The organism is Paraburkholderia sp. EB58 (genome assembly GCF_050436665.1).
GTDB lineage: Bacteria > Pseudomonadota > Gammaproteobacteria > Burkholderiales > Burkholderiaceae > Paraburkholderia.
Map to the genome: position 1 here is coordinate 1 of NZ_JBNDMQ010000008.1, position 57,171 is coordinate 57,171.

Here is a 57,171-nt window from a genome sequence, read left to right on the forward strand (position 1 = left end):
TCGGGTTTGGCGCGACCCTGGCGTTGCGGCGCACGACGCTCGAGGAGATCGGCGGCTTCGAGGCACTTAAAGACTGTCTTGCCGACGACTACTGGCTGGCCGAACATGCGCGCAAGCTCGGGCTGACTACCGTATTGTCGCCGGTGATGGTGGCCACGGACGTGATCGAGCCGACTTTCACCACACTGTGGCTGCGCGAGATGCGCTGGTTGCGCACGATCCGCTCGGTAAACCCGTTGGGGTTCGCGTTTCTGTTCATAACGTTCACGTCACCGTGGCTGTTAGCCGACACGTTGCTGATTCCCTCGCTCACGGGAGCAGATGTCGCTGCAGCCCATCCTTTTGTCGCGCCTACGGCTTCGATCGGTACCGTTATGGGCGGCATTGCTCGCATTCTTCTGCATGCACGCAGCGCTCGCTCCTCACGCACTTTCTGGCGTGACCTGCCGCTCGTGCCGTTGCGCGACACGCTCTTGGCGCTGCAATGGCTGGGCGCGGTATTCGGCTCCTACGTCGTGTGGCGTGGTGCGCGGATACCGGTCATCAATCGCGTGGCGCAACCACACACGTCGGTCATGGAGATCTCCGATGATCGATGAAGCATCCCTCATTCAGCACCCTGGCGTGCCGTCACGCTGGTGCAACCTCTTTCATTCAAGCGCTTATCGGATTCAACACAGATTATTGGAGCATTCATGAAAACGCTGTTTTTGCAGGCCCCGTCGTATGACGGTTTCGATGGCGGCGCGGGTTCGCGTTATCAGGCGAAGCGCGAGATCCGCTCGTTCTGGTATCCCACGTGGCTCGCGCAGCCGGCGGCACTCGTGCCGGATAGCCGCGTGCTCGATGCACCGGCTGATGGTCTGTCGGTCGAAGCATCGCTAGAGATCGCACAGCAGTATGAGCTCGTCATCATCCACACGAGCACGCCTTCGTTCCCTACGGATGCGATGTTTGCGCAGGACCTCAAGAAGCGCAAACCGTCGGTGATGATCGGCATGGTGGGCGCCAAGGTTGCGGTCGACCCGCACAACTCGCTGACGGCGAGCGAAGCGATCGATTTTGTCTGCCGTGAAGAATTCGATTTCACCTGCCAGGAAGTGGCGGCGGGCAAGCCGCTCGCGCAGATCCAGGGCCTGAGCTATCGCGCGGCGGATGGCTCGATCGAGCACAACGAGGCGCGTCCGATCCTCGAGAACATGGACGAGCTGCCGTTCGTGGCGCCCATCTACAGACGTGACCTCAAGATCGAGAACTACTTCATTGGTTATCTGAAGCATCCGTATGTCTCGATCTACACCGGACGTGGCTGCCGCTCGAAGTGCACGTTCTGCCTATGGCCGCAGACAGTGGGCGGACACCGCTACCGCACGCGCTCGGTGGAAAACGTGCTGGAGGAAGTGAAGTGGATCCGCGACAACATGCCCGAGGTCAAGGAGATCATGTTCGATGACGACACCTTCACCGACTTCAAGCCGCGTGTCGAAGAGATCGCACGTGGTCTCGGAAAGCTGGGTGTGACGTGGTCCTGCAACGCGAAAGCGAACGTGCCGTATTCGACGCTGAAGATCATGAAGGAGAACGGCCTGCGCCTGCTGCTGGTGGGTTACGAGTCGGGCGACGACCAGATCCTGCTGAACATCAAGAAGGGCCTGCGCACGGATATCGCACGTCGCTTCAGCGAAGACTGCCGCAAGCTGGACATCAAGATTCACGGCACGTTTATCCTGGGCCTGCCGGGCGAGACGCAGGAGACGATCGAAAAGACGATCGAGTACGCGAAGGAAATCAACCCGCACACCATCCAGGTGTCGCTGGCGGCGCCGTACCCGGGCACGACGCTCTACAACCAGGCGGTGGAGAACGGCTGGCTGCAGGAGAACAAGGTCATTAATCTCGTCAGCAAGGAAGGCGTGCAACTGGCCGCCATTGGCTATCCGCACCTTTCGCGCGAGGAGATCTATCACCACGTCGAGACCTTCTACAAGCGTTTCTATTTCCGACCGTCGAAGATCTGGGAGATCGTGCGCGAGATGCTGCTGAGCTGGGACATGATGAAGCGGCGTCTGCGTGAAGGCGTCGAGTTCTTCAGATTCCTGCGCGCACACGAAGCGTGACGCGGCAATGAAGGCTATGGCGTGGCTTGCCTGCCTGATCGGTCTGCTGCTCGCAAGCGGACTGATTGCCGTCGAAGGTCGTCTGCAGGGGGAGCATCTTATCCTGTTGGCGCTGGCGTTTCTCTGCGGTATTGGCGCCGCACTGGGCATCGTTTATACGGTGCTGGCTGGAGCATTGATCGGACGTTTCTTTGCCCGTACCACCTCGGAGCCCACCAGCTATCCGGCAGTCACGATCGTCAAGCCGTTGCATGGGCACGAGTGGACCTTGCTGAGCAACCTGTCGAGTTTCTGTCAGCAGGACTATCCGGGCCCGCTGCAATTTCTGTTTGGCGTGCACGACTCTGAAGACCCGGCGCTGCAGACCGTTGAACAACTGCGTCTGCTGCATCCGCAAGCGCATATCACGGTGGTGGCCGATGCACGTCTGTATGGCCCCAACCGAAAGATGAGCAACATCCTCAACATGCTGCCCGAGGCGGAGCATGATGTGCTGGTGTTTGCGGACAGCGATGTGAGCGTGGGCCCGAGCTATCTGCGCAATGTGGTTGGCGAGTTGCAGAAGCCTGGCGTGGGTCTCGTTACCTGCGTCTATCGCGGTCAGCCCGATCCGGGATTCTGGCCGCGCCTGTCGGCCAAGGCGACCAATTACCAGTTCCTGCCTGGCGTCGTGACGGGGCTGGCGCTGGGGATGGCGCGTCCGTGCTTTGGACAGACCATTGCGATGCGGCGCGAAACGCTCGAAAAGATCGGCGGCTTCGCGCAGTTCGTGCATCACCTGGCGGAGGATCATGCGATTGGCGAAGCGGTGCGCATGATCGGCGAGAAGGTGGTGATTCCGCCGTTCACGGTGTCGCATGCCTGTGTCGAGACCAGCGCCACCAAGCTGATTGCGCACGAATTGCGCTGGAGCCGGACCATACGCATCATCGACCCGATTGGTCATCTGGGTTCCGCGCTAACGCATCCGCTCGCCTTTGCGTCGCTTGCCGTGGCACTTTCGGGTGGTGCGGCCTGGGCGTGGCCACTTGCCGCGGCAGCGCTGCTCGCGCGGCTCGCGCTGAAGGTGCAATCGGATCACGCGTTGCGGCAAGCGCATCGCGACCTGTGGCTGCTGCCGTTCTGGGATATCGTGTCGTTTTGGATCTTCGTGGCGAGCTTCTTCTCGACGCGGGTGATCTGGCGAGGCTTCAGCTTCAAGGTAGACGGCAATGGTTTGCTGTCGCCGGTTCAGGATGAGTAGGGTAATGAAGCATCTAGGTCGTTTCGCTGCGTTGCTAGGTTTGATCGCATCGCTCTGGCTGGTGGTCCACGACAATCCGGGCGCGGTGCTTGGGCTCATGCGTGCCGCGGGCGCGGGGCTGGTGCTGGCGGGGCTCGCCCACGTCCTGCCGATGCTTGCCAACGCGTGCGACTGGCAAAGCCTGATCCGCGGCGCGAACCGGCCGAGCCTGGCGGGCATGTTGCATCTGGTCTGGATCCGCGAGTCGGTCAACAGCATGTTGCCGGTGGCGCGTATCGGCGGCGAGGTGGTGTCGTTTCGTCTGATGCGCCGACGTGGTTTGCGTGGCTCGACTGCGGCGGCGAGTCTGGTGGCCGATATGCAGCTCACGCTGATCAGCCAGTTGCTGTTCACGCTGGTCGGCATCGGCTTCCTGTTTGCGCACGCGGCGTCGGGCACGTTACGCCTCGCCGCTGATCTGGCCTGGGGCATCGTGGCGCTTACACCGCCGCTGGTGCTGTTTGCGCTGGTGCAGCACGCCAGTCCGTTCGAACGCATTACGCGCATGCTGAATCACGCGACCAGCGGGAAGCTCGCGGCGCTCGTCGGCCAGTCCGCACAGATCGACCGGTCGATCAGGCTGATCTGGCGCCGACGCGGCGTGGTGCTGCGCTATCTGTTCTTCTGGCAACCGCTTCAGTGTGTGCTGACCGCGCTGGAGATCTGGCTGGCGCTGTACTTTCTCGGTGCGCGGGTGAGTTTTACCGAGGCGGTGGTGATCGAGTCGCTGATTCAGGCGGTCAGCAGTGCGGCGTTTTTTGTGCCGGGCGGACTGGGGGTGCAAGAGGGCGGCTTCATCCTGATTGGCGGCGCGCTGGGGCTCGATCCGGCGACGTGCCTCGCGCTTGCTGGCGCAAGGCGGATTCGCGATCTGCTCATTTTTGTGCCGGGGCTGTTTGCGTGGCAGATTGCCGAGTCGTCGGGGAAGGCACATATGCGGATGGTCGGTGCGCTGTCGCCGGCAGCTACGACGGGCGCGAGAGGCGGTGAGGCGGAGCAATCCTGAACCGCGAAAATGCCGCCATACCTATCAGGCCATCGCTTCGCGTGGAGCAATCAATGCTCCGCACCAACCTGCCGGATCGCATCCAATTCAGCGAGCACCGCTTCTGGTAGCCTCAACTGCGCCGCCTGCAGGTTTTCACGCAGATGCCCGAGTGACGACGTGCCCGGAATCAGCAGAATGTTAGGTGAGCGATGCAGTAGCCAAGCGAGTGCCACCTGCATTGGCGTCGCGCCGATCGTTTGCGCGACCGTAGACAGGACCGAGGACTGAATCGGCGTGAACCCGCCAAGCGGGAAGAATGGCACGTAGGCGATGCCCTTGGCCGCCAGTTCGTCGACCAGTGCGTCGTCGTCTCGCTGGACGAGGTTGTACTGGTTCTGCACGCAAACGATCTCCGCGATGCCCTGTGCCTCGGCGACCTGCGTCGACGTCACGTTGCTCAGACCGATGTGGCGCACCAGACCCCGGCGCTGGAGTTCGGCCAGCGTCTCGACCTGTTTGGCAATCGATCCTTCAGCGGGCGCGTGGATTGCGCCCATGGTCCGCATGTTGACGACGTCGATGACATCGAGACCCAGGTGACGGAGATTGTCATGCACGCCGCGCTCGATATCTTTGGGCTCGACCGCCGGGAGCCACGAACCGTCTTCGCCACGGACGGCGCCCACCTTGGTGACGATCACCAGATCGTCCGGATAAGGGTGAAGCGCCTCGCGAATCAGCTGGTTGGTAATGTGGGGACCGTAGAAGTCGCTGGTGTCGATGTGATTGACGCCGGAGGCCACCGCTTCGCGAAGCACCGCGAGGGCTGCATCACGGTCCTTTGGCGGCCCGAATACGCCGGGGCCGGCTAGTTGCATGGCGCCATAACCCATGCGGCTGACCGGGCGACCGGCGAGTTCAAAAGTGTCCACGGGGGTGAATGTCGACATTGCGCTCTCCTTGACGAGTGATGAGCGCCAGTATGGCCCCGATTGCGCTGTTAGAAAATAGGATCTAAATTACACGGGTTGTTGAAAATTCTGAACAATGACCATGGAATTGAATGATCTTGCCGCGTTCGTTTCGGTCGCTCGCGCGGGTGGCTTTCGCGACGCGGCGCGGATCAGCGGCGTGTCCGCCTCCAGCCTCAGTATTGCCGTGCGCCGCCTTGAGGCGAAGCTCGGCATGCGTCTCTTGAATCGCACCACGCGCAGTGTGGCCCCGACCGAAGCGGGGTTACGTCTCCTCGAAAAGCTGGTGCCCTTGTTCAGCGAGATGGAAGCGGCGCTGGACGTCCTGAACGGATTCAGGGAGAAGCCCACTGGCACGCTCAAACTCAACGTGCCGTCGAGCGCCGCGCGAATTGTCTTGCCGCCCATCGTCGCGGCGTTCCTGAAGGCTTATCCGGACATCCGCGTGGAGGTGGTAGTCGAGGATGGCTTTGTCGATGTGCTGTCAATCGGCTGCGACGCGGGCATTCGCTACGACGAGCGCCTTGAGCAGGACATGATCGCGATCCCGATCGGACCCCGCGTGCAGCGTTTCGCGACGGCTGCGACGCCGGCCTATCTCGACGCGCACGGGCGGCCCGAGCATCCGCGTGACCTGCTCTCGCATGCCTGCCTGCGCGGCCAGTTTGCTGGGGGCGCCAAGCCCACGTGGGATTTCGAGCGTGACGGCGAAGTGGTGCGACTGGATCCTGCGGGACCGCTCCTCGTGCGGCCGGGCGCGGCCATGGATCTCGCGATCAGTACGGCGCTAGCGGGCGTGGGGGTGATTCACCTGTTTGAAGGCATGCTGCGCCAGTACCTCGATAGCGGAGAACTGGAGCCAATCCTGGAGCCGTGGTGGCAGCGTTTCTCCGGGCCGTTTCTTTACTATCCGGGGCGACGGCATTTGCCTGCGCCATTGCGGGCCTTTGTCGACTTCCTGAAGGCAGGAGAGATGCCGGAGGCGTCCGGCGATTCCAACCTCTTTAGCGTGTAGCCAGACACTAGGTGCTTTTGAGCTCGAAGATACTGTCTATCTCAACGGGAATCCCCATCGGCAGCGTATGTACCCCTAGAGCACTGCGCGCCGGCAACTTCTCAGGTCCGAACAGCGTCAGCATCAGATCGCTCGCTCCGTCTGCGACCTTGGGATGCTGCGTGAACGACGGATCCGCGCGCACATATACCGTCAAGCGGCTGCACCGTTCGATCTTGTCCAGCGCGGCCGCCTGATCGATGCAAGCCAGAATCATCAGCATGGTCAACCGTGCAGCATGATGTGCCTCATCGAGCGAGAGGTCCGTGCCGACCATCCCCACGATCGGCTTACCGTTTTCGAATGCCGCGAGTCCGGAGACGTAGAGCTGGTTTCCGGAGACTGAAACCGTTCGATACGATCCAAGCGGGTTGATCGGGGCGGGCAACTGGATGCCGAGCTGGACGAGGCGGTCGGATAAGAGCATGGTGCGTTTTCCATTCAGAATGGGGACTCGCTGTGCGGGCGCACGTTGAGGTAAACGCTTGTGCCGGCAGTTTATTCCCGTGGGGCGAGCGTTTCATCGGGCAGCGGGTAGTCCTCGGCCGGCATGCAGGATCGACTGACCCAAGGGGCCAGACAGCCGAATGCCTTCGCCGATGAGGGTACCGATCATCCACAAGGACTCGTCCCCGCAACCCAGTGCGAGCCGGTTCCCCATGCGCAGTTTGGTACCATTCACGCTTTTCAAGAGGGGCTGAAACCAGCGTGAGTCGCCAATTTGTATCGTCCGTACGTGAATTCTGCCGCAAATGGGCTGGCCGGCTGGCACGTGTATTGGGGACCGGGTTTCTTCTCGTGATCGAGCTGATTCGCTTCGCCGCGCATCTGCTCAAACCTCTGCTTACCACCGCGCTGTTTCATGTGCGTCATCCGACGCGGCGCGGCGTTCTGCTCACGCTCGCCACGCCGCCTGCGCTGGTGCTGCTTTATGTGATCGTGCTGATTCCGTTCACGCCGAGTATCAGCGATATCCGCAAGGCACGCGTCGACCAACCAGCGCAGATTCTTTCGGCCGACGGCAAGCTGCTGGCCGAATTCAAACCGTCGAATCGCGAATGGGTTGCGCTGTCCGATATCTCGCCGCACATGGTCGACGCGTTGATCTCGACCGAGGACCATCGTTTCTATCAGCATCACGGCATCGACTGGCGGCGTACCGGATCGGCGGCGCTGCACACGTTTGGCGGGGACCGCCAGGGCGGCTCGACGATCACGCAGCAGCTCGCGCGCAACCTCTATCCCGACGAAATCGGCCGCGCGCCGACCTTGACCCGCAAGGTGAAGGAAGCGATCACCGCACTGAAGATCGAGGCGGCCTACAGCAAGCCCCAGATTCTCGAAACGTATCTAAACACGGTACCGTTTCTCTATAACGCGTACGGCATCGAAATGGCCGCGCGGACCTATTTCGGCAAATCGGCCGATCAACTGGACGTTCTGGAAAGCGCCACGCTGACCGGCATGCTCAAGGGCAATAGCTACTACAACCCGGTGTTGAACCCGGAGCGCGCGCTGGAGCGCCGTAATACGGTACTCGCGCAGATGGTCAAATATGGCCGGCTCTCGCCCACGCTTTACGAAACGCTCAGGCGCAAACCCTTGCGTGTCGACTTCGAACGGCAGATCGAGCCGCCCGGACCCGCGCCGCACTTCGCGCAGCAGTTGCGTAAATGGCTGATCTCGTGGGCCGATAACAACGACTACAACATCTATTCAGATGGACTGATCGTTCATACGACGATCGACTCGCGTCTTCAGTCAATGGCAACCGCAGCCGTCGCGTTGCAGGGCAATGCGCTGCAATCGATCGCCAATGGCGCGTGGAGAGGACGATCGGGCTGTGCGCCGGGCAACGATCTCTTCAAGACCTTCATCCGCGAGACGCCGGACTACCGGGCCTTGCGCACGGCAGGCCAAAGTGACGACGATGCGCTCCAGCATCTCAGCGCGGACCGGACGTTCGTGCGCAACTTGTGCCACGACAAGACGGAAGTGCAAGCGGGCTTTCTTGCCATCGATCCACGCAACGGACAAATCAAGGCATGGGTCGGCAGCCGCGATTTCGCGGATGAGCCGTTCGATCACGTCCAGCAGTCGCGCCGTCAACCCGGCTCGACCTTCAAGCCGTTTGTGTATGGCGCTGCATTCGCAGCCGGCGCGAAGCCGACGGACACCTTCATCGATCAGCCCGTCGAGATACCGCTGAAGGGCGGGGAGATCTGGCGTCCTAACGATGACGTTGCGCCGAGCGGCAAGCCGATGACGCTGCGCGATGCACTGGCGTATTCGCGCAACCGGATCACCGCGCAGTTGATGGAGCAGGTTGGGCCCGACAAGGTGGTCCGGCTCGCCCGCGCAATGGGTGTGCGCGACAGTACGCTCGACGCGGTGCCGTCGCTCGCATTGGGCACGAGTCCGGTGACGATCAAGGAGATGGTGTCGGCGTACAGCACGATTGCCAACGACGGCATGTATCTCGAACCGCGCATGGTGACGAGCATCGAGGACCGCAATGGCAACGTGCTGGCGCAGTTTGAACCCGCGTCGCCGGAGCGGGCATTGCCGGCTGCGGCGGACCGGACGCTGATCGATGTCATGCGTGACGTCGTGAATCGTGGCACGGGCGCGGCCATCCGTTCGCGTTTCGGTATCCGTGCGGATGTGGCGGGCAAGACCGGCACGACGCAGGACAATGCCGACGGCTGGTTCGTCCTGATGCATCCGCAACTGGTGGCGGGAGCGTGGGTCGGTTTCGACGACGGACGTGTCACGCTCGGCAGCAGCTACTGGGGTGAAGGGGCGCACACCGCGCTGCCGATCGTCGGTGACTTCTATCAGCGTGCGCTGCGCGCACGGCTGATCGATTCGCGGGTATGTTTTGACACCGAGGTGCAGCCTGGTGTGTTCGACCAGTTCCGCGACAAACTGCATGCGTGGATCACTTACGTCTTCGGATCAAAGCCGCAGACGCAGACGCCTGCGGCACCGGTTCGTCACGTAGCGCCGAAGCCTGCGCCTGCTGCGCCGGTTGCGCCCCAGTCCTCCAGTGCTTCCGGAGCCTTCGAAGCCTCAGCGCCGCATGAATTGCCGCCTTTGCTCAGCGCACCTCATGGGGCTGCATCGGGGCCTGTGGCTGCGTCAGGTGTCATGTCCGCTTCAGAAGCAGCGGCCTTGATGGGCGAGCCGCCACGTGCGACGCAAGGCAACGGTGGATTCCCATCCGAAGGGCCGAGTTCGACCCCCACGCCAACGCCTGACATGCCGGAAGCGGCACCGGGCAAGAGCACGGAACAACCATGAGTTTCTACGCGAGGGTGGATGCGGCCGTGAACTTATGCAGGCTTGCGCAGCAAATAGGTATCCATGATCCAGCCATGGGTGCGACGCGCCTCTGCTCTGACGCGTTCTATCTCGTCCGCGACGTCCCGCAGCTTTCCTGAGATCAGGATCTCGTCGGACGTTCCCACGTAGGCACCCCAGTAGATATCCAGATCCTCGTCGACAAGCTTCCGGTAGGTATTATGGGAGTCGAGCATCACGACTACGCTGTCCACGTTGTCCGGGAAGCCTTCGGCAATCCCGCGGCCGTTAGTGATCTCGACCGAACGGCCGATCAGATTGAGCGGAACCCTGTGCCGGGCGGCGAGCGCCTGGACACTGCTGATGCCCGGAATGACCTCGTAGTCGAACTCGTGTTGTCCGCCTTTCACGATGGCCGCGATGATACGTATCGTGCTGTCGTACAACGACGGATCGCCCCAAACGAGGAACGCACCACATTCCCCCTCTTGCACTTCTTCTGCAATCAGGCGTTCGAATATCTGTTGCTTATCGCGGTTCAGTTCATCTACCGTTGACGTGTAATCGCTCTCGTCACGCCTGCGCTCAGGGCTCGTTGCTTCGACGATACGATAACGATCGTGAGTGACGAACCTTTCGATGATCTGCTTGCGCAGAGCGACGAGTTTCTCTTTCACGACACCTTTGTCCATGACGAAGAACACGTCTGCCCGATTGAGCGCGTTGATCGCCTGCACAGTCATGTAGTCGGGATCTCCAGCGCCGATCCCGATGATCAGAATTTTTTTCATCACACGTGCTCCTGTTCAGGCATTGCGCCCGCTTTTAGCAGGAGCAATGCCTCGTGCCCCAACGGGAAGGCACATGATCTGCAGAGACCTAGACTTGAACAACATTGGGGATCTGCACGTCGGGATTGACGTCCGCTTCATAGTCCACCCCGTCGATCTCGAATCCGAACAGGCGCAGAAACTCCATCTTGTAGCCGGCGAAGTCGGTGAGCGTGTAGATGTTATCGCTAGTCACCTGGCCCCAGAGTTGCTGCACCTCGGCTTGCACTGCCGGATCGAGCTCCTTGTAGTCTGCACGCAGACGCCCTTCGTCATCGAGATGCGGCGAGTTTCCGTAGAGGCTGTCCTTGTAGAGTCCGTAGACCTGCTCGATACAGCCTTCGTGCGTTCCTTTTTCCTTCATGACCTTGAACAGCAGCGACAGATACAGCGGCATCATGGGAATTGCCGAGCTCGCCTGAGTGACGACCGCCTTCAACACGGAGACACGCGCATCCCCGCCCGTTTGGGCCAACTTCTCGCGAATGCCGACAACCTTCTGGTCGAGGTCCTTCTTGGCCGCGCCAATGGAGCCGTTCCAATAGATGTCGTGTGTGATCTTCTCGCCGAGATAGGTAAAGGCGGTGGTCTTTGCGCCGTCGGCCAGAACGTCCGCTTCGAGGAGCGCATCGGTCCACATCTGCCAGTCTTCGCCGCCCATTACGGCCACGGTGTTGTCTATTTCGGTTTGCGTCGCTGCTTCAAGAACGGTCTCTCTGACGACTTCCTTGTCGGTATCGATGCCGCGCAATGTGACCGCTTTGCCGATGGGTTTGAGCGTCGAGTTGAACACTTCGCCGGTCTTGGGATGCGTGCGCCTAGGTGATGCCAGGCTGTACACGACCAGATCGATCTTGCCGAGATCCCGTTTGATGACGTCGATGGTTTGTTGCTTGACTGCGTCGGAGAACGCGTCACCGTTGATACCCTTCGCGTACAAGCCCTTGCCGGTGGCGATTTTTTCGAAGGCAGCCGTGTTGTACCAGCCTGCGGTACCCGGCTTGGTGTCGCTGCCGGCACGTTCGAAGAACACGCCTAGCGTATCGGCGCCGCAACCGAATGCGGCCGTAATGCGGGCGGCCAGACCGTAACCGGTCGATGCGCCGATCACCAGGACTTTCCTGGGACCGTCGGCAATCGGGCCGCTAGCCGTGACGTAGTCGATTTGCTCCTGGACGTTGGCTTCGCAGCCGGCAGGATGGGTAGTTACGCAGATGAAGCCGCGTACGCGCGGTTTGATGATCATGGAAGACCCCTTTTTGTGAGGTGTCGGGAGTGTTGTTCGAGGGCGAAATATCCTGGGTATTGTAAAGGAGGGGACTAGGTCTGCCCGATCTGGCTAACCGCGAACCCCTTCAGCTCGCGCAACCCGGCTTTCGAACCCACATTCCCAAGCGCGTACGCCACGCAACGCTTGGCGAGAATATCAGTCGGATCGACAAGATTCACGACCCGACCGCCGCCCGAGCGCACCTCCCCGTCAGGCAGCAGCAACGGCAACTCAGTACACCCAAGAACAATCACCTCAACACCGCGTTCGCTCAATTCATCCACCGCCGCGGTAACGTCGTCGATACATTCGCCGGACATGAAACCGGCCTTCGCTCCACGTTCGCCATAAATCGCATTCATGACACGCGCCTGCAGTCCATCGCTCGGCACGATCTGTTTCAGTCCATGCGCCTCCAGCGCCTTCCTATAGACCCCGCTCATGATCGTGCCCGTCGTCGCCAGCAGCCCAACTTCGCGTAGCTTCGGAAACGCAGTACGCAGATATTCCACGCTCACGGTCAGCATGTTGACGATCGGCACATTCAGGTACGGTTGAATCCGCTCGACGAACGCATGCGCCGTATTGCAGGGAATCGCGATGATGTCGACGTCGCCCGCTTCCAGCTTCTTGCACGTCGCATATAGCGACACCGTCGGGTCCGGTCCACCGCCCAGCAGATTCTCCGTGCGATCCGGAATCTGAGGATTCTGTTCGACCAGTAGTTTGATGTGTTCCTGATCGCGCGTCGCAGGTGTGCTGCGTACCAGCTTCTGCATGAAGTCCACAGTCGCAGCGGGCCCGACGCCGCCCACTACGCCAACCTTGAACACCCGCCTGCGGTTATCGTATTGACCCGCTACGGCGTATTGAGCATAGACAAGATTCGAATCGACGATGGGCACGGAAAGCGGACCGATCTGCTCCGTCACCAGGCCGATCTCCGTCATACCCGGGAGGATCAGTTCCGCACCCTGTGCGATCAGATCCAGGCAGGCTTCACGCAACCGTTCCACAGGCCTTCCGTTGAGCCCGCCGCTCTTGATACCGCCTTCCTCGTAGACAGCCGCGGTGACAGGATCGATCTCACCGAAGGCGCTCTGACGCGGATGCAACACTTCGAACTCCGACGCGCTGAAATACCGCTCAAACAGACGCGCGTCGCGAATGTAGTCCGAGGTCAGCATGCCTACGCGACGCACCGAGGGGAAACAACGAACCACATGTTCACGCAGCGCCTCGACCATGTTGACGATCTGCACGGACACGTTCTCCTGCAGTTCTCCAATGAACGTATGGCTCAAAAAGCATGGCAGCAGAACCGTCGTGACGCCGCGTTTTTCGAAATCGCGGATCATGTCGAAGATATAAAGCTTGCGCTCAGTTGTCGCGGCACGCGATGCCTTCGCGTTACGAAACGGATGCTGTTCGAACACGACGTCGAAGTGCTCAGCGTCTGTACGCGCCGGGCTCGCCTGGATCAGCTTGAACAGCACATCCGCGCCGGCGAGCGGCCCTAGCCCGCCGATCACACCAAACACCCGCTTGCCTGGTAACTTCCTTGCTGTCATTGCACTTCGCTCTGAAGTTGCTCGAACTCTGCGGTAGCAGTGGCGCTGACGTCGCTGCGACGCGCTTCCCATTTCGCGATCACAGCGGTCGCCACGCTGTTGCCGATCACGTTCGTCATTGTGCGCCCCATATCGAGAATCTGGTCAATGGCAAGCACCATCACTACACCCTCGGCAGGCAGATGGAACAGCGGCGCCACGGCGGCCACCACCACGACCGAGCCGCGCGGCACGCTGGCCATGCCCTTGCTGCTTAGCATCAACACCAGCAGCATGAAGATTTGCTGCGACAGCGGCATGTCGATGCCGAAGGCCTGGGCGATGAATATCGCCGCAAACGACTGATACATCATCGAGCCGTCGAGGTTGAACACGTAGCCGAGCGGCAACGTAAAACCGACCACCTTCTTGTCGACGCCGAATTTTTCGAGCTGCTCGGTCAGGCGAGGATAGGCAGCTTCACTGCTGGCGGTCGAAAATGCGAGCATGGCCGGTTCGCGCACCGCCTTAAGCAGCGCACCTACTTGGCGGCCCAAAAACAGATAGCCGACGCCGACCAGCGCCGCCCATAGCAATATTAGCCCCAGGTAGAACGAACCAATCGACTTGCCGTAAGTCAGCAACACGTCCAAACCGCGTAACGTCACCGCCGACGCAATCGCACCGAACACACCGAACGGCGCGGCGCGCATCACATAATCCGTGAGACGCAGCATGACGGGCACCATGCCGTCGATGGCTTGCACGACCACCTTAACGCGTGCATCGTGCTTCAGCGCCCCGAGCCCCAGGCCAAAGAACAGCGAAAACACGAGAATCTGCAAGATGTCGTTACGCGTCATCGCGTCCAGCAGACTGGTCGGGAATGCGTGCGTGACGATGTCCTTGAAATTCAGCCCTGCCGTATTGAGGCCGGTGTTCACGTCGCTGCCGCTCGCCGCCATGTGCAAGCCGGCACCCGGTTGCAGGACGTTGGCGAGAACAAGACCCAAGGCGAGCGATACCAGCGACGCGCAGATGAACCATCCTACCGTGCGCAGCCCAATGCGGCCGACGTCCTGACCACTCTCCATGCCTGCCAGGCCTGAAACGAGCGTAGCGAACACCAGCGGCGCGATGATCATCTTGATGAGCCGCAGAAAAATCTCGGTGATGATCGAGAAATAGCCGGCCATAGTTTTCGCTGCGGCGGCATCGGCGGCGCTTGCGTGGCATACGTAACCGGCTGCGACGCCGAGTACCATGCCGACGGCAATATAGAGCGTGAGGCGATTTTTCATGTCTGTCCTTTTCTTCGTCGACTAGTACGGGCGTCCTTCGGGGTACGTCTTCCTTGAGCGGAGGACGTGCATGTGCATCGTCTTTCCGCTTGCGTGGACCGCCGTACGGAGAAGACTTGAACGGATACTAAAGACGACAGAAATGAACGTGATGCGGCCTTGACATTGCACTATGCGGCAGCCGCATAGGTCCTGCAAGACGGCGCATTCGCCGTATGTCAGGCTTCTATGCGGGACTCCAGATACTCCCAGAGGTCCTTGAGCAGCGGCATGTCGTTGTTTCGATCGCGATACAACCGTAGTTGAAGATCGAGTTGCCAGGTCCGGTCGCCGGCGGCCACGAGCGTGCCGTTACCCAGTTCTGTTTCGATCAGGCTCTTGGGAAGCCAGGCGATGCCTTCGCCATTGAGCGCGAGTTTCTTGAGCACGTCGGCCATGTCGGACTCGAAGTGCGGAATCAAAGCGGGATTTTTACTCGCGCGATGCAGCAGGAGATGAAGGCAGCGGGCGAAGTAGGTGGTGGCACTATAGCCGATCAGCGGTAGTGGACGGCCCGGCGTCCCGGGAAGTCTGAATGAGGGCGTAGAGCGTTGGCTTGGCGCGCAGACGGGCAGGAATACATCACGCCCGACGGTGAGGTGAGGATAGCGCGTGGCGTCCAGGTGCAGAGGCAGATCAGGGTGCTCGTACGCGAGCATCAGTTCGCAGTTGCCGTTGACCAGCATCAGAATGGAGTCGTGCACATTGGTCGGCACTATGCGTACCCGCAGCCCGCTAAAGCGGCTTTGTAGCGATTGCAGCCAGTCCGGGACAAAGCCGACCGATAGCGCGTGGCCGGCCGCGATCTGCAGGCCTGTCCCCGGCATGCGCTGCTCGCTGCGGATGATTGCGCGGGTGTCGAACAGTTTGCCGACAATGTCCTCGGCGGCTTCCAGAAAGAGCCGGCCCGCCGGCGTGAGCGTAGGAGGGTAAGTGCTGCGGTCGATCAACTCGGCGCCGATCCACTGCTCGAGCGCCTGAATGCGCCGGCTTAGCCCGGACTGGGTGACGTTGCGCAGTTCCGCTGCGCGCGAGAAGCTTTGGTGCTGCGCGAGCGCGATGAAATCCTCGATCCACTTGACTTCCACGTTAGCTCCTAGACAGCGTGTGAACCGGCCGGCTTGGCAGACGCCAAGGCGATCGATTTTAGCGTCGCCATTTTTTGTCGCCAACCGTGGCGCGGGTATGGCGCCGCGAGACGTGGGGTGCTTTTTCCAGCTCGTTGGGTGATTTTCAACGAATGGCTGGATTTTCTCAGCGCTTCGCTATTAACCTGCTCCAATACCGGGTAAGGCGGCTCGCAATAGTCATGTCGACGATACTGATTTTCATCAGGGCATAACTAATGCACCGTTATGTAATACTCCGCTTCGGTACGAATTTGACGCCGGTAGTATCGCGATATCCGAAGAGCATTCATTGGCCAACGCCAGCTGGTCCACTGGATCTACATGTGGCAATCAGCCAACAAACGCCAAAAAAACAATTATTGCCGCTGTTTCGGATTGCCCCATAGCCTTGCTATATCAAGCCGATAGCTGCTTCAAGTTTCTGAAAAATAGAATTTCAATGCGGTTCGGTTTTTTAACATCAAACCGTCAGATATATTTGCGCCGCAGTAGCCAGTCGGACCCGGCGGAATGAAGCAGTGTTTATTTCCTCGACTTTTCCCGGAAAGAACAGGCTTCAAACGTAATTGAGTGTCCGGTTTGCGAGTGATATCGCAGGATAGTAAATCGAGACCAGTATCTTTGAGGATGAATTTCATGAAAAAAACAATTGTTGCAATAGCTTCTCTCGCAGCCATGACTTCGGTCGCTCACGCACAAAGCAGCGTCACGCTTTACGGCGCGATCGATACGAGTATTGCGTACTTCGGCAACCAGCAAGGCGCGAACCATTCAGGCGGAACGTTCGAGATGGCCGCCGGCAATCTGTCGCCGAACCTCTGGGGTTTGAAGGGCACGGAAGATCTGGGCGGCGGCCTGTCGGCCATCTTCAAGTTGGAAAGCGGCTTTAACGTGGACAACGGCCGCCTGGGCCAAGGCGAACGTATGTTCGGCCGCACCGCGATGGTTGGCCTGTCGGGTAACAGCACGGGCACGATCACCCTTGGCCGTCAGTACGATCCGCTGATCGACCTGATCCAGCCGCTGACGAACGATGACACCTTCGGCCCGACATTCGCCACCCCGGGCGACATGGATAACTACGACAATAGTTACCGGACCAACAACTCGATCAAGTACACCACGCCGAACTATGCGGGCCTGCAGGCGTCGGCGATGTATGCGTTCGGCGGCGTACCGGGCAGCACGGCAAGCGGTCAGACGTACGCCGCAGCGGTTGCGTATAACCACGGCCCGTTCGGTTTCGCCGCAGGCTATTTCCACGCAAACAGCGACCATGGCACCGCGGCGTCGTTCGACGGCCTGAACCCGGATGCGACGAGCTTCGCAGTGGATTCGGAAGCCATTACCGGCGCGTTCGTGTCGGCTAATTCGATGCAGATCATTCGCGCTGCCGGTGACTACGTGTTCCGCAATTTCACGTTTGGCGTTTCCTATAGCAACGTGCAGTACAACAACTACGCGACGTCTTTCGGCGACCAGAACAACACGAAATTCAACACCGGTCAGGTCTACGTGAACTATCAGCTGACCCCGGCGACGATTATTGGCGCAGGCTACGACTACACGAAGGGTAACGGCAACAACGTCACCGTTTCGTATAACCAGTTCAGCCTCGGCGCGGACTACTTCCTGTCGAAGCACACGGATCTCTACGTGCTGGCCGGTTATCAAAAGGCGTCGGGCAATACCATCAGCGCAACGTCGGGTGACGTGGTTGCCGCTGTGGCGTCGATGGGTGACTTCGGTAACGATGCGTCTACCAACAAGCAGGCGATGGGCATGGTCGGTATCCGTCACCAGTTCTAAGCGCGCGTACGCCGCCATAAAAAAATGCCGCCTGAGTGACCTCAGGCGGCATTTTTCATTGAAGCGGTTTAGCTTTTTGCGAATCGCTTAAGGCCGTTCCCCACGCGCCAGCCTGCCCTCGATGTCATACACCACCGGCATCAGATCCGCGACGCTATCGACCACGTAATGCGCGCCCGCAGCGGTCAGCTTTCGTGCAGCGGTCGCGCGCAGTCGCGCAAACTCATCAACCGGCAGCGCCTTCACATCCGCCTCGGCCATGCCGAGCGCGTTGCCGCTCACGGCCACGCCGACGGCCCATGTCCCACCGTTGATGCCTTCTTCAATGCCGACTTCGGTATCGTCAACCTTGATCGCATTCTTGGCGAGCCACACGCCGAGTTGCGGTAACGTCTTATAGATCATGTACGGCGAAGGACGCCCTTCCGGCGTATCCCCGGTGCAAACGAGGCTATCCGGCGAAAACCCCTGTGCTGCAGCGCCCGGCGTGATTTCAGCCATGATCTCGCGCGTATAGCCGGTTGTCGTGCCGATGCGGATGTCCTCGGAACGCAGCGCCGTCGCAACGTCTGCGACGCCCGGAATCACCTGGCTATAGCTCGCTGCCACCTTGATGTTCTTCGGCACGAAGACGTCATAGATCGCGTCGATATCCTTCTCGCCCGGCGCGTGGCCGTACTTGTCCTCCCAAGCCTGAGCGACCCGTGGCAGCGCCATCAGCGCCGCGATATGCGGACGCTTGGCCATGCCCATCGGCCCGCGTGCTTCGTCGATGGTAATCGACACGCCAAACTGTTCGAATGTCTCGACAAACGCGCCCATCGGCGCAAGCGAACCGTAATCGACCACGGTGCCCGCCCAATCGAAAATCACTGCTTTTACGTGCTTCATGTACGTCACATCCTGAGAAGAGTCTGGGCGACGGCGGAGTGTTTGCTACGTCCTTTGCGTCGCTGGTTGCTTGCTGCGCGGCCCTTGGACGCTGCAGCGGATTTCAAACTTCTTGCGCCAACAACTGACGTTCTTCAAGCGCTTCGCTCGGCGGCGCCGCGCGCTCGACACCCATCGTGCGCAAGGCCTGAGCGCACGCTGCGACGACGCCTCGCATGACGTCCGCATCCACCTGGCCGATGCAACCCACGCGGAAGCTGTCCACCACAGTCAGTTTTCCCGGGTAAATGATGAAGCCCTGTTGCTTCATCAAATCGTAGAAGTGTTCAAAGCGGAACGCAGGATGCGCGGGCGCAAAAAACGTCACGATGATCGGCGAGCGCCAGTGGGCGTCGAGCAGCGGCTCAAACCCCAGTTCGTGCATGCCGGCGACCAGCACGTCGCGGTTGTGCGCATAACGGGCCAGACGGCCAGGTTGTCCGCCTTCGATTGCATGCAGCCTGAGCGCCTCGATAAAAGCCGCGACGGTATGCGTGGGCGGCGTGAAACGCCATTGCCCCGTGCGGTTCATCACATCCCACTGGTCGTACACATCGAGGCTCAGCGAGTGGCTGCGACCTTTGGCCTCGCGCAACGCGCTCTTGCGCGCGATGACGAAACCAAAACCTGGCACGCCTTCGATGCACTTGTTCGCTGAAGAGACGAACGCTTCGCACTGCAGATGTCGTACGTCGAGCGGGACCGCGCCGAATGCGCTCATGGAGTCGATCAGCAGCTTGCGGCCCTTCTTCGCGGTTGCCGCGGCGATCTCTTCGATTGGGTTGAGAATCCCGGAGCTCGTTTCGCAATGCACGGCGACGACGTGCGTGATGCTCGGATCGGCGTCGAGCATGCGTTCGACTTCGTTGCCGCGCGGCGGCAGGTAGTCGCCTTTATCGAGGACCGTGTGGCGGCGGCCCAGATAGTCGAGCGTTGTCGCGATGCGCTTGCCGTAGGCGCCATTGGCGAGCACCAGCGCATGTCCGTCGCGTGGGACCAGGCTCCCGAGCATGGCCTCGACGCAGTAACTCCCACTACCCTGCAGCGGCACACAATCGTAGTCGCCTGCAGTGTCGCCGGCGATCTCGAGCAGGCTGCGGCGCAGCAGCGCCGTCATCGCGCGGAAATCGCCGTCCCACGATCCCCAGTCGCGCAGCATCGCCTCCTTCGTCGAGAGCGCCGTGGTGAGCGGCCCCGGCGTCAACAGATACGGCTCTCCTTTGGCGGGGGGCGCGCACGAGGTAACGGATGAGTCGACTGCGGTGTCCATGCTTGAACGTCCAATGAAGGTCTCAGTGGTTGCCACAGTACAGAAATCGGGTCCATCGGTAAAATCGATATAATCGATGCTGGTATCACTGAAACTTATCACCGAGGCGAGGCGCAGATGCAATACGCGCAATTGCGGGCGTTTCACGCGGTCGCGGAGCATGGCGGGTTTTCCAAGGCGGCGCAGGCGCTGTCGTTGACGCAACCGGCCATTTCCGACCATGTGCGGCGGCTCGAGCAGGATTTTGGGGTCAAACTCTTCGAGCGCGGGCCGCGTGGCGTCGAGCCGACCGAACTCGGGCGGCGTCTCTTCAGCGTGACGCGGCAGATGCTCAGTTGCGAGCGCGATGCCCGGCAACTGCTCGATTCGGCCAGCGGTCTCGAATCCGGCACGCTGTCGCTGGCGGCGGACGCACCTGATCTCGCGGTCAAACTGATCGGCGCGTTTCGCAAGCAACATCCCGGCATCGTGGTGACGCTGTCCATTGCGAATGCGGCCGAGTGCATGCAGCGCGTGCTTTCGAGCACGGTAGACGCTGGCATCACCGCCGCGCCGCAGGTCCACAGCCGGCTCGAAGCGCGAGTGCTACGACGTGATCCTCTGGTCGCGATGGTGCCGGCCACCAGTCCAATCGCGAAGAAGCGCAAGTTGACCTATGCGGAGTTCGTGCAGCAGCCTGTGATCTTTCGGGAAGCGCAATCGGTGACGCAGCAGTTGCTCGAAATCGAACTGGTTCGGCAGTCCTTGCAGGTCGAGCCGGTGCTGTACGTGGACGGCCGCGAGGCACTCGAGGAAGCCATCGCGCAAGGGATGGGTGTTGGCGTGATCGCGTCAGCGGAATTCAACGAGTCGCGCCGCATCAGAATGATTCCGCTGCAGGACTGCCAGGTTGAGATGATCGAATCGCTGACGCGGCTCGCCGAGCGGCCCGCGTCGAACCTGCTGAACGCGTTGTTCGCGACCGAGCTTGGTTAGTGGTGTTTGTGCCTACACAAAATTCGGTCAATCGAATCGAATGGAAAATGTAATCTCGACGCGGCCGAACGACGAGTTCTAACTGGTAAGGCTGGTGCTTAGTGCTTAGTGCTTAGCGTTTTGCGACGTATCCGGACCATCCAGCGCCGCGCTGAGATTTGACAATGTTTTACAGCTTCACCATTTCTGAGATGCTATTGTCGTTGAGGGTGGCGAGCGGCCATCAGCGTGAGTCATGAGCTTGCAACCGCAACGCTCGTTGATCGTTGCGAAGTAGTTCATATCGACCTTCAACATATACGGTGATTGTCATGGGAATTCTGGATACGGTAGGTGAGATTGCAGGCGCAGTTGCAGCAGTGGAAGCAGCTGAGAAGGTCGATCCGGACGCTGGGCTGCTGACGAAGGGCATAGCCGCGGTAGCCGGGTTCAAAGGCGCCGGCGCGCTGGAATCGCTCGTCGAGAAGAAAGAAGACGAGAGCAGCGAGCAGGCGTCCGATACGGACAGCGCTGCACCGCAAGCCTGAGTTGGAGTTGTTCCCAGGCCAGCCGTTCATGCGGTTGGCCTGGCGTCATATCCGCCATATCGTCACGCCGCTTCATACGTAGACCGCTACGTTTTCCCGCTTGCGTGGCCCTTTGCGGCCACCGCGCCGCGATATCCCGTCCCATCCCATTTAGTTTGTTGTCGCTGCCAATGCGGCGTTCCTCTGCCTGGGCTCCGGTTGTCCGATGCTCTCGTTCGCAGATTCGGTGACGCGGTGATCGAACCCACGGTCATACTGTTTTAAACTGGTAGACAGCCCGTGTGTCCCAATCCGCGTTGTGGCTGATTAGCTTCCTCACGAGTCGGCTTCTACACATCGCGCCACCGTACAGTGAAATTGCAGTTGGAGGTTTCATGCCCATTCTCGGCTTCGCTCATTACAACTTTCGGGCGAGTCGCCCGATGCTCGATACCTTGCGTGACTTTTATGTCGAGGTAGTCGGTTTGCGACTTGGACCTCGACCTCCGTTTGAGAGCTATGGCTACTGGCTCTACATTGGCGAGCGCGACGTGCTTCATCTCAGCGAAGCGCGGCCGGACGAAGTGCGCCCCGGCCAGGTGATCAACACGTTTGATCATGCCGCGTTCGCCTGCAGCAATATGAGCGAGTTCGAAGCGCGGTTGAATGAGCTCAAGATTCTCTATCGACGCGACCTGGTGCCGGTGACCGGTCAGCATCAGTTGTTCTTTTCGGACCCGGCCGGCAATGGAGTGGAGTTGAATTTCGCCGAGAGGGATCTCTGAGGTCACCATGGAAAATGCATGGCAATTTCAGCTCAGGATCACCGTTTCCGAAGAACTCGCGACGAGCTTGCGCGGCGATCCCTCGTCTCGTGTGTACGCACCGCTTGGTGAGGTCCTGCGCAAACACCATGCGTCCTTGAAGTGTCAGTTCGACGCGTTCGCGGACTACGTCAACGAGGCCGAAAGGCTCGGTCCCGAACATTACCCGCTGTATCACTGGACCAAGGAAACCATCGAGAAGCCGGAGAAAAAGGCTCGATACCTACGGTCCTTCACGCTGTATGTGGACGGCGCAGAGGTCTACGACAAAGTGATCGCGGACCCTTTGCAGGCGGAGCTTACCGCATTGGTTGGCGTTGGCGTTGGCGGAGTCGAAAACGTGGTCAAGTTCGACACTGACCCGGCGAACAGTCCCCAGCCTCCCGCGCGCTAGAGCGAATCCATTGAACACATTACGAGCGCTTGTCGTCTCGCTCTTGTTTCGCTGTCCGCGATGCATGCGGTTGCCCGCGCAGGCGTACCGAAGCTGATCAAGGCCGCGAACCACAACATGCCCATTATTTCGCGCCGGGCACAATATCCCCGCTCCTGATCCGTCTACAGACGTATGGAACCGCCGCCGACCCCGGACCCGATGCTCGAACGAGACCGCGACCTCACTGCAACCATCTTGCGTGAGCGTAGCAAGCTTGGGCATTTCATCCGGCGCCGGGTGCGTGATCCGAGTGAAGCTGAAGACATCTTGCAGGATGTCTTTCATGAGTTCGTGCAGGCCTACCGGCTGCCCGCGCCGATCGAACAGGTCAGCGCATGGCTGTTCCGGGTGGCGCGCAATCGCATCATTGATGTGTTTCGCAAGAAACGGGAGCTGCCGCTGGCCGATGTCACGGGAGAGCCGGACGACGACAGCGAGTATCGGCTGGATCTCGCGCTGCCGTCTCACGAGGCCGGGCCGGAAGCCGTCTACGCACGGTCGGTGCTACTGGACGCCCTGCAAGCGGCGCTCGACGAATTGCCGGACAACCAGCGCGAAGTTTTCGTCGCGCACGAACTCGAAGGGCGCAGCTTCAAGGAACTGGCTGCCGAGAGCGGCGTCAGCGTGAACACGCTGCTCGCGCGCAAGCGTTATGCGGTGCTGCACCTGCGCGCCGGCTTGCAGGCCGTGTATGACGAGTTGGATATTTAAAGGAGCAGGTCGATGAGATGCAGAGTGAGATTCTTCGGCAAAGCACTGCTGGCGTTAGTGGCGATTGCGGTGCTGGGATGGATCGTGATGGCCCTATGGAATTGGGTGATTCCGGCGGTATTCGTCGGTGGCCGTGCGATTGATTATCTGCACGCGCTGGGCCTGCTGGTGTTGAGCCGTATCCTGTTCGGCGGATTTCGCGGTCGGGGCGGCTGGCACGGACGCGGACCGTGGCGCAGATGGGAGCGCATGACGCCGGAAGAACGCGAGAATTTCCTGAAGGGTGTTTCGTCTCCGCGCGGCAAGTCTCAGGAGGACAACCCATGAGGCAGGCATCGACAGCCGCTTGCAAGCAGGCCGCGGGCGTCATTGCACCGGTGGTGGACTTCACACGCTGCGAAGGCAGGGGCGATTGCGCGGTCGTGTGTCCCGAGGATGTTTTCGAAATCCGCAAGATCGATGACGCAGATTATAAACAGTTAGGCATGCTCCATAAATTCAAGCTGCGCGTGCATGGTCTGAAGGTCGCGTACACGCCGAACGCCGATGCCTGTCGCTCCTGCGGTCTGTGCGTGACTGCATGTCCAGAGCGAGCCATCACGTTGGCGCGGATAAAATGACATGAGATGAATCGTGCACGGCTGTTGATTCGCACGGGCGGTCCGAAAGACGACGAAGAGGATATGGGCCCGGCGGTGTGGGCGGTGAGAATTCGCAAAACCCGCGAGAAAGTCCGACACAATCGAGCCAAACCCACGGCATTTCCCCCGCACCGAAGCACTAACGTCAGCCCGCCAGCAACCCTTCACAACAACCGCTATGCTATGCGTTCCGCCTAACCGAGGACCGTCTCATGAAACAGCCACTAGGATCCATGATTACCTTTCGCCGCCCTGATGGAAAGGATGTCGAAGGCTATCTCGCCAAACCGCAAAACCCGGTCGGCGCGCCCGCCATTGTCGTGATTCAGGAATGGTGGGGCTTGAACGACCAGATTCGCGGCGTAGCCGACCGGCTCGCGCAGTCCGGTTATCTGGCTCTGGTCCCCGATCTCTACCGCGGAAAAGCGACGGTCGAAGAGGAGGAAGCGCACCATCTGATGACCGGGCTCGATTTCGGCGACGCCGCTTCGCAGGATATTCGCGGCGCCGTGCAGTACCTGAAACAACATACGGATCGCATTGGTCTGACCGGCTACTGCATGGGCGGCGCGCTGACACTGCTGGCGCTCGGCCAGACTCCCGAATTGTCGGCCGCCGTGGTGTGGTACGGTTGCCCGCCGCTGGAGTACATCCAGGCAGACAAGATCAAAGTACCGGTGCAGGCGCATTGGGGTACGCAAGACGAGTTCTTCCCGCCTGCCATGGTCGAAGCCCTCGAAGCCAAACTGCGCGACGCGAAAGTCGATCTGGAGTCGCACCACTATCTGGCGCACCATGCATTCGCCAACGAAACCGCGGTCGGGCCAGGCCGTATTTCGCGCACCCAGTTCGATCCGGTCTGGTCGCAGTTGGCCTGGGATCGCACGTTGACCTTCTTTGGCCGCACGCTGTGGCCGCAACGGACCTAAAGCCGAATTGAATTGCGGGTGGCAGCGAGGGCGCGCCGGCGCGCCCTCCGCACGAGGCGCATCATTGATTGGATACGCCTTACGCGAACCCGCGAGACGCCGGATCAGAGCGTCCAGCAAGACACGAGCGGCCCATTCGGCCGCTCGATCCACGGCATTTCCTCATCGCGCCCGCCGGTGAATTGAACGACTTCCGTCATCCCCCTGTCTCACCGTTGCGCCTGCCCGCAAGCAGGCACATTGCATGCCGGCAATAACTGCCCCGCGCTACACGCCAGCCCGCAATTGTGTGGAAAAGATTCCCTGCGAAAAGAACGGGTGGCGACTAACGTACTAAGGTACGACCGTACAGGACCATTGCTTTCGTATGCGAGCGTCGTTCCGCGTCTCGCATGTATGGGCGGTCCTGGTTCACAACTGGCTTGAACGACCGCGACAGCAGCTATCGCGGTATCGCACGTAAGGAGTGAGACATGCAGCTAGGCATGATTGGATTGGGGCGCATGGGCGCCGACATGGTGCGACGCCTGACCGCCGGCGGTCAGACATGCGTGGTCTACGACGTCCAGCAGGCGGCGGTCGAGAAACTCAAACAGGGCGGTGTCGAGGGCGCCTCCTCGCTCGAAGACATGGTCAAGCGACTGGCCAAACCGCGCGCCGTCTGGCTGATGGTGCCGGCGGCCGTGGTTGATACGACGCTCGCGCAACTGACGCCTTTCCTTGAACCGGGCGATATCGTGATCGACGGCGGCAACTCCTTCTACCGCGACGACATCCGCCGTGGCAAAGAACTGGCCACCAAGCAGCTTCACTACGTGGATGTCGGCACGAGCGGCGGTGTGTTCGGCCGCGAGCGCGGCTATTGCCTGATGGTTGGCGGCGAAAAGGCCGTGGTCGAGCGGCTTGGGCCGATTTTCTCGACTTTGGCGCCGGGACCGGGCGCGGCCACACCCACGCCGGGTCGGCCCAAAGACGCCGGCACGGCCGATCAGGGCTACCTGCATTGCGGGCCACAAGGCGCCGGTCACTTCGTCAAGATGGTTCACAACGGCATTGAGTACGGAATCATGGCGGCTTACGCGGAGGGTTTGAACATCCTCCACAACGCCAATGCGGGCAAGAAGACGCAGGATGTCGACGCCGAAACCTCGCCGCTGCATGGTCCCGAGTTCTATCAGTACGACCTGAATTTGCCCGAGATCACGGAGGTCTGGCGGCGCGGCAGCGTGATCGGCTCGTGGTTGCTCGACCTGACCGCCGCTTCGCTGGTTGGCGACGCGGGCCTCGATCAGTACTCAGGACGCGTATCGGACTCGGGCGAAGGGCGTTGGACGGTCGATGCGGCGATCGACGAGGGCGTGCCCGCTCCGGTCCTGAGCGCGGCGCTGTTTGCACGCTTTAGTTCACGCGGCGACGGGGATTTCGCCAACCGCGTGCTGTCGGCGATGCGTCACGACTTTGGCGGTCATATGGAAAAAGCGGCCGCCAAGATGGGCAAACCGCTGGATTGAAACGTTGACTGACGCCGCGCGAGGCCTCAAGGGCCTCTGCGGCGGCGCCACGAATGAAACGGGCCCACGCGTGGCTGACAGGACGTTCACGGTTTGCAGATACAATTCGGCAGCGCCTAATTTGTCCCAAACCGACCTGATCGATCCATGCTGAATCCTACCCGGACCTACCTCCTGGGTCCGCTGCTGAAAGGCGTTTCACGTTCCTTTTACCTCACGCTGCGTATCTTGCCCGCCGGAATGCGCGACCCGATTGGTCTCGCGTATCTTCTCGCGCGTGCTGCCGATACGATTGCCGACACTTCGCTGATTCCCCCGGCGCAACGGCTGGAGTTGCTCCTCTCGCTGCGCGCTCAGGTCAACGGTGCGGGCGACCAGGGCGCATTCCTGCGGCGCATGTCGGTGGAGGTGGCGGGGCAGCAGACGCAGTCAGACGAAAAGGTGTTGCTCGAGTCACTCGGCCCCGCGCTGGCGATCCTGTCGCAACTGAGCGAGTCGGATCGCAAGGCCGTGCGCGAGATTGTCTCGACGCTCACGGAGGGAATGGAGTTCGATCTCCGCACCTTCCCGGACGAACGTTCGGGGCAGATCGTTGCGCTTCAGGAATTGTCCGAGCTCGATCGATACACCTATCTGGTCGCGGGCTGCGTCGGCGAATTCTGGACCAGGATGACTTACGCGCACATGCCGGGGACGCTCAAAGGCTCGCCGGAGACGATGTCGGCGATGCTGCGCCGCGGAGTCCGCTTTGGCAAAGCATTGCAGATGACCAATGTTTTACGCGACTGCGGCAAGGATTTGCGGATTGGCCGCTGTTATCTTCCCGTCGAGATGCTGGATCGATTTGGCCTGAGCCCGCAAGACTTGCTGGAGCCGGCCAATTCTCTGCGGGCGCAGCCGCTCCTGTTCGAACTGGTCCGCCTGACCCTCGATCACTTCCGCGAAGCGGTTGAATATACGCTGGCGATTCCGGCTTTCTCCGTTCGTTTGAGGCTGGCCTGCCTATGGCCGGTGCTGATCGGCCTCGAGACGGTATTGTTGCTGGTCCATAACGACGATTGGCTCGATCCGGCCAAGGTCTCCAAGATTCAGCGCGGCAAGGTGTATCAGGTTATCGGCTATTCGATACCGCTGGTGGCGTCGAATACGCTGCTGCGTAGCTGGGCTGAGCGGCTAATTCGGCGGATCGAAGCCCGCTTGCAGGGCTGACGGCGCCAGGCGGCGGCTTTTATATTCGGCGAGCGCCGATATTTGGGAATCGCGACGACGGCGGTCTTGGCTCCGTGCACCAACTTCGCGACATAGCGCAAAAAATCGGCCTCGTCCGATCAGCAGCGGGCCTCGCGCAATGGCATGATATCGGCCTCACGTCCCCCTCTTTTCAGCCCCTGCCGAACATGTCGAACCTGATCGTTCATGGCGGTCTCCCGTTACGCGGCGAGATCGAGCCATCCGCCAATAAAAACGCTGTCCTGCCGATTCTCTGCGCCACGCTGCTGACCTGCCAGCCGTTGCGCCTGATCGGCGTCCCCGAGATTACCGACGTCAAGAAGATTCTCGACATCTTCCGTATGCTGGGTAGCGAGGTGTCGATGGACTTCGGCACCGGCATTCTCGATTTGCATCACCACGCTACTGCCTTCGATCCCGTGGCGCACAAGCTGCCCGAGGAAATGCGTTCGTCGATCATGCTCGTCCCGCCTTTGCTGGCGCGTTTCGGCGTGGCCCGCCTCGAGAACGACGTGAAGGGCTGCACGCTCGGCGTGCGCGAGATCGACCCGCACGTCGAGGTGTTCGAGCGCTTCGGCGCACGGGTCGCACGCACCGCAGATTCGCTGATCGTGCGCGCCGAGACGCAGATGACCGCGAATCAGCATTGGCTGGATTACGCGTCGGTCACTACCACCGAGAACTTCGTTTTGTGTGCGGCGTCGGCGCAGGGTACGTCGACGCTCGTCAATGCGGCGTCTGAACCGCATGTGCAGGAGTTTTGCCGTTTTCTCGCGATGCTGGGTGTCGAGATTGACGGTATTGGCACCTCGCGTCTGAGCGTGTCGGGCGGCAACGCACTCGGCGGCGGAGAATTCCGTTTTAGCGAGGATTTCCACGAAATCGCCACCTTCCTGGCACTGGGTGCGATTACCGGCGGCGACATCGTGGTCCGGAATACCGCGCCCGAGCAGTTTCCGCTGATCGATCGGACTTTCGCCAAGTTCGGCGTGGAAGTGGTACATCGCGACGGCTGGTCGCGCGCGCTCCGTGAAGGGCCGTTGCGGGTGCGCCGGCCGTTCACGCAGAACATCCTCACCAAGGTGGAAGCGGCGCCTTGGCCGTACCTGCCGGTGGACCTGCTGCCTATCTTCATCGCCCTTGGAGTGAAGGCCGAAGGCAGCGCTATGTTCTGGAACAAGGTCTATGACGGCGCAATGGGCTGGTCCGGCGAGCTCTCCAAGTTCGGCGCGCACGTGTTCCTGTCGGACCCGCATCGCCTGATCACGTTTGGCGGGCTGCCGTTGAGTCCCGCCAGAGTCGAGAGTCCGTACATCATTCGGGTGGCGATCGCGCTTCTGATGGTCGCAGCCAGCATCGAGGGACGTTCGGAAATCATGAACGCGCTGCCAATCCGCCGCGCGCATCCACACTTTGTGGAAAACCTGCGCTCGGTCGGTGCAAACGTGGAATGGACCAGCAGCGAATAAGTTGCCACAAACGGTGTCGCACTGGCTCTGTCGGCCACTGTGACGCTCAATTAGGGCAGGGTGGCGGCAACGGATTCAAGCGCAACTGAAAGCGCCATACGCCCGGTCTCCACGCCCATGGTGTTGCGCATTGGCGGGGAGCGGAACGCTTCGAGCTGGGCGCGTTGCGCGGCGGTGCCGATCTCGAGCCGGGTCAACAGATCGGCCACGATGGCGTAAAGCACCGTCGCGTTACCGTCTTCCACCTTCACCGCAATCCCGAGCGCGCCATTGGCGCCAAGCCGTGCCGTCTGCCCGGAGGGCCGGACGCCGATCGCATAGCTCGCGTCTGCTCCCACCTTGGCGACCAGCGCCCCTTCGAAGCTGCGCATCAACGCAGTACAGAAGCGTCCTTCGCCTGCGACCATCTCTGGGTAGCCGGTCATCGCGCGATAGATGCGCGCGAGCGCAGCACTGCGCGCTGACGTTTCCTCTCCGGCGGGTTGCGCGGCAGCATCGGCCAGCTTCGCATACAGCCGCGCAAGACGGTCCAACGGGAAAGCGGGCGTAGGCAGATTGCAGCCGTCAACGGCCCATTGGACGCCCTCGTCGGGCAGATCGCAGACCTGGGCGACCGTATGCTTAACTCGAACTTGCAGCGGATGATCGGGGCGATGGTAATCCTGCACGGCCGCACCGATTGCCTGCGCACCCGCGAGCATTCCTGCGTGCTTGCCGGAGCAGTTACTGCATACCGCGCCAGGCGTAAAGTCGCGTTTGATCCACGACCGGAAGACGGCGTCCGACAAGGGCGGATGGCCGCCGCAGCGCAGATCGGCTTCGCTCGCGTGGGCTTTCGCGATCATCTGGCGGGCGCGCTCGATGTGCCGTTCCTCGCTGTTGTGCGAGCCGCACATGAGCGCGAGATCGGCCTCCTCGAAGCCAAAGCGCTCAAGCGCGCCGGTTTCGAGCACCGCGAGTGCTTGCGCGGGTTTGGCCGCTGAACGTGCCAGCGTCATCCGCGTTGGATCGCCGAAGGCGTAAAGCAAACGGCCCTGCGCGTCGACCACCGCGACGTGCGCAATATGCGTGTTTTCGATCGCCTCGCCACGATAGGTCGTAGCCGCAATCGGCCCGGTTGCGCGCGCAGTCATCAATGTTCTCCTGGACAGTCATTGGGTTGCAGCGGATTTTACGTTTTATATCGCGCAAACCAAACTGTGACGAGCGCAGGCGCGCCGGATTTGTCAGGCCACCGGAATGTCAGCGAGTGGACCCAAATATGTCGTCGCCGCGTCACATTCTTGATAAAGAGTGCATCCTTATTCATATGATGAATAAGGTATTATTTACTGATTCCAGATCGAGTTTGAAATCTATTGAAATGCATTGACGGTTTTTTTACCGATTTCAGCCGGATGGAATTCGCTGTGTTTGTGCTATTCATTAAGCGAGCCAAGAATTCGATCAATTTCGTCGAACTGGGCTTGCGACAATTGATGGTTTTGCATGACGGTTTGCAGGCGTTTGCGCCAGTAAGCGCGAGGCAAGCCCGACTGGTCGAGATCCGACTCGGATAAGCGCTCGATTACGAGCCGGATATGCATAATTTCGCTATGGACGAGTTTCGCCGAATGCGCCCCTGACATTTTCGACTGCCCGCCAATGCACAAGCCCCGGTCGGAGATTATTCCCATTGTCGCTTGCCGCCGAGCTGGTGACGCCGCGCAAAAAGCCCCGGAACGCGTCGTCGGCTCGAATGCGGCCTCCTGTCGCTATTTTTCGTGGTAGGGCGCACCTTGAATCAGGAACGCCGCGCGCCGAATAATTAATTGTTCGGTCCTACCGAACTGGGTTCGGTAATAGATTCATATTAATTTCCGGATTAGTGACTGTCAATATGAGATGTGGGATGCTATCGGGGTAGCTTCATCAATCTGAGGAATCAAAACAAAATGACAGATGCAGCTCAATCTACAGAGGATCGATACGCGCTACGCAGCGTGAGTCGCGCGCTCGATGTCCTTGAGGCCTTGGGGAAGGCCGGCAACGAGGGGATGACCGTTGCAGGCGTGGCTGAGCAGATCGGTGTATCTAAAAGCACGGCGTTTGCGTTATTACAGACGCTTCTGCTGCGCAACTTCGTGGCTGATGTACGGCTTGGCGGTTCACGCCGCTACCGGTTAGGACTTTCGCTCGTATTTCTGGGCGACCGAGCGGCGGAAGATGTTGGCGTGTCGCAGCTTGCGATGCCGGTGCTGCGCGAACTCACGGAGTCGACCGGTTTGACTTCGCGCCTTGCGATACTTGATCAAGGCTACGCGGTGGCGATCAGCCGCGTCGACGCGCCCGGTATCTTGCGGATCGCATCCGCGCTGGGGCAACGCGAACTGCCGCATTGCTCGGCGCTGGGCAAGTCGCTACTCGCGCTGCTACCGCCCGCGCGGGTCGTCAAACTGCTCGCGCAAACCGGCATGCCGCGCCGCACCGAATACACTCTCGTGACGCCCGCCGAATTGATGAACGATTTGCTGCTGGTTGCCGAGCGCGGTTACGCGTTCGACAACGAAGAGGACAACATCGGCGTGGTGTGTATCGGCGCGGCCATTATCAACCGCGAAGGCGAGGGTGTCGCCGCGATCAGCGTCACTACGCTGAAGAGCGGTTTGAGCGACGACGACCTGCATGAGTTGGGCCGCACCCTGCGCAGACATGCGGATCGTGTGAGCCGGAAGCTCGGCGCGGAAGTCGATCCGGAAGTCCTCACACTTCAAACGACCTAGGCCACGAAAACGAGTGGATTGCCTTGACGCGACGCCGCGCTACGATGTGCCGGCGTGGTTGCGCGCGTGGGGCATTGGCACGAAGGAACCCCATGCTGACGACATTTCTTGGCCTGTTCGATTTCCACGGTGCGGGCGATTACATGCCCGCGCTGTTAAGAGGAGCGGCCACGAGTCTGGCGCTAACTGCCTGCATCATGTTGATCAGTCTGCCACTCGGGCTGCTGATCGCCCTCGTTAAGCTCAGCCGCTCGCGGATCCTGCGCACTTGCGCGTCGACTTATATCGAGGTGATTCGCGGCACGCCGGCGCTATTGCAACTGTTCTACATCTATTTCGTCCTGCCTTCGTTCGGGATTCGTTTCGATCCATTTATGGCGGGTGTAATCGGGCTCTCGATCAACTATTCGGCTTACCTTGCCGAGGTCTACCGCGCCGGCATTGCCGCGGTTCCGCAAGGCCAGATCGAAGCCGCCAAAGCCCTCGGGATGTCGCGCCGCAAGATGTTGCGGCTGATTGTGCTGCCCCAGGCGATTCGCGTGGTAATTCCGCCGCTCGGCAATTACGGCATTTCGCTCTTCAAGGACACCTCACTGGTTTCGATCGTCACCGTCAAAGAGCTGATTTTCACGGGGCAAATCGTTTCGTCGACGAATTTCCAGTACGCGACCGTGTTCACGATCATCGGAGCGATTTACCTCGCGTTCTCCTATCCGAGCGCGTTGCTGGTGCGCTGGCTCGAACGGCGCATGAGTGTGGGCACAAAGGTGAAGCCGGTGGGTGGCGCGTCGCAGGCCACGGTGGCGACGCAATGATCCGTCTTGAACGTGTCAACAAGCATTTCGGCGACGTGCATGCGTTGAAGGACGTTTCGCTCAGCGTCGCGAAAGGTGAGGTGCTGAGTGTCGTGGGACCGTCCGGTTCGGGCAAGTCGACGATGCTTCGCTGCATGAATCATCTGGAAACCATCGACAGCGGCACGATCTATGTCGATGAAGTCCCCGTTTACCAAACCCTAAAGAACGGCAAGCGACGTACCGATAGTGATAGAGCGGTGGAAGCGATTCGGGTCAAGGTCGGCATGGTGTTCCAATCCTTCAACCTGTTCTCGCATTTGAGCGTGATCGAAAACATTACGGTCGCGCCGATCCACGTACTCGGTCGTTCGTCGTCCGATGCAATGCTCGAAGCAAACGCCTTGCTCGACAAGGTCGGTCTGCTGGCGAAAGCGAATGCCTATCCGCATGAGTTGAGCGGTGGGCAGCAACAACGCGTGGCCATCGCGCGTGCGCTGGCTATGCAGCCGGAGGTCATGCTTTTCGATGAGGTGACGTCGGCCCTCGATCCGGAACTGGTGGGGGAGGTGTTACGCGTCGTGCGTAAGCTTGCCGATGAAGGCATGACGATGGTCGTTGTCACGCATGAAATGGGTTTCGCGCGTGAAGTATCCGATCGCATCGTGCTCATGGCGGATGGACGTATCGTCGAAGAGGGCGACCCAGCGGCGTTTTTCGCAGCACCCCAGCAAGCGCGCACCCGAGAATTCTTGCGCTCGATGTGGGAACGAAACCGGCAACTGGGTGGAACCGTGAGTCTATGACGCTACTGAAAACCAAGGCTTAAAAACAATGACCAGGGAGCTTTCCATGAGAATGGCAACGCTAATGTTTGCTTCGATGGTGGCGGGTCTGCTTTTTGTTTCCACAGCCTGGGCCGCAGACGACGCTGCAATCAACGGCGTGCGTTTCGACGGCGGCGACGGTTCTTACAAACGCGCGGTCGACAGCGGCATTACCTTCGTGATTGCCGCCGACCCGCCTTCGACGTTCCAGGACAACAGGACCAACAGCTTCGATGGCGCCGACGTGCGTATCTTTCGCGAGATCGCCAAACGCCTTGGCATCACCAAGGTAACGTGGAATATCGTGCCCTTCGACGCGATGATTCCCACGTTGCTGTCCGGTCGCGCGGACGTGATCGTGGATAACCTGCATGAGACTGAAACGCGCTTGCGGGTCGTGGCGTTCACCAGTCCGGCTTATTGGTACGGTTCGGGTATCGCGGTGCGACGGGGTAATCCTTTGAAGATTCATGCGTGGCCCGATTTTGCCGGCCGTACCGTGGGGACGCTGCGCGGCAGTATCAACCACCAGTTGCTCAGCCAGCGCAAAGACCTGAAGGACCTCAAGCTCTATACGAGTAACGAGGCTGAATTCGCCGATCTGATAGCCGGACGCCTCGATGTGGCGATGGAAGACGACATCAAGATCTCAGCGTTCCTGAAGCAGCACCCCACCGCTGCCATGCAGATGGTGACGGACTACAAGCCGCTGCCGCAGGAATACGGCTACGCACGCTACACGCTGCGCAAGAGCGATGTCGATCTGAATGATGCCGTATCGCGTGCGCTCGATGAAATCCGCGCAGACGGCACGCTCGGCGCGATCATCTCGCAGTTTGGCTACAGCGACCGCAACCTTTGGTACTTCCCTGTCAAAAATTGACGCGCGCGGTTGACAGATGCCGCCCGCGCGGGGCGGCGACAAACCATCGCACCGCGCAAAATCCGCTTCTCCCAAACTTCACCGTACAATCACGCCTTCGCAAACCGTACGGCTCGAGTCGTGCGGTGTACGGCGTATGCCATTCCTTGAATCGAAACCTGAAATACTTGTGACTTCCTCCTCCAACGCTTCTGCTTCTGTCCCCGCCCCGCGCAAATCGCTGACCATTATCCAGACGCTCGTCATTGTCGGCACGGGCGGCCTGATCGCTTCCTTGCTGGTGAAACTACTGGTCTAGCCGTGCGCTGCGCGCCTCCGTCGTGACCGTCGCGGTCGAGCGCGCTTTATATCAAATGGCGTAACAATGTTTCGCAAACATGGTGATTACTCCAAGTGGATTGCATAACTACAATGCAATCACTGGCTGCGAATAAGGTGTTCGCAGCGGCAGAAAATAAAATCTGGAGGTCGTTACCATGAAGTCGCTTATTCAAGCTGTTGTTGTGGCCGCCGCACTGGTCGCTCCTGTCGCATCGTTTGCTCAGCAGTCGAACGCCCCCGTCACCCGCGCGCAAGTTCGCGCCGAACTGGTTCAGCTCGAACAAGCCGGCTACCATCCGGGCATCTCGGATCCGTTCTATCCGTCCAACATTCAGGCTGCTGAAGCTCGTGTGGCTGCGCAAAACAGCGCCGAAACGTCTTATGGCGGTGGGACCAATGCTACTGCAGTCGGCGTGCACGCTACCGCGCCTGCAGCTTCGACCGGCGTGAAGCCGGTGTTCTTCGGCCAGTAAGCCATTGATGGCGGCCCATCCGGTCGCCGGTCACCGGCCTGTGGATGCGCAATATCCTTGCGCACCTCCCAAACGCGAAGTGAAGTGAAAAAAAGCCGTTCCGACGCAAGTCGGAACGGCTTTTGCGCTTTCGGCCCGCGGCCAAAGCCGCGTTCGTCTCAGGCGGCGACTGCCTCTTCCACCGATGCCGTGAGCAGCACCGGAATCGACTTCGAGGTCGGCGTGCCGGCCCCGTCTGCGACCGACGAAAGCGGCACCAACGGATTCGTCTCCGGGTAATAGGCGCCAAGGCAGCCGCGTGGAATGTCGTACTCGACCAGCAGGAAGCTATCCGCCCGCCGCTCGACGCCGTCGTCCCACACGCTCGTAATGTCCACGCGCTGGCCCACTTCAAAGCCAAGCATGTCGATGTCCGCCCTGTTGGCAAACAGCACGCGGCGTTGACCGAACACGCCGCGATAGCGGTCATCGAGCCCGTAGATGGTGGTGTTGTACTGGTCGTGCGAACGGGTCGTCATCAGCGTCAGCAGGCGCTCGCCGTGGCGGACGCGGGCGCGGTGAATCGGCGAGTCGACCGAAATCGCGTGCACGAGGAACTGTGCCTTCTTGCTCGGCGTATTCCAGATCCGGTCGCGCGAGGCGACGCCCAGGTGGAAGCCGCCCGGATTCTTGAGACGTTCGTTGTAGTTCTCGAAGCCGGGGAACACCTTTTCGATGCCGTCGCGGATCAGCGCGTAGTCGTTCGTATGGGCGCGCCAGTCGACCTTGGCGCTACCGAGCGTCGCCTCGGCCATGCGTGCGACGATCGCGATTTCCGACAGCAGATTCGGCGAAGCCGGTTTGTTCATGCCGTACGAGATGTGCACCATGCTGAACGAATCTTCGACGCTCACGCCTTGCGCTACGCCGTTCTGGATATCGATCTCAGTGCGGCCGAGCGTCGGCAGAATCAGCGCGTCGCGACCATGGATGAGATGGCTGCGGTTCAGCTTGGTCGTGATATGCACGGTCAGATCGCACGAACGCATGGCTTCCCAGGTACGCGGCGTGTCCGGCGTCGCAATCGAGAAATTGCCGCCCAGGCCGATAAACACCTTTACCTTGCCGTCGAGCATTGCCTGAATCGAGTTCACGACATCGAGGCCATGTTCGCGCGGCGGCTCGAAGTCATACACCTTGCCGAGACGGTCGAGGAACTGCTGGGTCGGACGCTCTTCAATCCCCACCGTGCGGTCGCCCTGCACATTCGAGTGACCGCGCACCGGGCACAAACCCGCGCCGCGCTTGCCGATCATGCCGCGCATCATCATCAGGTTCGACAGGATCTGGATCGTCGGCACCGAATTCTTGTGCTGCGTGAGGCCCATGCCCCACGTGGAAATGACGGCTTTACCTTTGACGTAGATGTCGGCGAGCTTGAGCACGTCGTCCATCGGCACGCCCGATTCGGCGATGATGGTGTCCCAGCTTTCGGCGCGCAGATCGTCAGCGAAGGCCTCGAAACCGACCGTATGCTGAGCGAGGAATTCCACATCAAGCACGCGTTCGCCGCCGCTCGCGAGGGCCGCGTCGTCCAGTTCGATCACGCGCTTGGCGACGCCCTTGATCAGCGCGAAGTCGCCGCCCACCGTCGGGCGAATGAACACGGAGCTAATCTTGGTGCTGCCCATGGTCAGCATTTCAATCGGGTGCTGCGGGCTGGCGAAGCGCTCGAGGCCGCGTTCCTTGAGCGGGTTGATCGACACGATGGTCGCGCCGCGCTTGGCGCATTCGCGCAGTTCGCCGAGCATCCGCGGATGGTTGGTGGCCGGGTTCTGGCCGAAGATCAGAAACGTGTCGGCGTGTTCCAGATCGTCCATCGTGACCGTGCCCTTGCCGACGCCCACCGTACCCGGCAAGCCGCGGCTGGTTGCCTCGTGACACATGTTCGAGCAGTCGGGGAAGTTGTTGGTGCCGTACATGCGCACGAACAGCTGGAACAGGAACGCGGCCTCGTTGCTCGCGCGGCCCGACGTGTAGAAGGCGGCGCGGTCGGGATCGTCGAGCGCTTTCAGGTGACGCGCGATCAGGTCGAACGCCTCGTCCCAGCCGATCGGCACGTAGCGGTCGCGAAGAGCGTCGTAGACCATCGGGTCGGTCAGGCGGCCGTGCTGCTCGAGCTCGTAGTCGGACTGCTCCATCAGCTCCGCAATCGTGTGCTCCTCGAAGAACTGCGGCGTCACACGCTTGCTGGTTGCCTCAGCCGCGACGGCCTTGACGCCGTTTTCGCAGAACTCGAAGGTCGACGCGTGTTCGCGATCCGGCCACGCGCAGCCCGGACAATCGAAGCCATCAGGCTGGTTCTGCTTGAACAAGGTCCTGTAGTTGCCGCCTGTGACCTTCTCCTTGATGAGGTTGATCGCGACGTATTTGAGCGCTCCCCAGCCTGCGGCGGGGTGAGTGTAGGGTTCGATGCGCGCTTCGGGTTTCTTCATGGCCTTGCTGGCGGAAATAGGCGGATTTGTCGATGAACGCAAGCTTACTGTGTTCCGAAAAGATGGCGGAACACAGAAAACTGGAAAGGCGAGGGATACAGTTTTTAGCGATTTGGCATAGACTTCGGGCATTCCCTTTGGCCATTTGCTGTTGTCTACCCCTTGAAGCTCTACGAAAAACTCGCCGATGAAATCGGCGAAGCCGTCCGCCGCGGCGTGTTCGCGGCGGGCGAGCGAATTCCCTCGGTGCGGCAGTCGAGCCAGCAGCACGGCGTCAGCATCAAGACCGTGTTGCACGCCTACGCCTTGCTGGAAGGGCGCGGGTTGATCGAAACGCGGCCGCAATCGGGTTATTTCGTGCGCGAACCGATGGCGTCGCCCCAGCTCGGCCGCGAGCAGGCCGCGCCGACGCCCGCGCCCGCTACAGAAGTCGACGTGAGCCGGCTCGTGCTGTCCACGCTGCGCAGCATCCGCGCGCACGACGCGTTGCCGCTCGGCTCGCCGTACCCTGACCCCACGCTGTTCCCGTGGCGCCGCATCAACCAGTACGCGAACGCGATCGCCCGGCGTCATTCGAGCTGGAACCTGATCGACGACCTGCCGCCCGGCAATCCGGAACTGATCCGCCAGATCGCGCGGCGCTACGCCGAAAACGGCGTGCCGGTGGATCCGGATGAAATCATCATCACGCTTGGGGCGACCGAGGCGATCAATCTGAGCTTGCAGGCGGTGGCGAAGCCGGGTGACACGGTGGTGGTCGAGTCGCCGACTTTCTACGCGATGCTGCACGCCATCGAACGACTCGGCATGCGCGCGATCGCAGTGGCGACGCATCCGACCGATGGGATCGACATCGAGGTGCTGGCGCGGATCATCAGCGAGCAAAAGATCGCGGCGTGCATGGTGATGCCGAACTTCCAGAATCCAATGGGCTTTCAGATGCCGGACGAAAGGAAGAAGCAGCTTGTCGATCTGCTCACGGCGCACGATATTCCCGTGATCGAAAACGACGTCTATCAGGAGCTCTATTTCGGCGAATCGCGGCCGACGACGCTCAAGAACTTCGACACCAAGGGCCTGGTCTTGCACTGTGCGTCGTTTTCGAAGAGCCTGACTGCGTCGTACCGGATCGGCTGGGCGATGCCGGGCCGTTATCGCGCGCAGGTTGAAAAGCTCAAGTTCCTGAACACGCTGACGACGCCTTCAGTGCCGCAGGTGGCCGTGGCCGACTATCTGCGCCAGGATGGCTACGACCGCCATTTGCGGCATGTACGCAAGTTCTACCGGCATCAGGCTCGCCTGATGAGTGCGATGGTGCAGCGTTTCTTTCCGTCGGGTACGCGCATTTCTTCGCCACAGGGCGGCTACGTGCTGTGGGTGCAGATGCCCGAACGCGTCGATTCGATGCGGCTTTATCAGGCGGCGCTTGCACTTGGCATTACGGTGGGCCCCGGCTACATGTTTTCGATGCGCAACGATTTCCACCACTTTATCCGGCTGAACTATAGCTATCCCTGGACCGCGCAGACCGAAGCGGCGCTGAGGACACTTGGCGGTCTGGTTGCAGAGATGGCCTGAGGAGATATTGATGAACGACGAAGTCGATCCGATGCTGGTCGCCATACTGATGCAACTGTGGCGTGCGCAACAGGAAACGCCGGGGCGCGACTGGTCACTGGCGAAGCTCTCGAAGCAGGCCGGCGTGCCGATGAGTGCGCTGCGGCGCCATCTGACGGCGCTGGTCGATGGCGGCATTGTCGAGACGACTCTTACCGAGGAAGGCACCGGCACTGCGCGTCTTAGCGAGGCGGGCCGCAGCCTGTGCGCCGAGCTGTTTCGCGATCCTGCGGAATGAGTTGAGTTTCACGGATGCGCGCGCGGCAGACGTTAAGCGCGCTTTTTTGGTACCTTATAGTTGCCTAGCTAACTATTTGAGGGTCGCATGCGGATTTAGCCGTTGCGCCTATTGTCACCATGAAACGTATTGCAGCCTTTTCTCTCGCGACCTGGTCGGCCGCAGCCATTCTGTATTTTGGCCAGCATTCGGTCGCATTGATCGCGCTTAGCGGCGTGGTCGTGCTGGGCGGCTTCGACCTGCTGCGTCCCTGACTGAATCCTTCACTCGCCGCCGCGCAATTTCACCGCGACTTCATGCCAGTCGCGCACGCCTTCTTGCAGCGCGTTGCACAGTTGCGCGTCGACTTCGCTGAGTCGCTTCCATAGTTCATTGAGTTGTTTCTCCCGCACCTCGAACACCGCTGCGGCGGCCATTTTGCGCGTGCCCCGCAAGCGCTTTTCAGCTTCGAGGCACTCCAGATAAAGCGTCGCGACCTGGGAATCGGCAAGATCGAGCGGACCAAGCTCGATACTGCTTAAACGTGTGTTCATTGTTTCCTCGAAATGCCCGTAGATTTTTATTTTGTTTGCCGCGACTGACCAGCTATGTACTGGACGTGCGATAAATCATGCCGAAATAACAGGTGTCCTGATCGGTGCGGCACAGTATGCCGGGTCCGTGTTTAATATGGCAAGGATAATCGACCGGTCAAACCGTATTTATAGGAAGCAAACGTTTTCGTCCAAAGATGCAGGACAACTTGATATGCAGATCAGATGGTTGTCTGTAGAAACCAACTCGTCGAGGTGTTGAAGCACTGCCAGCAATTGCCGGCCACCGCGGCGCATCGCCGTCGGTCTGGCCCCCTTCCTCCTATGCCCGAGAGGCATGCCTCCCTGCTTACAAGGTCTTTGTAGCGGCTCCCACGCAAACCTATAGTCATTGCACCACCACGCATTAAACGTGGCGCTATGCAGAAACCCTTCTAAATATGATCCGGGCAAAGGCAATAGTCAGTCATTAACCGGATCGGTGATGTGGTCAATCGCTCACGGAAACCTTAGGAAATCACATGTCCAAGTTAACTGAAAAAGTGGCACTCGTTACCGGCGGTTCACGCGGTATTGGTGCGGCAATCGCGAAACGTTTGGCCGCGGATGGAGCGAGTGTGGCCATTACATACGCGAAGGACGCCAGCGCGGCCTCGGCCGTGGTCAAAGAGATCGAACTCAATGGCGGAAAGGCTATTGCGATCCAGGCGGATGCTACTGATGTCAAAGCTGTTGAGGCTGCGGTCGAAAAAACTTTTACGACCTTCGGCCGGCTGGATGTGCTGGTGAACAATGCCGGCACGGCCATTCCGAAACGGTTCGAAGACACGACGCTGGAGGAGATGGATCGAGTGATCGACATCAACATCCGCGGCGTATTTGCTACGACCAAGGCCGCGCTGAAGTACCTCGGTGATGGTGGCCGCATCATCATGATCGGTTCGGCGGTGGGCGAGCGTGCCATCGCTCCCGGGCTGGTGCCCTACGCAGCCACGAAGGCAGCCGTAAGGATGTTCACTCAGGCGCTGTCCAGAGAGGTGGGAGGCCGGGGCATTACGGTCAACAACGTGCAGCCGGGGCCGATCGATACAGACTTGAACCCAGCTTCAGGCGATTGGGCGGTGCCGCAGAAGGCTGCTACAGCGCTCGATCGCTACGGGCGCGCTGAGGAGATCGCCGCAATGGTCGCGTTCGTCGCCGGCCCGGACGCCTCGTACATTACCGGGGCGAATCTCACCGTGGATGGAGGGATGAACGCCTGAACCTGGGTACATATTCGGCCTACGGATTTGACGAAGGGTCGCGCCGATGCGGTTCGCGGGCTCACGCGGCGCGAATCGCGTCTATCACGAGTTGCGTGGCGGGCCGGATACGGCGGTTTTTCCTGAGAATCAGTCCGTATGGCGCGAGCCGCCCGCGCAGCGGTGTGCTCAGCGCGGCCATCGTCCCGAGTTCGACGTAGTAATGCGCGACGGAGGTGGGCAGCACCGCCAGCATGTCGGAGTCGAGCAATAGCGAAAGCGTGGTGAGGATCGACGAGGTCTCCACCGTGCTGACGGGCGGTGCGACGCGCGACTCGCGAAAGGTCTGATCGATGATCTGCCGCATCGGGCTTGGATGCGGCTGCACGATCCACGGGTACGTCGCGAGTTCGGCAAGCCTCGGACGAATCGTTGCGCGCGCAACTGGATGGTCGGGCCGCGTAACGATCGACAACGCCTCTTCTCCCAAAGTCTCGAAGCTCAGATCGAGCGCCGGAAAACCATCCGGAATGCGCCCGAGCATGATGTCCAACTGATCTTGCTGCAGCGCTTGCACGAGCACATCGCTGGTATCTATCTGCACGGAAATCTGCAATCGCGGATGCGCGGCCTTAAGCGCGACGATGGCGTGCGTCAGCAGTTCGGGGGCCGGCGCCATGACGGCGCCAATTCGCACCTTGCCGATATCGCCGGCCTCGATGGCTGCCAGTTCGTCGCGCAACTCATCCAGATCTTCAAACACCACCCGCGCGTAGCGCATGACCGCTTCACCGAAGATGGTCGGCTCCATGCCGCGCGCGTGCCGGACAAACAGCGACACGCCGATGGTGTCTTCCAGCTCCTTGAGCGCCTTGGTGGCGGCGGGCTGCGTCATCGCAAGCTCGTCTGCGGCGCGTCTGAGCGACTCCGTCTCCGATAGCGCCACCATCAGTTGCAGGTGGCGCAGGCGCAGGCGTTTGCGGATGGTCGAGGCGGGCGCAATCATGGGAGTGATAACTCCAGGGAATCGGCTGATTCGATTTATTCACTAGTCAGTTATCGCATAGTTTCGCACACTAGCGGTACCGAAGCAGGAAGCCGTATCGAACGCACCGCGGCAATCACTGCCCTCGGTGCAGATAAAAAGACTCAGGAGACGAATCAATGAACGCGACAAGCGGCGTGGCGCTGGATGGCGCCATCACGAAGGCACGCACAAGACTGCTGCCTTTTCTCGTGCTGATGTACGTACTGGCTTTTATCGACCGGGCGAACGTCGGCTTTGCAAAAAGCGTCCTGCAGGCCGATACCGGTTTGAGCGATGCGGCGTTCGCGTTCGGTGCCGGCGTCTTCTTCATCGGCTACGCGGTATTCGAAGTCCCCAGCAATCTGTTGATGTACCGGCTCGGCGCACGTGTCTGGATGAGCCGCATCATGGTCACCTGGGGGATCGTCTCGGCGTGCAACGCCTTCGTTCACGATGCGTCGAGTTTTTACGCGTTGCGCGTCTTGCTCGGTATCGCCGAGGCGGGCTTCTTTCCCGGCATCATCCTGTTTCTGTCGAGCTGGTTTCCGGCGCGAGCGCGTTCACAAACCATGGGCGTGTTCTACTTCGGCTTTCCGCTCGCGATGCTGCTCGGCTCCCCGGTGTCAGGCCTGCTGCTCGACGCGTCGAACCCCTTTGGCATGCACCCGTGGCAGTGGCTATTTGTGGTGGAGGGCATCGCGGCGTCCGTGGTCGGCGTTATCGCCTTCTTCTACCTCACCGACCGTCCCGCTGACGCACGTTGGGTCGACACTGCACAGCGTGATGCACTGACCGCCGCCCTGCGCGCAGAAGACGACCGCAAACGCGCACACGGTCCGGTTTCCGTATTGGCCGCGCTGCGCGATCCACGCGTGCTGTTTCTCAGCCTGATTTACTTCGCCGTGCAGATGAGCGTGTACGGCGTGGTCTTCTACCTGCCCACCCGCATTGCCGGGTTGACCGGCGGCCATGTCGGCATCAAGGTGGGCTTGCTCACTGCCATACCGTGGATCTCGGCGATTGCCGGCACCCTGGTCGTCACGCGTATCGCGGACCGGATGGGTTATCACCGCAACTGGGCGGCCGCGATGCTCACACTTGCGGCACTCGGCATTGCCGCCTCGGCAATGACCTCGTCGGTTGCGCTCGCCATCGCCGCGTTTTGCGTGGCGGCGATCGGCTTCGTCTCCGTACAGCCGCTCTTCTGGACGTTGCCGACCGGCTACCTCGGCGGCGCGGCGGCAGCGGGCGGCATCGCACTCATCAATTCAATCGGCAACCTGGGTGGGTTCGTCGCGCCCAATCTCAAGGCGTTCGCCGAGCGCTTTGTGGGTTCGCCACAGGCCGGCACGTTGTCGCTGGCGGTGGTGGGTCTGATCGGCGCGGCGCTGCTGCAATTGTTCAGGTCCACGTCTGCGCCCGCCAGTCATGTATCCGATTCTGCCGCATCGCTTGGCGAGCGGCCCAGCCATTAACTCTTCCGAGGAGCTGACGTCCATGAAAATCAAACACATCCGCACGCGCGTTTTCGAATGGAAAGGCAAGGTCGTGCCGCCGCAAGCGCATTTTTGCACCAACGCTGTCGACATTCTCTACGAGCGCGGCGACGCTATGGGGTCGTTCCGCTTTCACGGCTGGCTGGTAGTGGAAGTGGAGACTGACGACGGCATCATCGGCATCGGCAATTGTGCACTGGCGCCGCGCGTGGCCAAGCAGATCATCGACGAATACCTCGTACCGATTGCGCTCGGCGAAGACCCGTTCGACAACGAATACATCTGGCAGAAGATGTACCGCCGCACGCTGGCATGGGGCCGCAAAGGCATTGGCATGGCCGCCATCTCGGCGATCGACATTGCGCTGTGGGACATCATGGGCAAGGCGGTGAAGAAGCCGGTGTTCAAGCTGCTCGGTGGACGCACCAAGGAGAAAATCTGGTGCTATGCGTCGAAGCTTTATAACAACGACGATCGCGACGCGTTCCTCGGCGAGGCCAAGGGGTATCTCGACCAGGGCTTCACGGCGATGAAGATGCGCTTCGGCTACGGTCCCAAGGACGGCCCGAAGGGCATGGCGAAAAATCTCGAACAGGTACGCCTGTTGCGCGAACTGGTGGGCGACGAGGTCGACATCATGGTGGAGTGCTACATGGGCTGGACGCTCGAATACGCACGCCGCATGTTGCCGCGTCTTGCCGAATTCAACCCCCGCTGGATCGAGGAACCGGTGATTGGCGACGACATCGAGGGATACCAGGAACTGAAGAAGATGAACATCATGCCGGTGTCGGGCGGCGAGCATGAGTTCACGATCTATGGGTTCAAGGATCTGCTCGAGCGGCGTGCGGTCGACGTGATCCAGTACGACACGAATCGCGTGGGCGGCATTACCGCCGCGCGCAAGATCAATGCGATGGCGGAGGCATGGTCGGTGCCGGTGATTCCGCATGCGGGACAGATGCACAACTATCACCTGACGATGTCCACCACCGCGAGCCCGATGTCCGAGTTCTTTCCGGTGTTCGACGTGGAAGTGGGCAACGAGTTGTTCTACTACATATTCGAAGGCGAGCCGCAGCCGGAGGGGGGCTTCCTGCAGCTTTCCGATGAGACGCCTGGACTTGGCATCACGCTAAGCGACAAATATCTCGGCGACTTCAACATTATCGAATAAGACGGGCTACCAGAGGACGACGCGCCGCTATCCGGCCCGCGCGCGGACGGTGCGGGTGTACGACGCGATCATGGTTGCGAGTTCCTGCGCGGCCGGCGTCACCGGAATAGCCGCGCGCTGCAGCAAGCAGACGTTCTGCTCGACGGCGCGCTCGCGCACGGGGATCGAAGTCAGCGTCTGAGCAAACAGCGGATGCCGCGTCACAATCGACGACTCGAGCGAGAGGCAATCCGTTTCCCCGACCAGATGCAGGCTCTCGAACAGCCCCTCCACCGTTGCGATGATCCTGGGCGGCGGCAGGCCATGGCTTTCAAACATATTGCTCAGGCGGTTGGCCTGTGGGTCGTCTGTCAGGTTCGGTGAGCGCGTGGCGATCCAGGCGCAGTCCGTCAGTTCGGCAAGCGAGGTCGCCTTGGTTTTCGGATGACCGCGCCGGCACACGATCACCGGGTCGGAAGGGTAGAGGGTGGTCACGGACAGATCGGTCGTGTCCGTGTACTTCGAGACGAGCGCCGCAGCGAAGTCCAGCGTGCCCTCGCGGATCCAGGCAATCATCATGCGTGAGGTGCCCGTGCGCAGATGCACGGCCACCCGCGGGAAACGTGTGCGGAATTCGGTCAGCACGGGCGCCAGTGTGTCGATCAGCGGCTCAGTGGTCATGCCGAGCGAGACCTCGCCGACATAATCGCCCCGCAACTGCTGCACCTCCTGTTCGACTCGCTCGCACTCGCCGAGAATCGCGCCGGCCCGCTGCAACAGGCGCTGACCCAGTGCCGTCAGCGCGATGCCGCGGTTTGTGCGGGTGAACAGCGTCGCGCCAAGGATCAACTCGAGATTCTGCAATTGCTGGGTGACGCCGCTTTGCGCCGTGCCAAGCGCCCGTGACGCCGCGCGAATGCTGCCGTGTTCGGCAACAGCGGTAAACACACGCAACTGGGATATCGTCAGAGCCATGGTAATCGGTGAGCGGGGTGATCGGTAAATGTGATCATGATAGCCCGCAAGGGCCTTCTTTGAAGCGCCAGCGAGGTTTAGCATGAGCCCGAACCCTACCTCGCCCACGCTCACCTACCTATCTGACCGGCTCTCCATGAAGATTTCGTTGATGATCCTGATCGCCCGCGCTAAGTTTCAGCAGCGGTGCGTTTGCTGCCGACAGCAGCACGCTGCGGCTCGGCATCGACCCGAGTTACCCGCCGATGGACGCCAAAGCGCCGGACGGGAGCGTAAAGGGTTTCGATGTCGATCTGGGCAACGAAATCTGCCGGCGCATCATGCTCATTGCCAATGGGTCGAGCTGGAGTTCTCCGGGATGATTCCGGCACTGCAGGCGCGCAAGATCGACGCGATCATGTCGTCGATGGCGATCACCGCCAAGCGCGAGCAACAGATCCTGTTCTCGTCGAAGCTGTTCCAGTTCAAGTCGCGGCTGGTGGCGAAGCAAGGGTCGGGGCTGAACGACTCGCCGGCGTCGCTGGCCGGCAAGCAGATTGGCGTGCAGTCGGGCACGCAGTTCGAGACCTACGCGCAGGCCAATTGGGCGCCACACGGCGTCAACGTGGTTGCGTACAAAAGCCAGGATGAGGTCTTCACCGATCTGACCAACGGCCGTCTCGATGGCGCGCTGCTGGGCACGGTGGAGGCCGATCAGGGCTTTCTGCGCACGCCGGCCGGCAAGGGCTTTGCGTTTGTCGGCCAGCCGCTCTCGATGGGCGATCGTGGCGTAGGCATCGGCCTGCGCAAGGACGAGTCGGCCTTGCAGGCGTCGATCAACGATGCGATCGCCTCGATGCTCAAGGACGGCACGTACGCGCAGATCGCTCGCAAGTACTTCGATTTCGATCCGTACGGCGGCAATTGAGCGAGCGCGGCCACCGCATTGCGCTCCTTACCGAAAGATAAAACAGGTCCCCACCTCATTCGCACATGAAAAAACAGTCGATTCCACTTCTGTCACCCGCCATCGGTACGCACCGTGAACTGGTGAGCTTCCATTTCGGCCCTACGGATAGCGGGCAGAAAATCTACCTGCAGTCCACTTTGCACGCTGACGAAACGCCTGCGATGCTGACCACGGTGCTGTTGAAGCGTCGTCTGCTTGAACTCGAGGCGCAAGGTGCGCTGGCTGCCGAGATCGTGGTCGTGCCTGTCGCCAATCCGGTTGGGCTCGGGCAATACGTGCTGGGGCAGTTTCTCGGGCGTTTCGATCTGGGCAGCGGCAAGAACTTCAACCGCCATTTCCTGCAGTTCACGCGCCTGCTTGAGCGCGCCAAAGGATCACTCGGACCGGACGTGGTGGCCAACCGTCAGATTGTCCGGCAACTGGTAAGCGAACAACTGGAACAGCACAAGCCGCTGACCGAGTTCGAATCGCTGCAACTGGCGTTGCTGAAACTCTCGTTCGATGCCGACGTGGTGATCGATCTGCATTGCTCGCTGGAGGCGGTGATGCATGTGTACACGAGCGAGTCCGCGTGGGCCGACTTCGAGCCGCTTGCGCGATATCTCGGTTCGCAGGCGTCCCTGCTCGCTACCAACTCGGGCGGTGAAGCGTTCGACGAGACGCACAGCTTGTTGTGGTGGCAACTGCAGCAAAACCTGCCGGCACATCAACCGGTCGACAACGGTACGATCGCCGTGACGGTGGAATGCCGCGGCCAGCGCGACGTGTCGTACGCGGTGGCGCAACAGGATGCGGACGCGCTGATCGATTATCTGACGTACCGCAAAGCGATTCGCGGTCAGGCGAAGCCGCTTCCTGAGCTGCTTACGCCAGCGACACCGCTCGCCGGCAGCGAGCAGTTCTATGCACCGGTCAGCGGGATTTTGGTGCACCGGGCGAACATTGGCGACACGATTCGCGTAGGCGATCCGCTGTTCGATATCGTCGATCCGTTGACGGACGAAACCACCACGATCAGCAGCAAGACAGAGGGTATTTTCTACATGCGCCGCGCGATCCGCTTTGTCACTGCGGGTGCGCCGCTCGGGCGCGTGACCGGCACGCGGGCCGTGCGTACTGGAGTGTTGTTGGGGGCGTGAAGGGGGTGACGTCAGCGGCTTAAGGCTTAGCACCTCACGTGCCATCCCTCCGCTGAACCCGCCAGGCATCGATCCTGCACACGTGTCTAACGCGACGCGTGTCGATTGATGCCCGGCGGCACCTCAGAGACTTCAGACCACGGTCAACGTCGGCGCGACAGCCGCCGGATCGCTGATACTCGGACGGCCGTTTTCGACGTGGCCGGCGAGGCGGCGAGCGAAACTGGCGTCTTCAACGCTGCTGACAGTCAGATCGTACCAGTGATGGCTGGACGCCAGCACCCATGCCTCTTCGATCTGCGCGCCGGGCGGCACGATCACCTGGCGCGGACGGGCGCCGTACGCGTTGTCCGTCACCGTCAAACGTGCAATACCGCGCCCCTTGTTGCTAAACGCGAGGAACACATTGCCGTTCGCGACATCGTAATGCGTGCGGACTTCCGGCAGCGACGGCTTGCTGTTGTTTTGCGTCCGCGTTTGAGCGGCGTTGCCGGCGAACTTGCGCACAAATCCGTTCGGGCCGAACACCTCGAACGTGTACACGCCGCTTGTCGTCGTCAGGTCGAACGTCTCCGTCAACGACTTGCCTGCGCCGACGGTATAGCGCCACGGTCCGTCGGTGCGGTTGGTGGCGTACACGTAGAAGTGCGCGCCTTGCTCGCCGGTGTTGGCCAGTTCGATCGTGAAGGTGTTCTGCGCGGCTTCGAGCCGACCGTTCACATGCAGTTCATACGGCAGCGCGCGGGCGAAGCGGATGCCGGACTCCTGCGCATCGAACGGACCCGGCGTGGCGGGCACGACCGGCTTCGGGTTCGTCGCACATTGGTTGTTGGCGGTCGTGATGTAGTTGCTCGTATCGGGGAGCGGCGGCATCGTTGCGTCCGGCGTGCGGAAGTCGAACGCCTTCGTCAGATCGCCGCACACGGCACGGCGCCATTCCGTGATGTTCGGCTCCTGCACGCCGAAACGCGCTTCGATGAAGCGGATCACCGAGGTGTGATCGAACACCTGCGAGCAGACAAAACCGCCCTTGGTCCACGGCGAAACGATCGTCATTGGCACGCGCGGTCCGAGGCCGTAGGGCAGGCCGTCGGCGGTGTAACTGCCGCCGCGCAACGGGTTCACGACGGTGTGAATTTCGCCTTCCACGCTGACCGTCGACTGGCCCTGCGCTGCCGTCGTAGCCGGCTGCGGCGGCACGAGGTGATCGAAGAAACCGTCGTTCTCGTCGTACATGATGAACAGCACTGTCTTGCTCCAGACTTCCGGATTCGACGTGAGCGCATCGAGGATCTGCGAGGTGTATTCCGCGCCATAGGCCGGCGTGTAGCTCGGATGCTCCGAGTACGCGGCGGGCGGGCACAGCCATGAGACTTGCGGCAGGTTCCCCGCGAGCACGTCGTTCTTCAGGTCGACGATGGTGCGGACCGTCTGCGCGCGTTCGTACAGCGCGGAGCCCGGCTGTGCATTGATGTAGTTGACGAAGTTCTGCAGGATGTTGGTGCCGTAGTTGCCGTTCAGCGGATCGTCGCCCGTCAGCCCCTGCTGATAGACCTGCCACGAAATGCCTGCGGCCTGCAGACGTTCCGGATAGGTGGTCCAGGAGAGCAGCGCATACTTCGGCGGCCCGTCGCCGTCCACGTAATCATTGTTGTCGAGCAGCGGGCCGCCCATCGTGCCGCTCGGATCCACCATGCCCGTCATCAGGTACGAGCGGTTCGGGTGGGTCGGGCCGGGCAGCGAGCAGAAGTAGGCGTCGCAAACCGTAAAGGCATCGGCCAATGCGTAGTGAAACGGAATGTCGCTACGCAGGTAGTAGCCCATCGTCATGTCGGTCTTGTACTGGGGCCATTGGTTGTACGCGCCGTTGTTGATCGCATAGTGCGTCGGATACCAGTTGTGGTCGAGATCGCCGATACACTGCGCGCTGGTGGTCTGTGTGTTCAGGTGGAACGGCAGCACCGGTTGCGCGGCGTTTTCTTTCGACGGCTGATACCACACCGGCTGCTGGCCGCCCGGCAGCGGAATCGGGAAACGGTCGTTGTAACCACGCACACCGCGCATATGGCCGAAGTAGTGGTCGAACGAACGGTTCTCTTGCATGAACACCACGATGTGCTCGACATCCTGAATGGTTCCGGTGCGCGAATTGGCCGGTATGGCCAGCGCATTGCGGATCGATTCGGGGAATGCGGCCAGCGCGGCGGCTGCACCAGCGGATGATGCGACGGTCTGCAGGAAACGGCGACGGCTATTTGAGGTCATTGATTATCACCTTCTGCGGGGGTAAAGAATGGCGCGACTGTGGCGCCGGGGGGAATCCAGTGGTCAATTGTTTTTGCCGCTCTGGTCGCTGTCGCCAGGCGCGTAGTGCAGCACGGGCGTGACTTGCTGGCTGTCTGCCGCGAGGCTCGCTTCCACGCTTTGCACGGCGTTATCAGGTGCGGTGCCAGGCGCGGCGTTTGGACCCGTGTTGTCGGGTACGTTAGCGAGCGTTGCCGATGCGCCGAATGCAAGGGGAGGCGTCAGCGCAGGGCTTGTCTCTTGAGCGAACGGAGTAGTGACGGACGTAGCCGCAGACGTAGCCGAGTTAGGTGCGGCACTGCTCTGATCGGTGCTCGCCGATGTGCCGTCATCTGGCCCGCATGCGGATAGCATGATGGTTGTAAGTGCAACGAGTACAGCCGTGGCCGCGACGTGATGTCTTCTCATTTCTGCATCCAGGTTCGGGTTAGCGCATGCAGTCTCCAGAGAGTTGAAGAAGAATTTATGAAATATGGTGTAACGTTTGCGAGCCGCTAAAACAGGGTGAAAATTGTCGGTTGTTCGAAAGGGGTTCGACACATTGGGTTAAGAAAAGCCCCTCCGTTTCGCCTTGTTGATCGACAAATCGGTAATATCGAATCGGTACCAACGGTAGGCGTAAAAATGACGCGCATCGATAAGCCTTTCGATTCCTTTCAGCTCGAGCATGAGTGGCTCGAAGCCGATGGCTTTGGCGGTTTCGCATCCGGAACCATCGGCACAGCGCGTACGCGCCGCTATCACGCGCTGCTGCTGGCGGCGACTCATCCGCCAGGCGGACGCATGGTGCTGGTGAACGGCGTCGAAGCGTGGCTCGAGGCGAACGGCAAGCGCTATCCGCTGAGCATGCAGCGCTATGTGCCCGACCTGGTGTATCCCGACGTGTCCTCCAGCTTGCTGGGCTTCGATACGCAACCGTGGCCGACCTGGCGCTTCCAACTCGATGGAGAGGCGGTCCTGATCGCCGAGGTAGTCGTGGCAAAGGCGACGTGTGAGACGGCGTTGCGCTGGCGCCTCGAACGCGGCATTGCGGGCGACACCACAGCGAGCAGCTATACGTTGCACGTGCGGCCGCTGCTATCGGGCCGCGACTACCATGCACTGCACCATGAAAACGCTGCGTTCAATTTCAATGCGGACGTGGATGAAGCTCACGGTCACGTGAGCTGGCAGCCATACGGCGATGTGCCCGTGATCCATGCTTCGACCAACGGTACGTACACGCATGCGCCGGATTGGTATCGAAACTTCTGCTACGTGCGGGAGCGCGAACGCGGGCTCGATTTCAGCGAAGATCTCGCGACGCCAGGCGTGTTTACCTTCTCGCTTGCCGATGCCGAAGCGTTGATGATCCTGCAAGCCGGCTCCCCGCCGGACACGACGCCGGCAGTCGAGCGCTTCAAGGCGCTTGCCGACGCTGAATATGCGCGGCGTAACGCGTTCGCCTCGCGCCTGCATCGGTCCGCCGATGCTTATCTGGTGGCGCGCGACGGTGGTCGGACCGTGCTCGCAGGTTTTCCATGGTTTACCGATTGGGGACGCGATACCTTCATCGCGATGCGCGGCTTGCTGCTGACGTCAGGGCGTCTGGCAGCGGCGGAGGCGATTCTGCTCGAATGGGCTAATACGCTCTCCGAAGGGATGCTGCCGAACCGCTTTCCCGACTACGGCAGCACGCCGGAGTACAACGCCGTCGATGCCTCGCTATGGTTCGTTGTTGCAGTGCACGACTATCTTGCGGCAGAGCACGCTTCCGACAGCACGCGCACACGCTTGCAGCAGGCGGTAGAGGCCATTCTCACCGGCTATAGCCGTGGCACGCGTTTCAACATTCGTGCCGATGACGACGGTCTGCTGCGCTCGGGAGTGCCAGGCGTGCAACTGACGTGGATGGATGCGAAGGTCGGCGACTGGGTCGTGACCCCGCGCATTGGCAAGCCGGTCGAAGTGCAGGCGCTCTGGATCAACGCGCTGCGCATTGCGGCCCGCTGGAATGCGCAATGGCAGGAGGCTGCGGCACGGGCGTCGCAGGCGTTTCAAGAACGGTTTGTCGATCCGGCGACCGGCGCATTGTTCGACAACGTCGATGTGGATCATGTCGCGGGCGCCATCGATCGATCGATCCGGCCGAACCAGATTTTCGCGGTGGGCGGCTTGCCGTTCCCGTTGCTTGAAGGGCCGGCGGCACGCGCAGTGGTCGATCAGGTGGAGGCACATCTGTTGACGCCGCTGGGTTTGCGCACTCTCGCGCCTTCCGATCCTGCTTATCGAGGACGTTACGCGGGCAGTGTGGTGGAGCGCGACGGTGCCTATCACCAGGGAACGGTGTGGCCGTGGCTGATAGGGCCGTTCGTCGAGGCGTGGTTGCGCGTGCACCAACCGGACGAGGGGGCGAAGGCGCAGGCGCGCACGCGTTTTCTTGCGCCTCTGGTCGAGCATCTGGATCACGATGGCCTCGATCACATCTGCGAAGTCGCCGACGGTGATGCACCGCATCAACCTGGCGGTACGCCGTTTCAGGCGTGGTCGATGGGGGAATTGTTGCGGGTGAAGCGGATGCTGGGGAATGGTTAGGTGAACCGCAGGTGCCCACGCCGACGCACCCGCTACTCAAAAAGCGCTACGATGTGAGTCCCACCGCCAAGCTCGAAAAGCAAGGGAACGCTCCATGCCGCCGCTGCGTGCCGCCAATCTGCTCGCAACCATCGAAGGCGCCCGCCTCCACTCCAGCGAATGCGCCCGTTGGCAACGCTGGGGCCCCTACTTGAGCGAGCGTCAATGGGGCACGGTGCGCGAGGATTACAGCGAAAACGGCACCGCTTGGGACCATTTCCCGCACGATCTGGCCCGTAGCCGCGCTTATCGCTGGGGTGAGGACGGCATTGCCGGCTTCGGCGACGACAAACTGAGCTGGTGCGTTTCTCTCGCGCTCTGGAACCGTCAGGATCCGATCCTCAAAGAACGCCTGTTCGGTCTCACCAACGCGCAGGGCAATCATGGCGAGGACGTCAAGGAGCTGTACTTTTACCTCGACGGCACGCCCACCCATTCCTATATGCGCATGCTGTACAAGTACCCGCATGCCGCGTATCCGTATGACGATCTGATCCAGGAAAATGCCCGGCGCGGCGCCGATATGGCCGAGTACGAAGTGCTCGACACCGGCGTGTTCGACGACGAATGCTATTTCGACGTACAGGTTGAATACGCCAAGCACACGCCCGAAGACATCGTGATGCGGGTCACCGTCGAAAACCGTGCGGACCATGCCGCCGCGCTCGACGTGCTGCCGCAGATCTGGGCGCGCAACACCTGGTCGTGGAAGGCTACGAAGGACCGTCCGTCGCTCACGAAGCGAACGGCGCGCGGCGAAACGCGTCTGGTGGGACGCGAGCAAGGGCATGACCCCATCGTCGTTACCGCGTGGTCGAAAGACCTGCCCGAGCTGACGTGGCTCTTCTGCGAAAACGACACGAACGTCAAACGCCTCTTCGGCATGGACGGCGCAGGCCCGTTCAAGGATGGCTTCAACGACTACCTCGTGCACGGCGACGCGCAAGCGGTGCGGTCCGATGCAGGCAGCAAGGCCGCCGCGCACGCGCCCCTCGAGCTGGAGCCGTATGGTCGCGCCGTGATCTATCTGCGCTGGCACCCGGAGTCCGCGGTGGACGACATGCCGCTCGACGTCGACGCGTTGTTTGCCCGCCGCCTTGCCGAAGCCGACGCGTTTTATGCGGCGTTGCAGCAGGATATGCCCGATCCCGATGCGCGGCTGGTGCAACGGCAGGCGCTGGCCGGCATGCTGTGGTCCAAGCAGTACTACCAGTTCGACGTCCATCGCTGGCTGGAAGGCGATCCGGCGCAACCCACGCCTCCCGCGAGCCGTAAGCACGGTCGAAATGCCGACTGGCGCCATCTGTGCAACGCAGACATCGTGTCGATGCCCGACAAGTGGGAATACCCGTGGTACGCGTCGTGGGATCTGGCTTTCCACGCGGCGGCGTTCGCGCTGATCGATCCACAGTTCGCCAAGCGTCAGTTGCTGCTGCTCGTGAAAGACCGTTATCAGCATCCCAACGGTCAGTTGCCGGCCTACGAGTGGGCCTTTGGCGACGCCAATCCGCCGGTCCATGCATGGGCCGCGTGGCGTGTCTATGAAATCGACCGGGCGCTCACCGGGAAGGGCGATCGCGATTTTCTCGAGCTCGTGTTTCACAAGCTCCTGCTGAATTTTTCGTGGTGGGTGAACCGCAAGGACGCCGACGGCCACAATATCTTCCAAGGTGGCTTTCTCGGGCTCGACAACGTCGGCATCTTCGACCGTTCGGCGCCGCTGCCGACCGGCGGCCACATCGACCAGGCCGACGGCACCGCATGGATGGCGGCCTACGCGCTCGATCTGATGCGAATCGCCCTGGAGCTCGCGTTTGCCAATCACGTGTTCGTCGATATCGGCGTGAAGTTCTTCGAGCACTTCCTGTACATCGCCGAGGCCGTCAGTTGCGACGACGGTTGCGAGACGGGCCTGTGGGATAACGCAGACGAATTCTTCTACGACAAGCTGAGGCTGCCCGACGGTTCCAATGTGCCGATGCGGGTGCGCTCGATCGTCGGACTGATTCCGCTTTTTGCGGTGCATGTGCTTGAAGAGCGGCTGCACGGTTCGCTGCCGGGCTTGCGCGACCGGCTGTTCTGGTTTCTCGACCATCGTCCCGATCTCGCCAAACTGGTGTCGCGCTGGAACGAACCGGGGAAGGGCAACAACCTGCTGCTGTCGCTGCTGCGTGGGCACCGCATGAAGGCATTGTTGCGCCGCGCACTCGACGAGTCAGAATTTCTTTCCGACCACGGCGTGCGGGCGCTATCGCAGGTGCACCGCGACCAGCCATTCGTCTTCAGGCACAACGGCGACAGTTTTTCGGTCAAGTATCTGCCGGCCGAATCGGATTCGCGCGTGTTTGGTGGCAACTCGAACTGGCGCGGACCGGTCTGGATGCCGGTCAACTACCTGCTGATCGAGTCGCTGTACGAATTTCACCGCTACTACGGCGACGATTTCCGCGTCGAGTTTCCTACCGGTTCCGGTGAAAAGTTCTCGTTGAGCGAAATTGCCGACAAGCTCGCCAAGCGCGCCACCACCCTATTTCTGAAGGACAGCAACGGCGAGCGCCCCGTCATGGGCGCTTATCCGCTGCTGCAGGCTGACCCGCGTTCGAGCGATCTCGTACTGTTCCACGAGTATTTTCACGGTGACAATGGGCGCGGTGTCGGAGCGTCGCATCAGACCGGCTGGAGCGGGCTCGTTGCGCTCCTGCTGCAACCGCGTGTGACGTCGGAGGCAGGCGTCGTGCCGGTTACCGGAGATGTCGAAGCGGCGCTTGTGGCCAAGTAGGGGCGTGCTAAGGGAGAGGGGGTAGGGGCTCAGCGCATGACGGAGTCCCTGCAAGCAGACGTTTCGCGACTGTTTTTGAACTGTGCGGCTACGGGCCTGGTCTTTTATATAACGCCACGTCCGTTCCATTGGCTTCTCTGGATTGAGTGAACCTATGTCGACACCTTCGAACGCACCTGCTTCAACATCCTCCGCCACCAGTCCGAAGCTGGATGTCGGCCCGCACGGGTCCAACGCGGCGGGACCGGCAGGCAAGCATCCTGCACCGCCCTGTACGCTGGTGATCTTCGGCGCGGGCGGCGATCTCACCAAACGCCTTTTGATGCCGGCGCTCTACAACCTCACGGTCGACGGTCTGCTCGATCCGCAAATGAAGATCATCGGCGTGAATCACGGTCAGGTGGAAACCAGCGCATGGGTCGACGATCTGTCCAAGGCCCTGCAGCAGTTTGCTGCCGACAAGGCCAGCACCTTCCACACCTCGAAGCTGGATGAAAAGGCGTGGGGGTCGCTTGCGCAGCGCCTCGAATATGTGGCCGGCGAATTCGAAAGCGACGACACGTTCAATAACCTGAAACAGAAGCTCCAGAACACGCCCGGCGGGAATGTGGTGTTTTATCTCGCGGTCACCTCACGGTTCTTCAAGCCGATTGTCGAGCACCTCGGCAAGGCAGGCCTGCTGAAGGAAGGCGACGACGGCACGGGTTTCCGCCGTATCGTGATCGAAAAGCCGTTCGGCACCGACCTGGCTTCTGCCCGCGATCTCAACGCGCATATCCTGAGTTATGCGAAAGAAGAGCAGATCTATCGCATCGACCACTTCCTCGGCAAGGACACGGTGCAGAGCATCCTCGCGGTGCGTTTTGCCAACGCGCTGTTCGAACCGGTGTGGCGGCGCGAGTACATCGAGTGCGTACAGATTACTGCTTCGGAAACGATCGGCGTGGAAGGGCGCGGCAAGTTTTACGAGCAGACCGGCGCGTTTCGCGACATGGTGCCCAACCACCTGTTCCAACTGCTGGGCATGGTGGCCATGGAACCGCCCAATTCCTTCGACGCCGAAGCCGTGCGCGACAAGAAGGCCGATATCTCTGACGCGATCCAGCCGTTGAAACCGGATGACGTGGTGTTCGGACAGTACGAGAAGGGACCAGCGGGGCCGGGCTATCGTGAAGAACCGGACGTGGCGTCCGACAGCCAGACGGAAACCTACGCCGCGGCGCGCGTGTTCGTCGAGAACTGGCGTTGGGCCGGCGTGCCGTTCTATCTGCGTACCGGCAAGCGTCTTGCAGCGCGCCGCACGGAGATCTCCGTGCAACTGAAGGCGGTGCCTTTCCGCCTGTTTCGCGACACCCCCGTGGACGCACTGACGCCGAATGTGCTGACCTTGCGGATCGATCCGACGCACGGCACGAGTTTCGACTTCAACGTGAAGGCACCGGGGCCCATCATGCAGATGGGCGCGGTGCAGTCGTCCTTCAACTATAGCGATTT

General features: G+C 60.8%; 50 protein-coding genes and 1 pseudogene (1 of these 51 only partly in view). 35 read left to right on the forward strand and 16 right to left on the reverse strand.

Annotation, left to right across the window (positions count from 1 at the left end; translation table 11 throughout):
• From P3T40_RS13435 to P3T40_RS13450, 4 genes are all read left to right on the forward strand, one after another.
• Positions 1-599: glycosyltransferase (locus tag P3T40_RS13435; protein ID WP_429268197.1), on the forward strand; the 599-nt coding region annotated here is incomplete at its 5' end.
• Between the two features lie 96 nt (positions 600-695).
• Positions 696-2,117, forward strand: coding sequence for a hopanoid biosynthesis associated radical SAM protein HpnJ (gene hpnJ, locus P3T40_RS13440; protein ID WP_429268198.1), 1,422 nt, complete (start codon positions 696-698; stop codon positions 2,115-2,117).
• A gap of 7 nt (positions 2,118-2,124) precedes the next feature.
• The gene (hpnI, locus tag P3T40_RS13445) at positions 2,125-3,360 is read left to right on the forward strand and encodes a bacteriohopanetetrol glucosamine biosynthesis glycosyltransferase HpnI (protein ID WP_429268199.1); all 1,236 of its coding nucleotides are present in this window, start codon (positions 2,125-2,127) and stop codon (positions 3,358-3,360) included.
• A gap of 4 nt (positions 3,361-3,364) precedes the next feature.
• Complete coding sequence (locus P3T40_RS13450) at positions 3,365-4,405, forward strand: lysylphosphatidylglycerol synthase domain-containing protein (RefSeq protein WP_429268200.1); 1,041 nt, start codon at positions 3,365-3,367, stop codon at positions 4,403-4,405.
• 50 nt (positions 4,406-4,455) lie between these two features.
• Here the strand turns inward: P3T40_RS13450 and P3T40_RS13455 are convergent, their stop codons facing one another.
• Positions 4,456-5,337, reverse strand: a complete 882-nt coding sequence (locus tag P3T40_RS13455) for an aldo/keto reductase family oxidoreductase (protein ID WP_429268201.1) — start codon at positions 5,335-5,337, stop codon at positions 4,456-4,458.
• Positions 5,338-5,440: 103 nt separating this feature from the next.
• Between P3T40_RS13455 and P3T40_RS13460 the strand changes: the two genes are divergently transcribed.
• Positions 5,441-6,373, forward strand: coding sequence for a LysR family transcriptional regulator (locus tag P3T40_RS13460; protein ID WP_429268202.1), 933 nt, complete (start codon positions 5,441-5,443; stop codon positions 6,371-6,373).
• A 7-nt stretch (positions 6,374-6,380) separates the two neighbouring features.
• Here the strand turns inward: P3T40_RS13460 and P3T40_RS13465 are convergent, their stop codons facing one another.
• A complete protein-coding gene (locus P3T40_RS13465; protein WP_429268203.1) occupies positions 6,381-6,839 on the reverse strand; it encodes a RidA family protein in 459 nt (152 codons plus the stop codon).
• A gap of 374 nt (positions 6,840-7,213) precedes the next feature.
• Between P3T40_RS13465 and P3T40_RS13470 the strand changes: the two genes are divergently transcribed.
• Positions 7,214-9,715 carry a penicillin-binding protein 1A gene (locus tag P3T40_RS13470; protein WP_429268450.1) on the forward strand — a complete coding sequence of 834 codons (2,502 nt, stop codon included), beginning with the start codon at positions 7,214-7,216 and terminating at the stop codon, positions 9,713-9,715.
• Positions 9,716-9,747: 32 nt separating this feature from the next.
• Here P3T40_RS13470 and cobF read toward each other — a convergent pair whose 3' ends face one another.
• The 5 genes from cobF to P3T40_RS13495 form a co-directional block, all read right to left on the reverse strand.
• Positions 9,748-10,506 (reverse strand): precorrin-6A synthase (deacetylating), encoded by a 759-nt coding sequence (gene cobF, locus P3T40_RS13475; protein ID WP_429268204.1) that lies wholly within the window; start codon positions 10,504-10,506, stop codon positions 9,748-9,750.
• An 88-nt stretch (positions 10,507-10,594) separates the two neighbouring features.
• Positions 10,595-11,791 (reverse strand): enoyl-ACP reductase FabV, encoded by a 1,197-nt coding sequence (gene fabV / locus P3T40_RS13480; protein WP_429268205.1) that lies wholly within the window; start codon positions 11,789-11,791, stop codon positions 10,595-10,597.
• 74 nt (positions 11,792-11,865) lie between these two features.
• Complete coding sequence (locus P3T40_RS13485; RefSeq protein ID WP_429268206.1) at positions 11,866-13,386, reverse strand: aspartate/glutamate racemase family protein; 1,521 nt, start codon at positions 13,384-13,386, stop codon at positions 11,866-11,868.
• Complete coding sequence (locus P3T40_RS13490; protein ID WP_429268207.1) at positions 13,383-14,666, reverse strand: dicarboxylate/amino acid:cation symporter; 1,284 nt, start codon at positions 14,664-14,666, stop codon at positions 13,383-13,385. Before P3T40_RS13490 ends, P3T40_RS13485 begins: the two co-directional genes overlap by 4 nt.
• 218 nt (positions 14,667-14,884) lie before the next feature.
• Positions 14,885-15,793: a LysR substrate-binding domain-containing protein gene (locus P3T40_RS13495; protein WP_429268208.1), complete on the reverse strand. Its 909-nt coding sequence runs from the start codon at positions 15,791-15,793 to the stop codon at positions 14,885-14,887.
• 678 nt (positions 15,794-16,471) lie between these two features.
• Here P3T40_RS13495 and P3T40_RS13500 point away from each other — a divergent pair.
• Positions 16,472-17,644 carry a porin gene (locus P3T40_RS13500; RefSeq protein ID WP_429268209.1) on the forward strand — a complete coding sequence of 391 codons (1,173 nt, stop codon included), beginning with the start codon at positions 16,472-16,474 and terminating at the stop codon, positions 17,642-17,644.
• An 87-nt stretch (positions 17,645-17,731) separates the two neighbouring features.
• Here the strand turns inward: P3T40_RS13500 and phnX are convergent, their stop codons facing one another.
• Positions 17,732-18,535: a phosphonoacetaldehyde hydrolase gene (gene phnX, locus P3T40_RS13505; protein ID WP_429268210.1), complete on the reverse strand. Its 804-nt coding sequence runs from the start codon at positions 18,533-18,535 to the stop codon at positions 17,732-17,734.
• Between the two features lie 103 nt (positions 18,536-18,638).
• A complete protein-coding gene (locus tag P3T40_RS13510) occupies positions 18,639-19,844 on the reverse strand; it encodes a 2-aminoethylphosphonate--pyruvate transaminase (protein WP_429268211.1) in 1,206 nt (401 codons plus the stop codon).
• 117 nt (positions 19,845-19,961) lie between these two features.
• Between P3T40_RS13510 and P3T40_RS13515 the strand changes: the two genes are divergently transcribed.
• The 11 genes from P3T40_RS13515 to P3T40_RS13565 all read left to right on the forward strand — a co-directional run bounded on the left by P3T40_RS13515 (position 19,962) and on the right by P3T40_RS13565 (position 29,076).
• Complete coding sequence (locus P3T40_RS13515; protein WP_429268212.1) at positions 19,962-20,819, forward strand: LysR substrate-binding domain-containing protein; 858 nt, start codon at positions 19,962-19,964, stop codon at positions 20,817-20,819.
• A gap of 311 nt (positions 20,820-21,130) precedes the next feature.
• Positions 21,131-21,346: a hypothetical protein gene (locus P3T40_RS13520; protein WP_429268213.1), complete on the forward strand. Its 216-nt coding sequence runs from the start codon at positions 21,131-21,133 to the stop codon at positions 21,344-21,346.
• Between the two features lie 374 nt (positions 21,347-21,720).
• The gene (locus tag P3T40_RS13525; RefSeq protein WP_429268214.1) at positions 21,721-22,110 is read left to right on the forward strand and encodes a VOC family protein; all 390 of its coding nucleotides are present in this window, start codon (positions 21,721-21,723) and stop codon (positions 22,108-22,110) included.
• 7 nt (positions 22,111-22,117) lie between these two features.
• Positions 22,118-22,543, forward strand: a complete 426-nt coding sequence (locus P3T40_RS13530; RefSeq protein WP_429268215.1) for a hypothetical protein — start codon at positions 22,118-22,120, stop codon at positions 22,541-22,543.
• Between the two features lie 174 nt (positions 22,544-22,717).
• Positions 22,718-23,296, forward strand: a complete 579-nt coding sequence (locus tag P3T40_RS13535; protein ID WP_429268216.1) for an RNA polymerase sigma factor — start codon at positions 22,718-22,720, stop codon at positions 23,294-23,296.
• 12 nt (positions 23,297-23,308) lie between these two features.
• Entirely contained in the window at positions 23,309-23,623 is a 315-nt protein-coding gene (locus P3T40_RS13540) for a hypothetical protein (protein WP_429268217.1), read from the forward strand.
• A complete protein-coding gene (locus tag P3T40_RS13545; protein WP_429268218.1) occupies positions 23,620-23,916 on the forward strand; it encodes a 4Fe-4S dicluster domain-containing protein in 297 nt (98 codons plus the stop codon). The genes P3T40_RS13540 and P3T40_RS13545 overlap by 4 nt, the downstream gene beginning before the upstream one ends.
• Before the next feature lie 233 nt (positions 23,917-24,149).
• Positions 24,150-24,866: a dienelactone hydrolase family protein gene (locus P3T40_RS13550; RefSeq protein ID WP_429268219.1), complete on the forward strand. Its 717-nt coding sequence runs from the start codon at positions 24,150-24,152 to the stop codon at positions 24,864-24,866.
• Between the two features lie 473 nt (positions 24,867-25,339).
• Positions 25,340-26,377 (forward strand): phosphogluconate dehydrogenase (NAD(+)-dependent, decarboxylating), encoded by a 1,038-nt coding sequence (gene gnd / locus P3T40_RS13555; RefSeq protein ID WP_429268220.1) that lies wholly within the window; start codon positions 25,340-25,342, stop codon positions 26,375-26,377.
• 147 nt (positions 26,378-26,524) lie between these two features.
• The gene (locus P3T40_RS13560; protein ID WP_429268221.1) at positions 26,525-27,586 is read left to right on the forward strand and encodes a phytoene/squalene synthase family protein; all 1,062 of its coding nucleotides are present in this window, start codon (positions 26,525-26,527) and stop codon (positions 27,584-27,586) included.
• Between the two features lie 188 nt (positions 27,587-27,774).
• Positions 27,775-29,076, forward strand: a complete 1,302-nt coding sequence (locus tag P3T40_RS13565; RefSeq protein ID WP_429268222.1) for a UDP-N-acetylglucosamine 1-carboxyvinyltransferase — start codon at positions 27,775-27,777, stop codon at positions 29,074-29,076.
• 50 nt (positions 29,077-29,126) lie between these two features.
• Here P3T40_RS13565 and P3T40_RS13570 read toward each other — a convergent pair whose 3' ends face one another.
• Entirely contained in the window at positions 29,127-30,209 is a 1,083-nt protein-coding gene (locus P3T40_RS13570) for an asparaginase (RefSeq protein ID WP_429268223.1), read from the reverse strand.
• A gap of 801 nt (positions 30,210-31,010) precedes the next feature.
• Here P3T40_RS13570 and P3T40_RS13575 point away from each other — a divergent pair.
• The 6 genes from P3T40_RS13575 to P3T40_RS13600 all read left to right on the forward strand — a co-directional run bounded on the left by P3T40_RS13575 (position 31,011) and on the right by P3T40_RS13600 (position 35,136).
• Positions 31,011-31,838, forward strand: coding sequence for an IclR family transcriptional regulator (locus tag P3T40_RS13575; protein ID WP_429268224.1), 828 nt, complete (start codon positions 31,011-31,013; stop codon positions 31,836-31,838).
• Positions 31,839-31,930: 92 nt separating this feature from the next.
• Positions 31,931-32,653 carry an amino acid ABC transporter permease gene (locus tag P3T40_RS13580; protein WP_429268225.1) on the forward strand — a complete coding sequence of 241 codons (723 nt, stop codon included), beginning with the start codon at positions 31,931-31,933 and terminating at the stop codon, positions 32,651-32,653.
• On the forward strand, positions 32,650-33,438 hold the full coding sequence (locus tag P3T40_RS13585; protein WP_429268226.1) for an amino acid ABC transporter ATP-binding protein: 789 nt from the start codon (positions 32,650-32,652) through the stop codon (positions 33,436-33,438). The genes P3T40_RS13580 and P3T40_RS13585 overlap by 4 nt, the downstream gene beginning before the upstream one ends.
• A gap of 46 nt (positions 33,439-33,484) precedes the next feature.
• A complete protein-coding gene (locus P3T40_RS13590; protein WP_429268227.1) occupies positions 33,485-34,342 on the forward strand; it encodes a substrate-binding periplasmic protein in 858 nt (285 codons plus the stop codon).
• A gap of 169 nt (positions 34,343-34,511) precedes the next feature.
• Positions 34,512-34,640 carry a hypothetical protein gene (locus P3T40_RS13595; RefSeq protein ID WP_429268228.1) on the forward strand — a complete coding sequence of 43 codons (129 nt, stop codon included), beginning with the start codon at positions 34,512-34,514 and terminating at the stop codon, positions 34,638-34,640.
• 178 nt (positions 34,641-34,818) lie between these two features.
• Entirely contained in the window at positions 34,819-35,136 is a 318-nt protein-coding gene (locus tag P3T40_RS13600; RefSeq protein WP_429268229.1) for a DUF4148 domain-containing protein, read from the forward strand.
• 158 nt (positions 35,137-35,294) lie between these two features.
• On the opposite strand, the gene P3T40_RS13605 is transcribed toward P3T40_RS13600, so the two are convergent.
• Positions 35,295-37,610: an FdhF/YdeP family oxidoreductase gene (locus tag P3T40_RS13605; RefSeq protein ID WP_429268230.1), complete on the reverse strand. Its 2,316-nt coding sequence runs from the start codon at positions 37,608-37,610 to the stop codon at positions 35,295-35,297.
• Positions 37,611-37,772: 162 nt separating this feature from the next.
• Here P3T40_RS13605 and P3T40_RS13610 point away from each other — a divergent pair, with 162 nt between their 5' ends.
• The 3 genes from P3T40_RS13610 (at position 37,773) to P3T40_RS13620 (ending at position 39,719) form a co-directional block, all read left to right on the forward strand.
• A complete protein-coding gene (locus tag P3T40_RS13610) occupies positions 37,773-39,188 on the forward strand; it encodes a PLP-dependent aminotransferase family protein (RefSeq protein ID WP_429268231.1) in 1,416 nt (471 codons plus the stop codon).
• A 7-nt stretch (positions 39,189-39,195) separates the two neighbouring features.
• Positions 39,196-39,465 (forward strand): helix-turn-helix domain-containing protein, encoded by a 270-nt coding sequence (locus P3T40_RS13615; RefSeq protein WP_429268232.1) that lies wholly within the window; start codon positions 39,196-39,198, stop codon positions 39,463-39,465.
• A 119-nt stretch (positions 39,466-39,584) separates the two neighbouring features.
• Positions 39,585-39,719: a hypothetical protein gene (locus P3T40_RS13620; protein ID WP_283204765.1), complete on the forward strand. Its 135-nt coding sequence runs from the start codon at positions 39,585-39,587 to the stop codon at positions 39,717-39,719.
• A 9-nt stretch (positions 39,720-39,728) separates the two neighbouring features.
• Here P3T40_RS13620 and P3T40_RS13625 read toward each other — a convergent pair whose 3' ends face one another.
• Entirely contained in the window at positions 39,729-39,998 is a 270-nt protein-coding gene (locus P3T40_RS13625) for a hypothetical protein (RefSeq protein ID WP_429268233.1), read from the reverse strand.
• 521 nt (positions 39,999-40,519) lie between these two features.
• Between P3T40_RS13625 and P3T40_RS13630 the strand changes: the two genes are divergently transcribed.
• Positions 40,520-41,260 carry an SDR family NAD(P)-dependent oxidoreductase gene (locus P3T40_RS13630; RefSeq protein WP_429268234.1) on the forward strand — a complete coding sequence of 247 codons (741 nt, stop codon included), beginning with the start codon at positions 40,520-40,522 and terminating at the stop codon, positions 41,258-41,260.
• Between the two features lie 61 nt (positions 41,261-41,321).
• On the opposite strand, the gene P3T40_RS13635 is transcribed toward P3T40_RS13630, so the two are convergent.
• Positions 41,322-42,245, reverse strand: coding sequence for a LysR family transcriptional regulator (locus P3T40_RS13635; RefSeq protein WP_429268235.1), 924 nt, complete (start codon positions 42,243-42,245; stop codon positions 41,322-41,324).
• 158 nt (positions 42,246-42,403) lie between these two features.
• Here P3T40_RS13635 and P3T40_RS13640 point away from each other — a divergent pair, with 158 nt between their 5' ends.
• A complete protein-coding gene (locus P3T40_RS13640; RefSeq protein WP_429268236.1) occupies positions 42,404-43,741 on the forward strand; it encodes an MFS transporter in 1,338 nt (445 codons plus the stop codon).
• Between the two features lie 22 nt (positions 43,742-43,763).
• Entirely contained in the window at positions 43,764-44,939 is a 1,176-nt protein-coding gene (locus P3T40_RS13645; protein WP_429268237.1) for an L-rhamnonate dehydratase, read from the forward strand.
• 27 nt (positions 44,940-44,966) lie between these two features.
• Here the strand turns inward: P3T40_RS13645 and P3T40_RS13650 are convergent, their stop codons facing one another.
• Positions 44,967-45,893, reverse strand: coding sequence for a LysR substrate-binding domain-containing protein (locus tag P3T40_RS13650; RefSeq protein WP_429268238.1), 927 nt, complete (start codon positions 45,891-45,893; stop codon positions 44,967-44,969).
• Positions 45,894-46,029: 136 nt separating this feature from the next.
• Between P3T40_RS13650 and P3T40_RS13655 the strand changes: the two are divergent.
• Positions 46,030-46,800 (forward strand): annotated as a pseudogene (locus P3T40_RS13655) (transporter substrate-binding domain-containing protein).
• A 65-nt stretch (positions 46,801-46,865) separates the two neighbouring features.
• Positions 46,866-47,981 carry a succinylglutamate desuccinylase/aspartoacylase family protein gene (locus tag P3T40_RS13660; protein ID WP_429268239.1) on the forward strand — a complete coding sequence of 372 codons (1,116 nt, stop codon included), beginning with the start codon at positions 46,866-46,868 and terminating at the stop codon, positions 47,979-47,981.
• 132 nt (positions 47,982-48,113) lie between these two features.
• Here the strand turns inward: P3T40_RS13660 and P3T40_RS13665 are convergent, their stop codons facing one another.
• Both P3T40_RS13665 and P3T40_RS13670 read right to left on the reverse strand, forming a co-directional pair.
• A complete protein-coding gene (locus P3T40_RS13665; RefSeq protein ID WP_429268240.1) occupies positions 48,114-50,246 on the reverse strand; it encodes a phosphocholine-specific phospholipase C in 2,133 nt (710 codons plus the stop codon).
• A gap of 63 nt (positions 50,247-50,309) precedes the next feature.
• Entirely contained in the window at positions 50,310-50,693 is a 384-nt protein-coding gene (locus tag P3T40_RS13670; RefSeq protein ID WP_429268241.1) for a hypothetical protein, read from the reverse strand.
• 216 nt (positions 50,694-50,909) lie between these two features.
• On the opposite strand from P3T40_RS13670, the gene P3T40_RS13675 reads away from it, so the two are divergent.
• The 3 genes from P3T40_RS13675 to zwf all read left to right on the forward strand — a co-directional run.
• Complete coding sequence (locus P3T40_RS13675; RefSeq protein WP_429268242.1) at positions 50,910-52,859, forward strand: amylo-alpha-1,6-glucosidase; 1,950 nt, start codon at positions 50,910-50,912, stop codon at positions 52,857-52,859.
• 94 nt (positions 52,860-52,953) lie between these two features.
• Positions 52,954-55,677, forward strand: coding sequence for an MGH1-like glycoside hydrolase domain-containing protein (locus tag P3T40_RS13680; protein ID WP_429268243.1), 2,724 nt, complete (start codon positions 52,954-52,956; stop codon positions 55,675-55,677).
• A gap of 154 nt (positions 55,678-55,831) precedes the next feature.
• Positions 55,832-57,171, forward strand: the 5' portion of a protein-coding gene (gene zwf / locus P3T40_RS13685) for a glucose-6-phosphate dehydrogenase (RefSeq protein WP_429268244.1). Its footprint extends 259 nt past the window's final position; 1,340 of the gene's 1,599 nt are visible here — the first part of the coding sequence; the start codon lies at positions 55,832-55,834; its stop codon lies beyond the right edge, outside the window.

What these genes read in the sequence shown, in the direction of transcription:
- P3T40_RS13650 (WP_429268238.1), bottom strand. Translation starts at nt 45,893, where the DNA reads ATGGCTCTGACGATATCCCAGTTGCGTGTGTTTACCGCTGTTGCCGAA.
- P3T40_RS13625 (WP_429268233.1), bottom strand. Translation starts at nt 39,998, where the DNA reads ATGAACACACGTTTAAGCAGTATCGAGCTTGGTCCGCTCGATCTTGCC.
- P3T40_RS13515 (WP_429268212.1), top strand. Translation starts at nt 19,962, where the DNA reads ATGCAATACGCGCAATTGCGGGCGTTTCACGCGGTCGCGGAGCATGGC.
- hpnI (WP_429268199.1), top strand. Translation starts at nt 2,125, where the DNA reads ATGAAGGCTATGGCGTGGCTTGCCTGCCTGATCGGTCTGCTGCTCGCA.
- P3T40_RS13670 (WP_429268241.1), bottom strand. Translation starts at nt 50,693, where the DNA reads ATGAGAAGACATCACGTCGCGGCCACGGCTGTACTCGTTGCACTTACA.
- P3T40_RS13455 (WP_429268201.1), bottom strand. Translation starts at nt 5,337, where the DNA reads ATGTCGACATTCACCCCCGTGGACACTTTTGAACTCGCCGGTCGCCCG.
- P3T40_RS13485 (WP_429268206.1), bottom strand. Translation starts at nt 13,386, where the DNA reads ATGACAGCAAGGAAGTTACCAGGCAAGCGGGTGTTTGGTGTGATCGGC.
- P3T40_RS13605 (WP_429268230.1), bottom strand. Translation starts at nt 37,610, where the DNA reads ATGAAGAAACCCGAAGCGCGCATCGAACCCTACACTCACCCCGCCGCA.
- phnX (WP_429268210.1), bottom strand. Translation starts at nt 18,535, where the DNA reads ATGAAGCACGTAAAAGCAGTGATTTTCGATTGGGCGGGCACCGTGGTC.
- P3T40_RS13550 (WP_429268219.1), top strand. Translation starts at nt 24,150, where the DNA reads ATGAAACAGCCACTAGGATCCATGATTACCTTTCGCCGCCCTGATGGA.
- gnd (WP_429268220.1), top strand. Translation starts at nt 25,340, where the DNA reads ATGCAGCTAGGCATGATTGGATTGGGGCGCATGGGCGCCGACATGGTG.
- P3T40_RS13535 (WP_429268216.1), top strand. Translation starts at nt 22,718, where the DNA reads ATGGAACCGCCGCCGACCCCGGACCCGATGCTCGAACGAGACCGCGAC.
- P3T40_RS13585 (WP_429268226.1), top strand. Translation starts at nt 32,650, where the DNA reads ATGATCCGTCTTGAACGTGTCAACAAGCATTTCGGCGACGTGCATGCG.
- P3T40_RS13620 (WP_283204765.1), top strand. Translation starts at nt 39,585, where the DNA reads ATGAAACGTATTGCAGCCTTTTCTCTCGCGACCTGGTCGGCCGCAGCC.
- P3T40_RS13575 (WP_429268224.1), top strand. Translation starts at nt 31,011, where the DNA reads ATGACAGATGCAGCTCAATCTACAGAGGATCGATACGCGCTACGCAGC.
- P3T40_RS13630 (WP_429268234.1), top strand. Translation starts at nt 40,520, where the DNA reads ATGTCCAAGTTAACTGAAAAAGTGGCACTCGTTACCGGCGGTTCACGC.
- P3T40_RS13460 (WP_429268202.1), top strand. Translation starts at nt 5,441, where the DNA reads ATGGAATTGAATGATCTTGCCGCGTTCGTTTCGGTCGCTCGCGCGGGT.
- P3T40_RS13645 (WP_429268237.1), top strand. Translation starts at nt 43,764, where the DNA reads ATGAAAATCAAACACATCCGCACGCGCGTTTTCGAATGGAAAGGCAAG.
- P3T40_RS13530 (WP_429268215.1), top strand. Translation starts at nt 22,118, where the DNA reads ATGGAAAATGCATGGCAATTTCAGCTCAGGATCACCGTTTCCGAAGAA.
- hpnJ (WP_429268198.1), top strand. Translation starts at nt 696, where the DNA reads ATGAAAACGCTGTTTTTGCAGGCCCCGTCGTATGACGGTTTCGATGGC.
- P3T40_RS13660 (WP_429268239.1), top strand. Translation starts at nt 46,866, where the DNA reads ATGAAAAAACAGTCGATTCCACTTCTGTCACCCGCCATCGGTACGCAC.
- P3T40_RS13545 (WP_429268218.1), top strand. Translation starts at nt 23,620, where the DNA reads ATGAGGCAGGCATCGACAGCCGCTTGCAAGCAGGCCGCGGGCGTCATT.
- P3T40_RS13565 (WP_429268222.1), top strand. Translation starts at nt 27,775, where the DNA reads ATGTCGAACCTGATCGTTCATGGCGGTCTCCCGTTACGCGGCGAGATC.
- P3T40_RS13635 (WP_429268235.1), bottom strand. Translation starts at nt 42,245, where the DNA reads ATGATTGCGCCCGCCTCGACCATCCGCAAACGCCTGCGCCTGCGCCAC.
- P3T40_RS13680 (WP_429268243.1), top strand. Translation starts at nt 52,954, where the DNA reads ATGCCGCCGCTGCGTGCCGCCAATCTGCTCGCAACCATCGAAGGCGCC.
- P3T40_RS13540 (WP_429268217.1), top strand. Translation starts at nt 23,309, where the DNA reads ATGAGATGCAGAGTGAGATTCTTCGGCAAAGCACTGCTGGCGTTAGTG.
- P3T40_RS13465 (WP_429268203.1), bottom strand. Translation starts at nt 6,839, where the DNA reads ATGCTCTTATCCGACCGCCTCGTCCAGCTCGGCATCCAGTTGCCCGCC.
- P3T40_RS13580 (WP_429268225.1), top strand. Translation starts at nt 31,931, where the DNA reads ATGCTGACGACATTTCTTGGCCTGTTCGATTTCCACGGTGCGGGCGAT.
- fabV (WP_429268205.1), bottom strand. Translation starts at nt 11,791, where the DNA reads ATGATCATCAAACCGCGCGTACGCGGCTTCATCTGCGTAACTACCCAT.
- P3T40_RS13525 (WP_429268214.1), top strand. Translation starts at nt 21,721, where the DNA reads ATGCCCATTCTCGGCTTCGCTCATTACAACTTTCGGGCGAGTCGCCCG.
- P3T40_RS13490 (WP_429268207.1), bottom strand. Translation starts at nt 14,666, where the DNA reads ATGAAAAATCGCCTCACGCTCTATATTGCCGTCGGCATGGTACTCGGC.
- P3T40_RS13600 (WP_429268229.1), top strand. Translation starts at nt 34,819, where the DNA reads ATGAAGTCGCTTATTCAAGCTGTTGTTGTGGCCGCCGCACTGGTCGCT.
- P3T40_RS13500 (WP_429268209.1), top strand. Translation starts at nt 16,472, where the DNA reads ATGAAAAAAACAATTGTTGCAATAGCTTCTCTCGCAGCCATGACTTCG.
- P3T40_RS13665 (WP_429268240.1), bottom strand. Translation starts at nt 50,246, where the DNA reads ATGACCTCAAATAGCCGTCGCCGTTTCCTGCAGACCGTCGCATCATCC.
- P3T40_RS13520 (WP_429268213.1), top strand. Translation starts at nt 21,131, where the DNA reads ATGGGAATTCTGGATACGGTAGGTGAGATTGCAGGCGCAGTTGCAGCA.
- P3T40_RS13560 (WP_429268221.1), top strand. Translation starts at nt 26,525, where the DNA reads ATGCTGAATCCTACCCGGACCTACCTCCTGGGTCCGCTGCTGAAAGGC.
- P3T40_RS13675 (WP_429268242.1), top strand. Translation starts at nt 50,910, where the DNA reads ATGACGCGCATCGATAAGCCTTTCGATTCCTTTCAGCTCGAGCATGAG.
- cobF (WP_429268204.1), bottom strand. Translation starts at nt 10,506, where the DNA reads ATGAAAAAAATTCTGATCATCGGGATCGGCGCTGGAGATCCCGACTAC.
- P3T40_RS13570 (WP_429268223.1), bottom strand. Translation starts at nt 30,209, where the DNA reads ATGACTGCGCGCGCAACCGGGCCGATTGCGGCTACGACCTATCGTGGC.
- P3T40_RS13640 (WP_429268236.1), top strand. Translation starts at nt 42,404, where the DNA reads ATGAACGCGACAAGCGGCGTGGCGCTGGATGGCGCCATCACGAAGGCA.
- P3T40_RS13450 (WP_429268200.1), top strand. Translation starts at nt 3,365, where the DNA reads ATGAAGCATCTAGGTCGTTTCGCTGCGTTGCTAGGTTTGATCGCATCG.
- P3T40_RS13590 (WP_429268227.1), top strand. Translation starts at nt 33,485, where the DNA reads ATGAGAATGGCAACGCTAATGTTTGCTTCGATGGTGGCGGGTCTGCTT.
- P3T40_RS13510 (WP_429268211.1), bottom strand. Translation starts at nt 19,844, where the DNA reads ATGGACACCGCAGTCGACTCATCCGTTACCTCGTGCGCGCCCCCCGCC.